We start from the raw sequence: 43,519 nt of genomic DNA, 5'->3' as shown, positions 1-43,519 counted from the left end.
AGGGGATTACATGGATTTTTTAAAAGTTCAAACATTGGGGGATAGGTTGGAATTAATGACCCTCATCAACAGTTCCTTTTACGAAAGGGCGGCTGCCAACGATATGCAAGGCCGCTTTCCTTATGAAAATATTGAAGAGTTAAAAGGAGCGGGCTATACAAAGCTCACAGTTCCGAAAGAATACGGGGGAGGCGGGATTTCGCTTTATGAACTCGTGCGGCTGCAGGAAGAAATCGCGATTGCGGACGGCTCAACCGCACTTTCCATCGGCTGGCATATGGGGCTCATGATGCACTTATCTGAAACAAGGACATGGGATCCACAGCTGTTTGAACGGATGTGCAAAGCGGTTGTAAACGGCGCGCTTATAAATACATGTGTCACAGAAGAACAAACCGGAAGCCCGACGCGCGGCGGCATGCCGACGACAATCGCAGAAAGAAAAAACGGGGGGTGGGTGCTGAACGGCAGAAAAACCTTTGCCACGATGTCCCCGGTACTCGACTACTTTATTGTTACCGCGACGATTCCGGAAAAGGGAGAAGTCGGAAGTTTTGTAGTGCCGAGCAATGCGGCGGGCCTGTCCGTTGTAGAAACTTGGGACAGCATCTCGTTAAGGGCAACCGGCAGCCATGATGTATTGCTGGAGAATGTTAAAGTCCCGCTTGAAGCCCTGGCAGAACTCCATACGAATAAGAAGGAGCCGGCCGGCTATCTGCTCCATATCCCTGCCTGTTATTTGGGTATTGCGGAGCAGGCGAAGAGGGAAGCGGTGCATTTTGCGACGTGGTATACGCCGAACAGCTTGAATCATCCGATTGCGGAACTGCCGGTCATCCGGCAAAAATTCGGAGAAATGGAGCTGAAAATCATGCAGTCGCGGCATTTCCTGTATTCGGTGGCGAAAATGTGGGATGAAGCAGGCAAAGAAAAAAGAAAACAAATGGGCCCTGAACTTGGTGCTGTTAAATTAACAGTTACCAATAATGCAATTGAGGTTGTGGATTTGGCCATGAGGGTTGTCGGCTCCCGCAGCCTTTCCGCCGAAAGCCCGCTGCAGCGCTATTACCGCGATGTCCGCGCCGGCCTCCACAACCCGCCGATGGATGATGCTGTGATCATGCAGCTGGCGGAAAGGGCTTAATGAAAAGCACACGCAGGTTTCATTCCGGCGTGTGCTTTTTCCAGGATGTAATTTTAGTAAAAATTTTAGTAAAAATGATTGAATTTTTTTACCAGCTCGTATAAGATAATCTTGTAGAAACTGCTTGCATAATTCATTTTTTAACATACACCCAACTACAGGAGGAACGAATATGAGCAATCCGAATTTGACTGCAGCTTTTACCGAATACTTTGGGACGGAGGCGGAGCGCGCGTTCTTTTCGCCCGGCAGGATTAATTTGATCGGTGAGCATACTGATTATAACGGCGGGCATGTATTTCCGTGCGCGATTACGATGGGGACATACGCGCTTGTCCGGAAACGCGATGACCGTACAGTAAGGCTTGTCTCCTTAAATTTTAAAGAAAAAGGCATCATTGCATTCTCGCTGGACGATCTGGACTACAACAAAGCGCATGATTGGGCAAATTATCTGAAAGGCGTGCTGAAATATTTGATAGAAGACGGGCAGAAAATTGAACAGGGATTTGACTGCCTCATTTACGGGAATATCCCGAATGGCGCCGGCTTGTCTTCTTCCGCTTCAATTGAACTTTTGACGGGCGTGATGCTTGAAAAATTATTTGATTTGAAAGTGGAGCGCCTTGACCTTGTCAAACTCGGGCAAAAGACAGAAAACCAATTTATCGGTGTCAACAGCGGCATCATGGACCAGTTCGCGGTCGGCATGGGCAAAAAAGACGCCGGCATTCTGTTGGACTGCGCGACGCTTCAATACGAATATGCGCCGATCAAGCTTGACCATCATAAAATTTTAATCATGAATACGAATAAACGGCGCGAATTGGCGGATTCTAAATATAATGAACGGCGCGCGGAATGCGAAACGGCGCTTAAACTGCTGCAAAAAAGGCTGGATATCCGCTCGCTCGGCGATTTGACAGAAGATGCATTTGAAAAAAATAAAGAAATCATAGACAATGAGATTGTGAGAAAACGGGCAAAGCATGCCGTCTATGAAAATGCGCGCACATTAAAAGCGCTCGGAGCTTTAAAACAAGGCGATCTGCCCGCTTTCGGGGAATTGATGAATGCCTCCCACCGTTCTTTGCGGGATGATTATGAAGTGACCGGGAAGGAACTCGATACATTGGTGGAATCAGCCTGGAAACAGGAAGGCGTACTTGGGGCCAGGATGACGGGCGCCGGCTTTGGCGGCTGCGCCATCGCCATTGTGGAAAATGATAAAGTAGACGCGTTCATTCAAAATGTCGGTGCCGTTTATGAAAAAGAAATCGGCTACCGCGCGGACTTCTACACCGCAAGCATCGGTGACGGGGCAAAAGAAATCACACTGGAGGAACTTGTATGGGCATTTTAGTATTGGGCGGCGCCGGTTATATCGGCTCGCACGCAGTATACCAATTGATTGACCAAAAATATGACGTTGTCGTAATCGATAACCTGCAGACCGGCCACCGCGGTGCCATCCATCCGCAGGCGAAGTTTTACGAAGGCGATATCCGCGACCGCGCCTTTATGCGGGACGTTTTTAGGAAAGAAAAAATTGATGCTGTCATCCATTTTGCCGCAAATTCACTTGTTGGCGAATCGATGGAACAGCCGCTCAAATATTTTGACAACAATGTGTACGGCACCCAGATTGTGCTGGAAATGATGAAAGAATTTCATGTGCCGCACATCGTATTCTCTTCAACCGCCGCCACGTACGGCGAACCGGAAACCGTGCCGATCACGGAAGACATGCCGACCAACCCGACCAATACATATGGCGAGACAAAGCTGGCTATGGAAAAAATGATGAAATGGTGCGAAAAAGCGTACGGTATCAAATATGTGGCACTCCGTTACTTCAATGTCGCCGGGGCAAGAACGACCGGTGAAATCGGGGAAGACCACCATCCGGAAACGCACCTCATCCCGGTTGTATTGGAGACGGTGCTCGGCAAACGCGAGGCGATTACGATTTTCGGCGAAGACTATGATACAAAAGACGGGACATGCATCCGCGACTACATCCATGTAGAAGACTTGATTGCCGCCCATATTTTGGCGCTTAAGTATTTGCAAAACGGCGGTGCAAGCGATGTGTTTAACCTGGGCTCAAGCCAGGGATTCTCTGTAAAAGAAATTGTCGATACTGTCCGGAAAGTGACCGACAAAGCGTTTAATGTCAAGATCGGCGAACGCCGCGCCGGTGACCCGAGCGTACTGATTGCTTCTTCCGAAAAAGCAAAACGGGTGCTCGGCTGGAACCCGCAAAAAACGGATATCGAACAAATTATTCAAGATGCATGGAATTGGCATGAGCACCATCCAAACGGCTACGATGACAGAAGGTGAAACAATTGGACATTTATCAGACGATCGGGCAGCTTGTGGATCAGGCGGTGCGCGTCCATTTAATCGGAAATGAAGATCGTATTTATGCAAGAAACCAGGTGTTGTCGCTTCTCCATCTGGATGAATTCCATCAATCGGAAGGAACCAAGACAGATCAGGATATTCCTGATCTGCTTGATATCCTTGTGCAGTATGCCTGTGAAAATGGCATTATCCAAGACGTGTTTGATGAAAAAGAGATTTTTGCAAGCCATATCATGAATGTCTTTACGGCGCGGCCGTCAATCGTAAATAAAGTTTTCTGGAGAAAGTATGCGGCAGATCCGGAGAAGGCAACCGATTATTTTTACGATTTAAGCAAAAACAGCAATTATATTCAAATGAAACAAATCCAAAAAAATATCGTTTATAAGGCGCCGACGGAATACGGCGATTTGGACATCACGATCAATTTATCGAAGCCGGAAAAAGACCCGAAAAGCATTGCGCGGGAGAAATTGGCGAAAAAAGGGCATTATCCGAAATGCCTGCTTTGCATGGAAAATGAAGGCTATGCGGGCAGAACCGGGCACCCGGCGCGTTCCAACCACCGCCTGATCCGGCTTACACTCGGCGAAGAGCCGTGGTATTTTCAGTATTCGCCGTACGTGTACTACAACGAGCATTGCATCGTCCTCTCCGAAACGCACCGTGATATGAAAATTGACATGTCTACGTTTGAAAGATTGCTTGAATTTGTGGAAAAGTTCCCGCACTATTTCCTCGGCTCCAATGCCGATCTGCCGATTGTAGGCGGTTCGATTTTATCGCATGACCATTACCAAGGCGGGCGTTATGAATTTGCAATGGCAAAAGCAGCGGATGATTGGCATTTTGAAATGAAGGCGTTTCCGGGACTGGATGCCGCTGTGGTCAAATGGCCGATGCCGGTAATCCGGCTGAGGAGCGCGGAAACCGATAAACTTGCGGCAGCGGCGGATCATATTTTAAAAGTTTGGAAGGGATACAGCGATCCGTCGGTGGAAATTCTCGCCGAAACTAACGGGACGCCGCATAACACGATTACGCCGATTGCAAGAAAACGCGGGGGAATTTTTGAGCTTGACCTTGTGCTCCGCAACAACCGGACAAGCGAAGTCCATCCGCTCGGCATTTTCCATCCGCACGCCGAAGTCCATCATATTAAAAAAGAAAATATTGGGCTTATCGAAGTAATGGGGCTTGCGGTACTGCCGGCCCGGCTGAAACCGGAACTCGCCGAAGTGGAAAAATACCTGCTCGGGCAGCCGAACGATATTGCCGAATACCACCTTGATTGGGCGCAGGAACTGAAGCGAAAATACGGCGGTGCGATTCAGATGGAAAATGTGCAGGGTATCGTCCGAAACGAGGTCGGCAAAGTCTTTTTGCAAGTGCTGCACCATGCGGGCGTGTTTAAACGTGACGAGAAAGGGAAAGAGGCGTTCCGGAAGTTTTTGCAGCAGCTTTAACATTTCGGGACACCCCATCACCTAATTTTTTTGTTGATGATCGCACATTTCCGGGACTCCTGAGTGATCCGCGGGCAAGAAGAATTTCTTCGAACGGGGAGGTCCGCGGATGCGCCATGAGGAACGGTTTTCGCGGTCATCCATATTGATCACGAACATAACATAATTTTTAAAAGAAAAGGGCTGATCAAAATGGAAGTCAAAAAGGAACTGTTCGGGGAACTGGGCGGCCACCCGATTTATGCCTATGAATTGAAGAATGACCGGTCTATTTCGGTTACCGTCCTGGAATACGGCTGCATTATCAATAAAATCATGGTGCCGGACCGGATCGGGAAAGCGGAAAATATCGTGCTCGGGTTTGACAGCCTCGATGGATATGTAAAAGATGCCCCTTATTTTGGCGCTATCATTGGCCGTGTTGCCGGCAGAATTGCAGGATCGTCTTTTGAACTGGACGGAAAAACATACAAGCTTGCCAATAATGAAAACCGAAACCATCTTCACGGCGGGTTAAAAGGTTTCAACGCCGTCATTTGGAACAGCACCCCGATTGAGGAGGACGGCGCGGTTGGGGTGGAATTCACTTACACGAGCCCGGACGGCGAAGAAGGCTATCCCGGAAAACTCGATGTGACGGTCATGTACCTTTTGACGAATGAACAGGAGCTGAAACTGTCTTACAGGGCCGTTACCGACAAAAAGACCATTCTCAACATGACCAACCATGCGTATTTTAATTTGAGCGGCGACTTGAAACGGGACGTGCGCGGGCATGAACTGTCCATGCCAAGCGACTATGTGCTGGAACTTGACCAGGAAACGCTGCCGACAGGGAAAAAACTGGATGTTACAGGTACAGCCTTTGATTTTCGGAACGGCAGGAAAATCGAAGGCGGCACGGTTTCCAACCATCCGCAAAACGTGCTGGTCGGAAACGGCTTTGACCATCCGTTTTTATTATCGAACCACAAGAAGCCGATTGTGTTGAAAGATGACGAAAGCGGGCGGGTGCTGAAAGTGGAAACGGACCAGCCTTGCGTTGTCGTATACACATGTAATACGATGGGAAATGATGAATATGAAATCCGCGGGCGCAAACCTTGTGATTATTTGGGCATTTGCCTTGAGGCGCAGGGCGTTCCGGATGCGGTGCACCATCCTGAATTCCCGTCTATTGTCCTGAAGCCGGGGGAGGAGTACCGCGCAAACACAAAGCTAATTTTCAGCTGATTGATTTTGGGGTGTAAACATGGCAACGATTAAAGATATTGCGGCGAAAGCGGGGGTTTCTATTTCAACGGTCTCGCGCGTTTTAAACAATGATCCGACCATTTCCGTGAGCGATGACACGAAAAAAAGGATTTTTGAAGCGGCCGAGGAGCTTTCCTATACGAAAAGGGCGCCCCGCAAACTGGAAAAAATCAAAATTGCTCTTGTATACTGGTACACGGAAAAAGAGGAACTGAACGACCTATATTATTTGTCGATCAGGATGGGGATTGAAAAACGCTGCAGCCGGAAAAACATACAAGTATTGAGATACGATTTAAACCATCTGGAAGACATGGGAAAAGAAAACATCCAAGGCGTGATTGCAGTCGGGAAATTCAGCATGCCGCAGGTTGAACAGCTTCTCTCGGTTACCCGCAATATTGTGTTTGTGGACTGCTGCCCGGATGAAAACCGATTTGATGCGGTCGTTTCCGATTTTGAAAAAGCGACGGAAAAAGTGCTCAAATATTTCGAAGTAAAAGGGCATACGCAAATCGGTTTTATCGGCGGAAGGGAGACCTATAAAGACCAGTCCGCCCCCATTGAAGACCCGAGGGAAACGGCGTTCAGGCGTTGGATGCAGGAAAAGGGGCTGTGGAATGAAAAATTTGTGTACATCGGGGCGTTTTCTACCGAAGATGGTCACCGGCTGATGAACAAGGCGATCCGGGAACTCGGCGACGCGCTGCCCAGTGCTTTTTTTGCCGCAAATGATGCGATCGCCATCGGCTGCCTGCAGGCTCTTTCGGAAAACAATATTCCCGTGCCCGGCCGCGTCAGCATTGTTGGCGTGAATGACATCAGCCTTTCCAAATATGTTTTTCCACCGCTCAGCACGGTAAAAGTGTATACGGAAACGATGGGCGAAACTGCAGTCGACACATTGCTGGAACGCGTGGAAGGCAGGACGGTTGCGAAAAAAATTTTGATCGCCACAAAACTCGTCTGCCGCAAAAGTGGATAAAGGAACATGGCTCTTTTTGGCATAAAACCGGCCGCCTCGCATATACTAAATACATGCACAAACGCGGCGGGGTCCGGTCCCCTTTTTTGTGTTAAAGTGTGTTATACTAAACATGGGAAGGGAGTCTTTTATGATGGCATATTTTCATAACCAAAAGGAGCCGGTGCCGGAAGCGGAAACAACCGTATGGGCCTGCACGAATGACGACTGCAACGGATTTATGCGTGAAAATTTTACGCTTGAAGACCAACCGCTCTGCCCGCTTTGCCGCTCCAAAATGAAAAAAGAAGTCCGGATACTGCCGGTCATAGGGAATTAATCATTTTTTATTGCCGTTTATTAAAAGAGAATGTCTTTTAACAGGAAAACCCGTTGAGAAAATCATTTTCTCAACGGGTTTCTTAGATAAAGGGCAACGGTTTTTTTGTGTCTATCGCTGATTTTTCGTATCTTGCCGCCGATTTATTTTGTAATACCGCTGATTTTTCCGGAGGTTTCGCCGATTTTGTTTCTTAACTGCTGTTCATGATGACAAAATTCACTTGGCGGAGGGCTCCCGGCCTAGCAAGCTTTTCCTGCAGAAGTCTTGTAAAATTCGCCAAATTGCGTTGGATCTAAAAAAGTGTGCCCCTCAGCCGCAGTGATACTGACTTTTGGAACAACCCCTTTTTCTATACCTATGCTTATCTTTTCGACTCCCATTCGGCAAAAATTTCATCCGCGATTTCTTCCAGAGATTTTACTTTGCCGTGCGGTTTCTGTGATTCTTTCCGAACTTTCCATTCGCGTTCTTCTTCGCGTTTCGATTTGCTCATGGCCACCACTCCTATTTTCCGTCTGTATATTTTTCGAATTTTTTCATGTCCTCATCCGTTTCCAGCGATGTAACGGCAAACGGCTTTTTCGGCTTATGTTCATTGAACAAGCCGACAAGGCCGCTCCCAAGTGTGTCGTTGACCACAGTTTCCGCTTCATGATCCATATGCGGATCGCGCGGGTGGGCGTAACGTTTCTCATCAGGCATAGTATTTACACTCCTTGTTCAAAATAAAATCATGTTTTCCGCCTATCAATGTTATAATTACCTATTATGAAGCAAACGATTTGCGAAATGAAAGAAGGAATGGCTGCATGAATTTTACTCCAGGCACGGTTGCGGAACTCCGCGTTGTGCGGGAAGCGCCGTTTGGCTATTTTTTATCAAATGGGACGGAAGAAGTGCTTCTGCATCACCGGGATATCGCGGAACCATTTGATCCTGAAGAAGTGCAAACGGTTTTTCTTTACCAGGACCATCAGGGAAGACTGGCGGCGACGATGACGATCCCTGAAATCCAACTCGGTACATACGGCTGGGCGGAGGTCGCCGGCTTAAAAGAAAAACTCGGCGTCTTCGCATCGATCGGGATCAGGAAAGATATGTTGATCTCCATTGATGATTTGCCCACACACCGTTCATTATGGCCAGAAAAAGGCGATCGATTATACATTACCCTCCAATTGGACAAACACGGGCGTTTATTCGGAAAATTAGCCGGGGAAAATATTGTAAGGTCCATGGCAAAAAAGGCCACAAAGGAAATGTGGAACAAAAATGTCACGGGGCATGTGTACCGTTTAATGAAAACGGGGTCTTTTATGATCACAGATGGCGGTTATATCGGTTTTATCCACGAATCGCAGCGGAAACAGGAACCGCGCCTCGGCCAGAAAGTGGAAGGCCGCGTCATTGATATAAAAGAAGACGGTACGATTAATGTATCGCTGTTGGGCCGCGCCCATGAAGAAATCGATAGAGATGCGGAGCGGATCCTTGCTTATATGGATTCGCGCGGCGGAAAAATGCCGTATTGGGACAAAAGCATGCCGGAAGAAATCAGCGCCCGGTTTGGCATCAGTAAAGCGGCTTTTAAACGGGCGCTCGGCCGGCTGATGAAAAACGGCACCGTATATCAGGAAGAAGGCTGGACATACCGGAAGGAGGGACAATGATGGTGGGAATCGGGCTGAAACGCGTCCACCATATCGCAATCATCTGCTCGGACTACGAAAAATCAAAACATTTTTATGTGGACTGCCTCGGACTGTCACCGGTGCGGGAAGTGTACAGAAAAGAGCGCAATTCGTATAAATTGGATTTGGCGGTCGGGGACCATTACCAGATCGAGCTGTTTTCTTTTCCCGATCCGCCTGCCCGCCCGTCTTTTCCGGAAGCTGCAGGTCTCAGGCACCTGGCATTTGAAGTTGATGATGTGGAAGCAAGCAAAAAGCGGCTTGAAGAAATGGGCATTCAGGTGGAAGATGTCCGCATTGATCCGTATACGGAAAAGAAATTTACGTTTTTCCAGGATCCGGACGGCCTGCCGGTTGAGCTGTATGAAAGTTGAAAATGCTTCATAAGAAGGGTTGCCCCTTTTTATGATAAAAATGCCCTTTTTCCAGTACCGGGCGATTTGCCGGTTAGTTGTGTGAAAACTGATCAACAGAGGGGCGGCAACCCCTTCCACGGTGTGCTATAATGGAAGGGATTCGATGGCCATTTTTGGAAAAAGTTTTGTTCAGATGTGAGCAAAGGATTTGCCTTTGAAGGAGGAAAGATTTGAATGAGCGAGCCTTTATTTCTTGAACCGGTTTTTAAAGAAAGAATATGGGGTGGGACTGCGCTGAGGGACCAGTTCGGTTATGAGATCCCATCTAATCGTACAGGGGAATGCTGGGCGATTTCCGGACATCCGAACGGCCCGTCAACTGTAAAAAACGGCGAATTTGCCGGAAAAACGCTGATTGAATTGTGGGAGAACCACCGGGACTTGTTCGGCCATTATCCGGGCAAAGTCTTCCCGCTTTTAACGAAAATTTTGGATGCGAACTCGGATTTGTCCGTGCAGGTCCATCCGGATGATGCCTACGCGAATCAATACGAAAACGGCGAACTCGGAAAAACGGAGTGCTGGTATATCATCGATTGTAAAGAAGGCGCGGAACTCGTCTACGGGCACCATGCGAAGTCGAAGGAAGAATTTATCCGCATGGTTGATGAAGGAAAATGGGACAGTTTGCTTCGGAAAGTGCCGATCCATCCGGGCGACTTTTTCTATGTGCCGAGCGGGACAATCCACGCATTATGCGAAGGGACGCTCGTGCTCGAAACACAGCAAAGTTCCGATACGACTTACCGCGTGTATGATTACGACCGGACAGATGCCAATGGAAACAAACGCGAACTGCATTTGCAAAAAGCGATTGACGTGGCCACGATCCCGCATACGGATGCCGCGGTCCGAAAAGAAACGGAAGAAAAACCTGGTGTTACGATCACCACTTTTGCAAAAGAAAAATATTTCTCCGTTTACAAATGGGAGGTGGATGGCGCAGCACGGTTTTCGCAAACAGAACCGTTCCAATTGGCAAGCGTCCTCGATGGTGAAGGGGCGTTGAAAGTGGGTGGGAAAACGTATCCGCTTAAAAAAGGGATGCATTTCCTGCTGCCGTCCGGACTTGGTGATTTTGAACTAGAAGGCCGCCTTTCTATGATTGTGTCACATCCGTAATGGGAACCCGCCCTGGCTCAGGCCAAGGCGGGTTTTTCAATGCGAGAACAGTTGAAAAAATATCAGTATATCAAGAACATTGCAACAACCCGCCATAAACTTTTATAATAGTAATTATCTGATCAACTTTGTATGGGGGAGACTTCGATGCCAATCAATATACCGAAAGATTTGCCTGCAGGGGAGTTGTTAAGAAAAGAGAAAATTTTTGTCATGGACGAGGACAGGGCGAGGACGCAGGATATCCGCCCATTGAATATTTTAATCTTAAATTTGATGCCGGAAAAAGAAAAAACGGAACTGCAGCTTTTGCGGCTCTTAGGCAATACGCCGCTGCAAGTGAATATCACGTTCTTAAGGACGTCGACCTATCAATCGAAAAATGTCAGCAGCTACCATCTCGAACATTTTTATACCATTTTTGACCATGTGAAAAAACGCCGATTCGACGGCATGATCATCACCGGTGCGCCTGTGGAGAAAATGGCGTTTGAGGATGTAGATTATTGGCAGGAATTGACGGACATTATGGATTGGACGAAAACGAATGTCACATCGACCTTACATATTTGCTGGGGCGCCCAGGCCGCGCTATACTACCATTACGGTATTGAAAAATTTGAACTTCCGGAAAAATGCTTCGGCGTGTTCAAACACCAATGTTTTGCACCGATGGTCAAGCTTGTCCGCGGGTTTGATGAAATTTTTCAGGCACCGCACTCCCGCTATACCGATGTTTCCCGGGAAGCCATCGAAAACCATCCGGAATTGCAGCTGATTTCCGTATCGGAGGAAGGCGCGCCGTTTATCGTTATGTCCGAAAATGGGAAAAATATTATGATTACCGGCCATTTGGAATATGACGCGACGACCCTGGCCGACGAATATAGGCGGGATCAAAAGAAGGGGCTCGGCACCGCGATCCCAAAAAATTATTTTCCAAACGATGACGTCAATGAACGGCCGCTGCATACATGGCGGTCACACAGCTACCTGTTATTTTCCAACTGGCTGAACTATTATGTGTACCAGGAAACACCGTATCAATGGTAGGGCATACGGGGCTGTCCCGAATGGTTGGGGCAGCCCTTTTTAATAGATTCCGATCCATTGTCTGAGTCTTTGTCTTAAGTGCTTGAAGGTCTTTGCTTTGAACTTGCCTTTTCTAAAGCCCATTTGCCGATATGAAAGGTCTAAACTGTTCCTGAGGAAGCCCCTTGGGACCGTTAGGAAAAAGCATTCCAGGTTTGAAACGGTCCTAAAAGGAAGCTCTCAAGACCGAAATGAAAGTATTCTTGCTTTGAAATGATCTTAAGGAGCGTTTGAATGATCATCTTTCTGTGATAGAAGGGAGTGCCTTAATTTATAAACGACCACTCATTCCTTAATTTAAGAAATAGCTTTTTCCTCCTCCTCCGCCTTCGGAACTGCAAACGACAGCACCAAAGAGACAAGCGAAACGGCGGCGAGTACGATAAAAACATAGTGGATGCTGGAAAAGAGCACATGCCGGAGCCATTCACGCGCCGAATCGGAAAACAAATGGGCACTCTTCGGATTAATCAGTTGATTCAGCGATTCCTTCGTCAAGTGGTCCGGATTGCTTTTTTCCGATAGCAGGCGGGTCACCGTTGCATTAAAATACGTGCCGAACACCGCGGAACCGACCGACTGGCCCAAATTGCGGAAAAACGTATTGGAAGCTGTGGCCGCGCCGCGCAATGACCAGTCCACTGCCGACTGCACACAAACGAGCGCGATCGTCATCACGATCCCGAAGCCGAACCCGGAAAGCGCGGCGAATGCATAAAAACTCCATTCTTTTGTGCCAAGCGTAAACAGACTGAGCCATACCGTGCTTGCCAAAATACATGCCATCCCCGACAAAAATGCAAAGCGATCCCCGTACTTCAACTGCAGCCTGCCGCCCACAAAAGACCCGATCATCCAAAGGACCGGGCTTGGCGCCAGTATGAGCCCCGAAATGGTTGCGCCGTGCCCCTGCAGCCCCTGGATCCACATCGGAATATAGACGTTGATCCCCATCAAAACGGCGCTCGCCAAAAAGCCGACAAGATTGGAAATGGAAATGGCACGTATTCGGAAAAGCGTAAGCGGGATTAAAGGGTCTGGATGCCGGATTTCAATCCATATAAACATAGCAAGTAAGACTGTGCTGGCCGCGAGAAGCGTTAACAGGAAGGGGTTTCCCCAGTCATTTGTATCCCCGCCTTTTTGCAGGGCATATAAAAAGGCGAGCATCCCGGCGGAAAACGTAGTCGCCCCCCAAACATCAATGGCATTCTCCGTTTTTTCCACATGTTCGTGCAAAAATATCATGACCATGAAAACGGAAATCATTCCGAACGGCAAATTGATGAAGAAAATCCAATGCCATGTGAGCCGGTCGACAAAGAATCCGCCGAACAAAGGCCCGATAACGCCGGCAATGCCCCATGCCGCTCCCATAAATCCGAGCATTTTTGCGCGCTTTTCATGCGGATAAATGTCGGCGATAATCGTGTTCGTGACCGGCATGATGGCTCCGGCTCCTATCCCCTGGATGGCGCGAAAAAAAATCATCTGCCCCATTGTGCCAGCAAGCCCGCACAACGTTGAACCAACAAGAAACACGATGGTGCCGATCACAAAAATTTTTTTACGGCCGTATAAATCGGCCAGTTTCCCGAAAATCGGGACGGTTACCGCGGAAGTCAGCAAGTAAATGGCAAACACCCAGTTCATCACTTCGATCCCCTTCAAATCACTGACAATCCGCGGCATGGCGGTGCTGACAATCGTCCCCTCAATGGCTGTTAAAAAAGTTGCAACGAAAAGGGCGAGCGTAACAGCCTTTATATTGGTTTCTTTCATAAAAGTTCCTCCAAGATATGAGTACAGTCTGCACTTTTTCTAGTATATACCATTGCGCAGCGGAAAAATAGATTTACGGTGCGGCGGGAAAGTAGGCACTGAATAATAAGAACATTTTTCCGCATGATAAAGATTGACATCCATTTGAACATGCCTGATAATTGGTATAGACAACTATATAAATTAAAAAGGAGTGTTTTCCCATGGCGGAAAAAGTGTTGATCCACGGCAATCTTTACACGGGGAATGAACATATAGAGGACGGGTTTATCCGTTTTACAGATAAAATCATCGGGACCGGCAGAATGGAAGATTATCAACCTGAGCCGAGAGAGGAAGTGATTGAAGGAAACGGAATGACGGTGATCCCGGGCATGATCGATGTGCACATTCACGGCGGCTACGGCATCGATGCGATGGATGCAGATCCGGAGGCGCTTCAAACCCTGAGCGGAAAATTGCTCCAGGAAGGGGTCACTTCTTTTTTTCCGACGACCATGACGCAGGACTACAGCAAGATCGAAGCCGCATTGCGCGCCATTAAAGAAGCGAAAGAAAAAGGCGGCACCATCATTGAAGGCATCCATCTGGAAGGGCCGTTTATTTCGAAAAAAAGGGCGGGGGCCCAGCCGCTTGAATATATCCAGGCGCCGGATGGGGATTTGTTTTTAAAATGGCTTGAAGCTTCCGGCAATTTGATCAAGCTTGTGACATACGCCCCTGAGAATGAAGGCGCAAGGGCGTTTGAAGATTTATTGATAGGACGCGGCATCGTGCCTTCGATGGGCCACACGGATGCGGTCCGGGCCGAACTTTTAAAAAGTAAAGCTTCGCATGCGACGCATCTTTATAACGGCATGCGCGGGCTGCACCACCGTGAACCTGGGGCTGCCGGACATGCATTGCTTTCGCCTGGCGTGCAGGTGGAACTGATTGTTGACGGCATCCATGTACATCCGGATATGGTCAAACTCACATATGAAATGAAAGGTCCGGAAAAAATTACGGTCATCACCGATGCGATGCGGGCAAAAGGGTTGCCGGACGGGGAGTCGGAACTCGGCGGCCAGAAAGTGTGGGTGAAAAACGGCGAGGCAAGGCTTGAAAACGGGGCGCTCGCCGGCAGCATTTTAAAAATGGACGACGCCTTCCGCAATATCATGAAATTTACCGGCTGCTCGATCGTGGAAGCCGTGCAGATGACATCCGTGAACCAGGCAAGGGAATTCGGCCTCTCCCATAAAGGAAGCTTAACAGCCGGGAAAGATGCAGATTTTGTTGTGCTGGATCAAAATTTACAAGTCAAAGCTACTTACCATCTTGGAAAGCGGGGATGAAACATGAAAGTGCATATTTTTAAAACGCGGGATGAAGCCGCAAAATATGCGTTTCAAATGATTGCAAAAGGTATTCAGGAAGGGGAGATCCGCACGCTCGGGCTTGCGACGGGCGGAACCCCGCTGAAGTTGTATGAATATATGCGGAATAGCAATCTCGATGTGTCGGAAGTTGTGACCGTCAATCTCGACGAATATGTCGGTCTTAAAGATACGGATGAACACAGCTACCACTTTTATATGGAAAAAGAACTGTTTTCACATCTGAATTTTAAAAAATCGTACCTGCCAAACGGCATGGCGGAAGATCCCGATGCGGAGTGCGAGCGCTACGACCGGATTCTTAAAGTACATCCTGTTGATTTGCAAATCCTCGGCATCGGAAAAAACGGGCATATCGGCTTTAATGAACCGGGCACCTCTTTCCATTCCAAAACGCATATCGTCGAGTTAACGGAATCGACACGCGAGGCGAACCGGCGCTTTTTTGAAAAGGAAGAGGACGTGCCGGAAAAGGCCATTTCAATGGGCATTGCATCGATTATGGCCGCGAAAAAAATCGTGCTGCTTGCGTTCGGCAAAAGTAAAGCCGAAGCTGTCTGCCGTATGATCAATGGGCCGGTGGATGAAGCGTGCCCGGCATCGGTTTTGCAAACCCATCCGGATGTGGTAGTCATTGCTGATGCAGAGGCGTCATCTTTACTGGGCGATGCGGGGGGTGCGCCATGATTGATAAAGCGTCTCCCATTCCGATTTATTTCCAAATCCAGGAGCTGATCCGGAAAAAAATTGGGCAGGGCGAATGGAAAACTGGGGAAGCGATCCCTTCTGAACGGGTGCTGAGCGAGACGTTTGAAGTAAGCAGGATGACGGTCCGCCAGGCGGTGCAAGGACTGGTCGATGAAGGGATTTTAACGAGAAAACGGGGGAGCGGTACATTTGTAAGCGAACAGAAAGTGGAACAGCCGCTTGATGGCCGGATGAGTTTTACAAGGCTGATGGAAGAACGCGGGATGAAAGCTTCAAGTAAAATCGTGACGTTTATGGAACGGGAGGCCGCCCCGCATGAGATGGAAGCCCTAAAGCTTCGCACCCCTGCAAATATCCTCCACATTGAGCGGATACGGTACGGCGATGACATTCCGATCGTTTTTGAAACGATTGCCACCCCTGCGGCAATGGCGGAAGGACTCACGGAAGAAGAATTGAACCATTCTTTTTATCAATTTCTTGAGCGGAAAAAAGGATTGCGGCTCGGGAAAGGGAGCCAGACGATTGAAGCAGTGGCGGCAAGCGCGCGGCTGGCAAAGCTGTTAAAAGTCGATCCTGGTTCTCCGGTGCTGTCGATCGAGCGTGTGACCGCTTTGGCGGATGGCACGCCGTTTGAATATGTTAAAGCGCAATATGCCGGCAGCCGTTTTAAATTTTATATGTAGATGATCATCCAGGGCTTGCGGCATTGTCCGCAAAGCTTAGAAAAACCCACGGTGTCCCCGCGGGCTTTTCTATTAAAATATGTTCTATTCATAAAACAGGCAGGCCAAATTATAGCCCATAGAAACGTTTGTAGCCGTCAAAATGGGCTTTCCAGTAGGAGTTGCTGAGCGATGAAACTGTTACAACATCCGATCCTGCCTGGATAAATCGGCCGTTCCCTATGTAAATGCCCACATGCGAAATACCGGCTTTATACGTATTTTCGAAGAATACGAGATCCCCCGGCTTCGGGCTGGATACATAATAAGCGCGGTTATAATAGCCGGCTGCTGATAACCGGGAAATGCTGTAGCCTGCTTTATTGAACACATAGTAAATAAAACCGCTGCAGTCAAAACCGGACGGGCTCGAGCCTCCCCAAACATAAGGAGTGCCGATTAAGCTTTCCGCGATGCTGACCACTTTGGAAGCAGAATAGGAACTGTTTGAAGACGAGGTGCTCGTTGCTGTGACGGTGGATGAACCAGAGCTGCTTCCAGGCACTTTTAATTTTTGCCCGACATAAATAGTATCGGATGACAGGCCGTTTAAAGATTTTAATTTGGCAACGGTTGTTCCGTACTTTTTACTGATGCCTGACAGCGTATCCCCGCTTTTTACCGTGTAAGTTGTGGTGGAACTTGAGCTGCTGCCCGAGCTTGAGCTTGCGGAAGAAGAGGAAGCACTGCTTGTCCCTTTTGAAACGATTAAAACATCACCGGGGTGAATGAGCGATGAAGATAATTTGTTCCAGCTCATTAAGTTGGCGACCGTTATGTTGTATTTTACGGCGATTTCACTTAACGTATCCCCCGCTTTTACCGTATAGGTTTTGGCGGAAGAGGATGAGGATGATACGGAACTCACCGAAGCAGATGACGATGAAACGGTCAACACTTGGTTCGGGTAGATGATGTTGGATGTCAAATGGTTCGCCGATTTCAATGCGCTGACGGAAGTATGGTATTTCTGCGCGATTTTCCAGAGAGAATCGCCTTTTTGGACTTTATATGTCTGGGCAAATGCCTCGGTCGTAAACGAAGTGGCCAAAAGCGTTGTAGCGGCAACGGAAAAGATTGTTTTCTTTTTCACACTCGTGTAACCTCCATTAGTCTTTTTTTTCAACTAATATCATTCTATCAAAATTTTTTTATAATGGTAGACCTTTTTCGCCAGAAAAAAGGAAATTGTTCCTTTTTCTGCTAATGTAAGCGACACAAAATAGCAAAATCATGGGATTTCTGGCAAATAAAGATGGTTCAAATTACCAGTTTTTCTTCCTATATTTTTTTCAGTCAAATGTAGCAAAAGGAAGCCGCTTTTATGGATATCAGCGGCTTCTGGTAAGGTCTTGTTTTTCAATCGTTTTTGCGCGTGAAGTTTTTCCGCAGATGTTTCGTTTTTTCACGGAACTGCTCGGCCTGGCCCGTGACTTCGTTGAGCGCCTCCGCAATGGATTGGTGGTCGTTTGTCAAATTTTCAATTGTGGCTGCCATTTCTTCCAGGCTGGCGGAAGTTTCCTCAATAATGGCAGCGAGTTCGCTTGATGCTCCTTCTACTTCATGGGCCTGTCCGGTAACTTTTTTCGACAGCGAATCAAATTCTTTAAACTTCTCAACCTGCCCGTTTAAAGTTTTTAACAGTTTCCTGAAATAAGTGGTGACATTTTGGCTTGATTCCGCTGTTGCTAAAATTTTTGTGCTGCTCAACTGCAATTTGTCGTGCGCCGCCGCATTGCTCCCGTTTAAATCCGCCAAATTGCGGTTAATTTTCTCGGTCGTTTCGTGCGTCGTTTCCGCGAGCCTCCGGATTTCATCGGCAACAATTGAAAATCCGCGCCCGGCTTCCCCCGCACGCGCCGCTTCAATCGATGCATTCAGCGCAAGCAGATTTGTTTGTTCCGTAATTTGTTTGATGCTGTCGGTAAACGTGTTTGTTTCTTCCACTTTTTGCGTTAAAACGGTAAACGTGTTGTTCAGCTCCATAATGGTGTCAATGACATCGCTGATTTCAAGCGTTAACTCATCAACCGCCTTTTCACCCAATTGTGCGGTATTTGCGGCTTCGCGGGCCTCTTTTGTCAATTCATCGGACACTTGCGTAAGGAATTCCATGGAATGCAATGTATCCGCGGCATGGCCGGCAATTTGTGTAATCTGCTCGCTTTGGGTTACGCTGCCTTTTGAAATTTCATTGACCGTCGATTTCATTTCGCTTTGCGCGTGTAAATTTGTCTGAATATGGCCGTTGACATTGGACACCTGGTCAATGAGCGCCGACATTTCTTCCTGGTAAGCCGCGCTTTGTTCTTCCATTGTTTGGATTGTATTTTTTATAGATAAAAGAAAAGAATCCATCAGGTTTTGATGCTGGTAAATCATGGCGTATAATAAAATGGCTGTTAAAATATAGGCAAGTATCGCAGTCGGGAATATGTCACGGATGATGCCCAGTTCGGCGGAAGGCATGAAAAAGCTTATCACGAATTCGAAAATGCCGAAGAAGGCGCCGATCAAGAAGAGCAATTGTTCAAACTGCAGTGCGCTGTAAGTAAGTAGAAAAAATAGTACAATGGACATGGTAAAATTGTTCTCGAGAAAAAGAATCGCGTAAATGCCGAATAAATAAGCGATGATGACGCTCGCATAAGAAAATATACGGAATTTTTGGAGACACAGGTCGATCACGAAGAAAAGCACAACGAAAAGAGCCGCTTCCGACCCGTACAAAACTGCCATGCCGGTTTTTTTCTCGAAAATCGATTCAACAAAAGCGGCCAGCAGGGAGATCAGAAATGTGACAAACATAAAGCGGCTTTTTTTGCGCGTGTTGTCAGCTTTTAACTGTGTGATGATATCCACATTTTTTCCCCCTTTAATCTTGTCCTTTTTATATAATATAAATGTAACATAAAACAGAGTAAACTTCCGTTTTTTTTTATGGGGTTGTCGAAATTTTTTGCTGATGATCACGGGATTTGCGGAACCTTTTGTGGCAGGATTCCGCAATCGTCAACAATGTTTATTGGGAGGGAAATTTTTTGAAAAAAAAGCTATGGATTGCTGTATTGTTGCTGGCGGTATTTGCGGCTCTCGCCGGCTGTGAAAAAACGCCGACACCGAATGAACGTTTGTCTGATTATATTAAGCTTTGGAAGCAGGAAAAATTCACGGATATGTATCAAAACTATTTGTCCGAATCCGCGAAAAAACAGTATGCCTCAAAAGATGTTGCCGGACGCTACAAAAAAGTGTACGGGGACTTAAATATTTCGCAGCTGAAAGTTTCGTACAAAACATTGGAAAAAGATGCCTATCAAAACAAAGACAAAGTAACAGTGCCGCTCAACATTTCTTTCCAAACATCAGGCGGGAAAGTTACTTATAAAGACAAGGTTGTACTCGTCAAAGAAAAGAAAGATAAAAAAGAAAACTGGTATGTCAATTGGAAACCAAGTTTGCTTCTGCCACATTTGACGAAAGGGGATACAATTAAAGTATCCGAACAAAACCCTGTTCGCGGGGAAATCCTTGACCGAAACGGGAAAGGATTGGCAATCAATGGGAAAGTTTATCAAATCGGCATCATTCCGGAACAAATGAAGGGTGACAAGACGGCAGCCATGCAAAAGGCGGCCGGACTGCTCGACATTTCAACGGACGAAATCAAGCAAAAATTGGATGAGAACTGGGTCCAGCCGAATTTATTTGTGCCGATTAAGAAAGTTTCCATGCATGATAAGGCGCTTGTGAAAAAAGTGACATCGATCCCCGGTTTTTCTTCGCAGACGGTAGATGCGCGCATTTATCCTTACGGGAAAGCGGCCGCCCATTTAACCGGTTATATCGGCGCAATTGCCGGAGAAGAGCTGAAAAAGCTGAAAGATAAAGGCTACACTGCAAACAGCATCATCGGCAAGCGCGGGCTCGAACAGCTTTACGATGAACAGCTGCGCGGACAAGCGGGAGAAAAAATTTACATCCAAAAACAGGACGGCAGCACGTATACAGTCGCCGAGAAAAAGGTGAAAAACGGGAAGGACATCAAAGTCACGATTGATGCGGAACTGCAAAAGAAAATATACAACCAAATGAAGGATGACGCCGGCACGGCTTCGGCAATCAACCCGAAAACGGGCGATGTCCTGGCGCTCGTCAGCACGCCAGCGTTTGACCCGAACGATTTTATTCTAGGGATGTCCGTCTCCGCCTATGCGAAGCTTGAAAAAGATCCGGCACAGCCGCTTATCAACCGGTTTGCGCTTGCCTATGCGCCGGGTTCCACGATCAAGCCGGTCACGGGGGCAATTGCACTGAACACCGGCACAACAACGGCCGGCGCAACGAAGACAATTACCGGCACTTCCTGGCAGAAAAATGCAGACTGGGGAAGCTATAAGATTACCCGCGTCCATGTGAATAACAGCCCGGAAAATATGGAAAAAGCGCTTGTGTTGTCCGACAATATCTTTTTTGCGCAAACAGCGCTTGATATTGGCGCAGATAAGTTTGTAAAAGGTCTAAAAGGTTTTGGCATCGGCGAAGATATTCCATTTAATTATCCGTTAAAAGCTTCGCAAATTTCATCAAACGGCAAATTTGCCAGTGACATCCAGTTGGCCGACACCGGTTACGGCCAGGGTCAGATGGAAATGAATATTCTCCATCTGGCGCTTTGCTATACGCCGTTTATCAACGGCGGCGATGAATTGCATCCGAATTTGCAGGCGGGCGAAAAAACGAGAGTATGGAAGCATCCTATAAGTAGCAAAACGGCAGATACGATTGCCGGCATGCTCCGGCAGGTCGTGGCGGACCCGTCCGGCACCGCCCATGCGGCCGATATCCCTGGCGCTTCACTTGCGGGGAAAACAGGAACCGCTGAATTAAAAGCCAGCCAAAGCGACAAAAACGGCAAAGAAAACGGCTTATTCGTCGTGTATGACACGAAAAAGAAAGATGTGCTCGTCGCCATGCTGGTAGAAGACGTCAAAGACCGCGGCGGCAGCGGGCTTGTGGTGAAAAAAGCGGCCAATCTGTTCCGATAAAGCAGCCGTTTTGGTGTAGAAGGAGTGTTCCCAAAGCCGGTTTGTCGGCTTTGGGAACACCCTGCTTTAAGTAAAAATGAAGGCATGGCTGGCCTTTATAGATTGCTAAGGAACGTTTCGAGAGAAAAATACAGGACAAACGGTTCTAACAAAGCGTGTAAGTGCCATTCGAAGGAGAAAAAACAGGTTGAACGGTCCTTACAAAGCGTCTAAGTGCCATTCGAAGGAGAAAAAACAGGTTGAACGGTTCTAACAGAGCGTCTAAGGACTGTTACAAGAAGCATTTTATAAACGTGGCTGCCCTAAAGTCAGTGAACTGACCCGGGGACACTATTTTAATGTACGGAAAGTAATCCGGGAATGCTGATGATTCCGAAAGGCACTCGCATTCCGTGGAGGATCTGCAAGCTTTCTACGCAGGAACCCCGCAAAATTCTCGAACAAAATCTATCGACTTCATTTTCCTGTTACCCCCCTTTTTCTCTAAATCTTGTAAATAAACGGCGAAATAGGAAGAAAAATCCCCTTTTCTGGAATGAAAGTGATTTTTTCCGGAAACAGAATGTGTTAGAATTGTAGAAAAGTTAACGATTTGGCAGGCGAGTAAGATTTTAGCAGCAAATTTTTGCATAAACATTCCACAAAAACAGCCGATATTTGAGGTAAGGGTATTCCGAGGTGAAAAGAGGGAATTGAATTGAGGAAGAGACTATTTTTTGCGTTTTTAGCAGCCTTTTTGTTTTATATAGTGGCCGGCGGTCCTGATGCATCGGCTGCAACCGTACAAACGCTCCGCGGCGTCGTAAAATACAGTTCCATCAATGTATATGCAACCCCGTCTGCGAAAGCGAAAGTACTGAAGCATTACACAAAAGGCGATGTTCTGTCGTTCCAGCCGGCTTCAACCGGTTACTATAAAATCAAAAGCACTTCGTTTACGGGCTATATCCGGACAAGCGATGTGGAAACGGCAACCCTGCATCCGGTTTCCGTGAAAGGCATCCTTTTGAAAAGCCCGACAAAGCTGTATTCAAAAGCAAGCACCTCGTCTGCCGCATTAAAATCGTATCCCCAGGGCACAGTGCTGACCTATAAAACATTTACATCCGGTTTTTACCAATATACGACACAAATCGGCAGCAAAACCGTGACGGGCTATATTGCCAAAAGCGATACGGAAAATGCGTCCTCATCGCAAACCGCGAAAACCGGAATTGTTTTGAAAAATCCGACGATACTTTATTCGCGGGCAAGCACCGGTTCATCTCCGCTAAAAACCTATGCACAGGGGACGAAGCTGACATATAAAACTTTTTCAGCCCATTGGTATACATACACAACAACTGTAAACGGCAAAACACGGACAGGCTATATTTATAAGAACGATGTGGAAGCCATTACCTCATCGCCGGTGACGAAGCGCGGGATTTCACTGCCGTCTTCCATGCCGGTTTACACACGGCCGAGCACGGTTTCGACGGTATTAAAACATTATGCGCAAGGCAGCCTCTTAACCTATAAAACTTTTACGTCCGGCTGGTATACGCTCAACGTGAAAGTGAACGGGAAAACGGTAACCGGTTATGTGAAAAAAAACGATATGGAAGCGGCGGCTGCAAGCCCGAAAACCATTGAAGGGTCTGCGGTGAAAAGCCCGACAAAAGTTTACGAGAGGGCTTCCACGGCTTCTTCCGTGCTGAAAAGCTATTATATTTATACGCCTCTAACCTACCAAACTTTTACATCCAAATGGTATACAACGACCGTAATGGTGAACGGCAAAAAAACGACCGGTTATATTTCGAAAAGCGATGTGGCGGTCGGGCCGTTTTACAAATATACCCATTACGGCCTGACTGTTCCGGAAATGGTGGCCATCCAGGCAAAAACGAATCCGCAGACCGATTTGTATGCATTCCATAATGCGTATGTCCTAAAATCCGCGGTTAAACTAAAAAAAGGGAGTACGACAAAAGGAACGGTCACCGTCGCTTCAGCAAAAGTACTAGAGCAGCCGAAATCGGGCTCCTGGGTGTACGGCACGCTGAAAAAAGATGCAGCAGTTACAATTGTATCTTCAAGCAATAAAACTTATTATCAAATTAAATACCAATCTTTCAGAAATGCAAAACCGGCTGATATTCAAACGTATGTCAATCCGGCGAATTATCCAAAAGTAAGCAGCGGGTATTTCCAATTCCTTGCGCTCGACCAGTATGCAGGTTCCAGTGTCGGCGAGCTCAATGACAAAATTTTAAAAGGAAAGGGCGTTTTAGAAGGCAAAGGCTCGGTATTCATTGATGCCAGCAAAAAGTACCATGTCAATGAACTGTATTTGATTTCCCATGCCCTGCTCGAAACCGGAAACGGGACATCTAAACTGGCGACCGGCATTAAAGTGAACGGCGTAACCATTTATAACATGTTCGGCATCCATGCTTATGACAGCGATCCGGACGGCACAGGTTCCAAATACGCTTACGAGCAGGGGTGGACATCGGTGGACAAGGCGATCGAAGGCGGGGCTGAATGGATCAGCAAAAATTATACCGCTATCGGGCAAAACAGCCTTTATACGATGCGCTGGAACCCTGTTTATGCGGACAAATATAACGGGGCTGCGCACCAATATGCCACGGATATCGGCTGGGCCGTCAAACAGGTGAACAATATTAAAAAATTATATGATCTTTTGGACCGATACACGCTTGTGTTTGACGTCCCGGTTTACCAGCAGTAAAAGCGGTGGCGTGTACTCCAAATTCCATAGCGGCGGGATGCCATCATGGCAGAGCCCGCCGCTTTTTTTGCTCGCCGGATTTCACACGGCGCCGGCCATGCAAACGGTGCTTATAATATATGAAAAAAAGCAAGAAAATTAGTAGTTTAGATCAAATCATAGTGGATAAATTGTCGGATAACAATTATAATGATAACAGTGAATTTCGGGTAAATATTTTGTTAAGATTTAATTAAGAAAGTCAGGGTACATTTAGTTTAGGACAAGTGAAACAGTTATCATGGTAAAAGTAATGATGGCGGCTTCACGATATTTTCAATCCTTATTGGTTATGATAAACCAAAGGAGGCAGCACATTGATATTCCTTACCTTGTTTATATGCTTTATGCTTACGATTTTTATTACGCCGCTGATTAAAAAACTTGCGGTACGCATCGGGGCAATAGACAAGCCGAACCAGCGGAAAGTCCATTTGAAAGTGATGCCCCGTTTAGGCGGGCTTGCCATATATGTCAGTTTTATTGCCGGGGTGCTGCTGCTCCGCCCGGATAATCCGCATTCCCTGCCGATTTTGCTCGGGAGCCTGATTATTATCATTACCGGCATTGCCGATGACATCAAAGAGCTGACACCGCGTGTAAAGCTAATCGGCCAGCTGGCTGCGGCGGTTGTTGTTGTATTGAGCGGAATCCATGTCGAATTCATTAACCTTCCTTTCGGGGGCCAACTGGAATTCGGGATTTTCAGTATTCCGCTTACGATTTTGTGGATCGTCGGCGTGACGAACGCGATTAATTTAATTGACGGGTTGGACGGGTTAGCCGCCGGGGTTTCTTCGATCGCGCTCTTGACCATTTCCGGCATGGCCATTATTATGGGCGATGCGTATGTGACAGTGATCGGTTTGGTTCTGATGGTCAGCACGGTTGGCTTCTTATTTTATAATTTTTACCCGGCTAAGATTTTTATGGGGGATACCGGGGCACTGTTCCTCGGCTATATGATTTCTGTGCTGTCTTTGCTCGGTTTTAAAAACGTTACATTTATCTCGTTGATTATTCCTGTACTGATTCTCGGGGTACCGATTTCCGATACATTCTTTGCGATTATCCGCCGGCTTGTCAACAAGCGGCCGCTGTCGGCACCGGACCGCTCGCATTTGCACCATTGTCTGCTGCGGCTCGGTTTTTCGCACCGGCAAGTGGTCCTGATCATTTACGCGATCGCTGCCATGTTCAGCCTGGCTGCATTGATCTTTTCGATGGCAACGCTCTGGGGTTCGCTCATCTTTATCGGCGTCATCCTGATCACGATCGAACTGTTCGTCGAAAGTATCGGCCTGGTCGGCAAAGATTACAAGCCGTTGTTGAATTTCATTAAAAACCGGTCTTAATCAAAAGCCCGGGGTGCTTTGCATGCGCCCCGGGCTTTCAGATTTATTCGGCATCCGTTTCCAGATACTGCTTTTCCCCTTCCGAAATGGCGGCCTGACCGTTTGTCAAATCGGCCATCCAATTTTGGAAGGCGTCCTGTTCCCCTTCTTTTACGTAAATGGACAGTTCCACCTGCTCCAAGTATTGGATTTCTTTGATTTGATACGGGGAGCTGTGTAGCGCGTTTTCGACTTTCCCGAGCCACGAATAATCCAATTTTACATGGAAAGTTGAAACAAGCGTCCTTTTCACAATACCTGCTGCACGGATGCCTTCTGAAGCCGCTTTGCTGTAAGCGCGGATCAACCCGCCGGCCCCAAGCTTAATGCCGCCGAAATAACGCGTCACGACCACAACGGCATCTTTCAAATCTTTCTTTTTCAACACTTCCAGCATCGGCACGCCTGCTGTTCCGGCCGGCTCGCCGTCATCGCTCGCTTTTTGAATGAGGTTTTGCTCGCCGATCATGTAGGCGGAGCAGTTGTGGGTCGCGTTCCAATGCTCTTTTTTGACAGCCTGGACAAACGCAAGCGCCTCCTCTTCCGATTCCGCCCTTTTTACATGGGCGATAAACCTCGATTTTTGAATATCAATTTCATGGCTCCCTTCGCCTTTTACAGTGAAATATTCTTTTAACATGGCAATCTTCCTTCGTCGAAATTCCAATATTTTACCTCATTATATCACGGTCGGAATATGTTATAATTTTTTATGTGTAAACTTAGAATCAGGGCTGTCTTGTGCACCGTATAATGGTATGTGTTTTCCCTACTAAAGTAGCTGGGAAATTAGTACCATTATACGGTTGTACTTTATTTTCAAATAGTCTAAACGCTGCTTTCGCGGTAAAATAACGTTATCACAGTGTGCCGGTTTGGATTGTCCTGCATCCGTCCGCCTTCTGTTCGGGAACTGATTCATCGACTATTCTTTTGGGGGAAGCAAGATGACATTAAAGACATTCGACTCCAAGGCATTGGACGCCATTTTGGAGAAAATGATTGTGACAGTTGAAGAAAGCAAGCATGAGATTTTTGAAATTGGCGAAAAGTGCCGGCAGGATTATGAAACGCTTGTAAAAGAGCTCGATGAAATCAAAGCCGCAGTGTCCGTTGTGATTCAGCAAACGGATGAACTGGAAACGAAATCGCGGTTTGCAAGGCTGCGGCTGGCTGAAGTAAGCAGGCATTTCCGGGATTTTTCCGAACAACAGGTGCAGGAAGCCTACGAAAAGGCACACATGATCCAAACCCAGCTGTCGATGAACAGGCAGCGCGAAATCCATCTGCGCGAAAGAAGAAACGAATTGGAACGACGGCTTCATTCTTTAAAAGATACGATTGAACGGGCCAATCACCTCATCTCGCAAACGACCGTTGTGTTAAACTATTTAACAAGCGACTTGCGCAATATCAGCGAAGCGATCGAAGACGCAAAGCATAAGCAGGAGTTCGGGCTCCGGGTCATCGAAGCGCAGGAGGAAGAGCGGAAACGCATTTCACGGGAGATCCACGACGGGCCGGCGCAAATGCTGGCCAATATGTTGATCCGTTCCGACTTGGTGGAAAAAATATACCACGAACGCGGCGTGGAGGAAGCACTCGAAGAAATCCGCAATTTAAAAGAATTGGTCCGCGGTTCGTTAAAAGAAGTCCGGCGCATCATTTACGATTTACGGCCGATGGCATTGGATGATCTCGGCTTAATTCCGACCCTCAGAAAATATTTGTCTACCGTCGAAAATTATAATCAGAATACGATCATTACCTATACGCATTTAGGAGAAGAAAGAAGGCTCCTGACCAATTACGAAATTGCGGTTTTCCGGCTCGTCCAGGAATCCGTACAAAATGCTTTAAAACATTCGAAGGCGACGGAAATCCAAGTGAAAACGGAGCTGAGGAAAAACAGTTTTATTGCCATTGTCAAAGATAATGGCGTCGGCTTTGATGTCAACAGCATACGTGAAGGTGCATTCGGGATTGTCGGCATGAGAGAGCGTGTCGGCCTTTTAAATGGTGAAATTTCCATCCATTCGAAAATCGGAGCGGGGACATTGATCATTATCCAAATCCCGCTGCAATAAATATGGAAAAGGAGGAAAGAGAGAATGACGGTGAAAATTGCGATCATCGACGACCATCAGTTGTTCCGTGAAGGCGTGAAACGGATCCTTGAATTTGAAAAAACGTTCGAAGTCGTGGCAGAGGGAGAAGACGGGGAAGACGCGCTCGGCATCATTGAAAAATACCATCCCGATGTCGTGTTGATGGATATCAACATGCCGCACGAAAACGGGGTGGAGGCAACAAGAAAGCTGATCGAGACTTATCCGGATACGAAAATTATCATTCTTTCCATCCACGATGATGAATCATACGTTACACACACGTTAAAATCGGGCGCAACCGGTTACTTGTTGAAAGAAATGGATTCGGATGCGCTGATCGAAGCCGTAAAAGTTGTTGCGGACGGCGGCAGCTACCTGCATCCGAAAATTACCCGCAATTTGGTGGAAGAATTCCGGAAATTGTCAAACCGCTATGCATCCGACGGGGCATACCGGCAGCCGGAAGTCGTCCAGCCGTTGCATTTATTGACCCCGCGTGAATGTGAGGTATTGCAATTATTGGCTGACGGCAAAAGCAACCGCGCGATCGGCGACTGTTTATACATAAGCGAAAAAACTGTGAAAAACCACGTCAGCAATATTTTGCAGAAATTGAAAGTCAATGACCGCACACAGGCAGTCGTGATGGCGATTAAGAACGGATGGGTCAAAGTACGGTAAGGGAAAACCTTGGTTGTACATTTTTTAATGTATTGCCGAGGTTTTTTATTTTTGGAGAGGCGGAAAGCAGCGGTGAATCAGCATGTGGATCCGATTTATCGCCGGAAACGGGAGAAGTTTGAAAAATCAGCGGAAATCTTTATTTTATCGGCGAAAACAGTAAAGAAATCGGCGGATAGGTTATAAATCGGACGGATGGCATACCCGGTCGGCTTTTCAAACGGCTGCTTATTTTATACAATGGAGGAGATCAGACAAGCGGAAGGGAGAGGGAAAAATGAGAACGGTCATTGTCACCGACAGTACCGCTTACATCCCGCAAGAAATACGCGAACGATATTCTATTTATATGATTCCGTTAAATGTTATTTTCGGCCGGGAAGAATACCGGGAAGAAATTGATATTACGGCAGATGAATTTTTTGAAAAAATGCGCATGTCGGACAAGCTGCCGACTTCCTCCCAGCCGTCGACCGGTCAGTTTGTGGAACTCTTTGAACAGCTGTCGAAAGATTATGATGCCATTATCAGCATCCATTTATCCAAAAAAATCAGCGGAACATACCAGGGCGCGATCACAGCGGCCGGCATGGTCGAAGGTGTAAAAGTGTATCCTTATAATTCCGGCTGGAGCTGCATGGCGCAGGGCTTTTTTGCGATTGATGCGGCAAAAATGGCGCTTGAAGGAAAAGAACCGGAAGAAATCCTTGCCCGCCTTGATGAATTAAAAGCATCCACCAAGGCATATTTTATGGTGAATGACTTAACGCATCTCCAGCGCGGCGGAAGGCTGTCCGGCTCGCAGGCGCTCATCGGCAGCCTGTTAAAAATCAAACCGCTTTTGACGTTTGTCGATGATGAAATTGTACCGTTTGAAAAAATCCGCACCCAGAAAAAAGCGTTAAACCGCATTTATGACCTGCTTGCCGAAGATGTGAACAAGGGCTTTCCGCTCAAATGTTCGATCATCCACGCCAACCGCAAGGAACAGGCGCTTGAAATTAAAGATGAACTAGAAATACGGTTTCCGACCGTTGATTTTTCGATCAGCTATTTCGGCCCGGTCATTGCCACCCATCTTGGGGAAGGCGCGATCGGGATTGCATGGATGCTGAAATAACAGTTTAAAAAAGAAGGGGATGTTCCAAAGTCGTTTTTGGAACAACCATCGTTTTTAAGAGCTTCGAAAGACCATTAGAATAAAATATTTTCATGGAACGGTTCTAAGAATCATGATAAAGTCGATTCGAGTTCCTTTTACTCCCGCGACCGGCACTTAGAAGCGGTATCAAGAGCGTTTGAACAAAGTTTTACGCAAAAAACCGTATTTTGAAAATCTATCAGGGCGTTATGAGCTAAAACTTCTTGATGAAAAGGGGCTTTTTGGACAGCCCCTTCTCCCCCACAAACGAACAAAGGAGTGAACGGATTTGTCCTTGAATCTCCCTGCTTTTTCGGAAGAACTCCAGCACCACCTCTTCGGACGCAAACTCCTCAAATCTGAAATCCCTTTTTCACCCGAACTGCTGGAAATGCATAAAAAACATGGCTGGATCCACTATGAACAAGGAATCCGGGGGGAATTCCCGAACTGCATCTGCCTGCGCTGCGGCAATCAAGAGGCGCATCTTTTCGCAGTATTCCCGTGTGCCCATTGCGGAAAATCCAGCGTATACTGCCGCAACTGCCTGATGATGGGGCGGGTCACTTCCTGCCGGCCGCTTGTCAGCTGGACGGGCCCCGAACCCGCATTCCACCCGCCTGCGCAGCCGCTTCAATGGGAAGGAATGCTTTCCGAAGGGCAGCAGGCTGCATCAAAAGCGGTCATGGATGCCGTCCTGAAGAAAAAAGAGATGCTCGTTTGGGCTGTTTGCGGTGCAGGGAAAACCGAAATCTTATTTAATGGAATCGAAGCGGCGATCAAAAACGGCGGGCGCGTTTGCATCGCAACACCACGGACGGACGTCGTACTCGAACTCGCCCCCCGTTTTCGGCGCGTTTTTCCGGACATCAGCATTGCCGCATTGTACGGCGGCAGCCCTGACCGCTACAAATGGGCGCAGCTCGTCCTTTCCACAACCCATCAGCTTTACCGCTTTAAAGCCGCTTTTGACACGATGATTGTCGATGAAGTGGACGCTTTCCCGTACACATATGATGAAACATTGCAGCGGGCAGTAAAAAAAGCCGCCAAGGAATCATGCGCGCACATTTATTTGACCGCAACCCCGAATGAAACATGGCAGCGCGAATGCCGGAAAGGATTGCGCCCGTTTGTCACGATCCCGGCACGGTACCACCGCCGTCCGCTTCCCGTCCCCGAAATGAAATGGGCGGGCAACTGGCGCAAAGCTTTTGAAAAAGGAAGGCTGCCCCGCCCGGTTGAAGCTTGGGTTAAACATCGGCTTGATGTCGGAAAACAGACGCTCCTTTTTCTCCCCAATATCAGGCTGATGAAAATAGCGGAGCCGCTCTTCAAGAAACTTCACCCGGATATTGAGTCGGTGCATGCCGAAGATCCGGAAAGGAAAGAGAAAGTCGGGAGGATGCGCGCCGGAAAAACCCCGGTTTTGTTAACGACCACCATTCTCGAGCGCGGCGTGACTTTCCCGAATATTGACGTCGCTGTTGTCGGGGCGGAAGATGCCATTTTCACGGAAGCCGCCCTCGTGCAAATTGCGGGCAGGGCCGGAAGAAGTGCCGATTTTCCGACAGGCGTCGTGACGTTTTTCCATTATGGGAGATCACAAGCAATGGTAAAAGCGCAGCGCCATATTTCAGCGATGAATGAAGAAGCAAGAAAGCGGGGGCTGATTGATGAGTGAGTATTGTTTATTTTGCCATCAGCCGCTCCACTCCAGGCTTTCATGGCGGGCGCTCATTTTTCCGCAGCGGGAATCCCCGCTTTGCGAAGATTGCCGCGCCAGATTGGAGAAAATCGCGCCGCCAGTTTGCAAAAAATGCTGCCGGCCGCTTGCGAAGCTCGATCCCGCCTATGTGCAAGGGAATATATGCCTTGACTGCGCGAAATGGGAAAAAGATCCGGAATGGGCGGGCGTACTTGAAGAAAACATATCCATTTATGCATATAATAATTTTTGCAAAGAAGTTTTTACCCGCTTTAAGTTCCGCGGCGACTATATTTTGGCCGCCATTTTTGCAGACGGCATCCGGCAGGCGTCAGCATCGTGCGATTTTGACTTGATTGTGCCGGTCCCGCTGAGCGCAGAACGGTTATCAGACCGGCTGTTTAACCAGGCGGAGGCGCTTGCCCGGGCTGCAGGCCTCACACCAACGCCCCTGCTTCGGCGCACCCATACCGAAAAGCAGTCGAAAAAAACGCGCCAGGAACGTATCCGCCAATCGCAATTTTTTCATGTGGAAAAAACGGCTCCCATCGAAGGCCGCACCATCTTATTGATTGACGATATTTACACAACCGGCTCGACCGTCCACCATGCGGCAAGAGCTTTGCGGGAAGCGGGCGCCGAAAAAGTATATTCTTTAACAGCGGCCCGGGGTTAAAAAAACGAAATTTATGCCGATAAAAAGGATAGAAAACGAACGGCGACGGATAAAAAGGGAGGCGGATCGGATGGCGAAGTTGGAAAACTGTCCGAATTGCGGTAAATTATTTATCAAAAATTCCGTTCGCGATGTATGCGAAGACTGCTACAGAGAGGAAGAAGCTGCATTTGACCGCGTTTCCAATTTTTTAAAGAAACGCGAAAACCGCGCGGCGACGGTGCAAACGATTGTTGAAAAAAATAATGTGCCGGAAAAGCTCGTTTACAAATGGGTGCGGAAAGGCCGCCTGCTTACGGCCCATTTCCCAAACCTGGCGTATCCGTGCGACCGTTGCGGCAAATTAATCCAATCGGGAAAAATATGCGAAGACTGTGCAAAAGCGATTTCCGAAGATCTCGAACGCTTTGAAAAAGAAAAGAAATGGGAAGAAAAAGTGAGGAAAAAGACTTATCACTTTAAGTAAAGTAAACATTCCGCTTGTTTATCCGATATATTGGATGGTGAATTTGCGCGGAAACCTTAAAAAAGGGGTGAACACTTTGAAGATCAATCACATTAACAGTTCGGGGATCAATCCGTATCAGCGCCAGATCAGCCAGCAGACGCAGCGGGCTAATAAAAGCAGCCAAAAGACGGACAAAGTCGAAATTTCTTCCGAAGCAAAAGAATTGCAAAAGGCCTCCCAACTCGAACAGGAACGGAGTCGAAAAATCGCCGCTTTAAAACAGCAGGTGCAAAACGGAACGTATCAAACAGATGCCGAAAAAACAGCTGAAGGCATTTTGAAATATTTTACGGGCAAGTAAGGAGGGCTGCCCATGTCCGCAGAAAAATTAATTGCATGCCTGGAAAAATTGGAAAAACTTCATAACAGCCTGTTCAAACTGGCCTGTGAAAAAACGGAGGTCATAAAAAATCAGGATATGGAGCGTCTCCAGAAAATGGTGAATGAAGAGCAGGCTCATATCCGGGCAATTTCAGCTCTGGAAAAAGAACGGGAAAAATGTGCGCGTGCTTTTACAGGATCCGATCATCCTGTTACGGTTACGGAATGCATTGCGGCCGCTTCAGGGGAAGAACGCACACAGCTTGAGGCGTTACGGAAGCGCCTCATAAACGCAGTGGACAAGCTGAAAAGACAAAACGACTTGAATCAAATGCTCATCTATCAGGCCCTTCAATTTGTGAACCTCACCCTCGATTTGATTTATCCGAAGACACAGCCCGCAACATATGCGCCGCCGTCCAGGCAGCCGGTACAGGCGGGCGGAAAGCCGAGATTTGATTCAAAAGTATAGCAGGTTATTGAATAAAAAACACGGAGGAGAGAAGATACGGTGTCCACTTTCTTTGGATTAGAAACGGCAAAGCGAGCTTTAGCCGCCCAGCAAAACGCCCTGTACACGGTCGGGCAGAACGTGGCGAATGCGAATACGGAAGGATACACAAGGCAGCGCGTCAATTTAACGGCCACCGACCCCTACCCGGCTGCTTCCATGAACCGCCCGGCGATTGCCGGACAAATCGGGACAGGCGTGGAAGCGGGCGAAATACAGCGGATTCGGGACAAATACCTGGATGTCCAGTACCGGGAAAACAACAGCAAGCTGGGCTACTGGACGGCAAAATCCGATGCCTTGAGCAAAATGGAAAGTGTCATGGATGAAACCGATTCGGACAGCAGTTTATCAAATACAATGGAAGCTTTCTGGGAATCGCTCCAGGATTTAAGTACCAACCCGGAAGATGTATCTGCCCGGTCTGTCGTACTGGAGCGGGGGAAAACATTGACCGATACTCTCCATTATTTAAGCGAGACGCTTTCCCAGGATAAAAAGGATGTCGGAAGCGAAATCAGCGTATCCGTAAATGACATCAACTCGATTTTGGAACAAATCAGCGATTTAAATAAACAAATCGCAGCCCTTGAGCCAAACGGCTATTTGCCGAACGACCTGTACGACAAACGGGACATCTTAGTGGACAAATTGTCGTCTTATTTAAATATTACTGTGGAAACGGAAAAAAGCGGAGGGAATGCGAAGGCGAATGCGGACGGCATTTATAATATCAAAATGATGGCAGCAGACGGCACAAGCGTTTACCTCGTCCAGGGCAGCAGCTACAATTCTGTTGAAGTGCAGAACGGCGTTGACAGCGACGGCGACAATATCATTGACAGCCCGCCGGCAAGCGGGGAAATGGTTGGCATTACTGTCGGCGGTATACAATTTGCTGTTTCGGACGCAAACGGCAATGTAACTTTCCCGCAAGGCAAACTGCTCGGATTAATTGAAAGCTACGGCTATCAATATACGGACGCAAACGGCAATACAGTTGAAGCCGGTACTTATCCGGAAATGCTTGACAGCTTGGATAAACTGGCGTATACATTCGGCACTGTTTTTAACGCCGTCCACGAAAAAGGAACGGATCTGGAAGGAAACGCCGGCACAGCTTTCTTTACCTTTGGCAGTCTGACGGATTACAAGGGCGCAGCGGATGCGATCAGCGTCAACAGCAGCCTCACTTACAGCAAGATTGCCGCTTCGGCAAACGGAGATCCGGGAGATGGTTCGAACGCGATTAATCTCGCAAGTGTGGAAGATTTTGATTTAAGCAGCAATGCTGTTTCATTGGAAGGTTTCAGCAGCATGCTCAACATCGCTTCACTCGGATTGCCGTTTACAACCGGTACGATCAACAGCAATTACGAAGGCATCATTGGGAAACTGGGCGTCGATGCGGAACGGGCGAACAACCTCGAAGCAAACAGCAGTTCACTTCTTGAATCTGTTGAAACGAACCGGCAGTCTGTCAGCTCGGTTTCGCTCGATGAGGAACTGACGAATATGATCAAATACCAACAAGCCTATAACGCGGCAGCCAGGATGATTACGATGAACGACGAATTGCTTGATAAAATCATCAGCGGCATGGGCGTTGTAGGCAGATAGGCAGGTGAAAAACGATGCGCATAACCCAATCCATGCTCGCCAGGAATTTTCTTAACAATTTAAATACGAGCTACAGCAAACTCGCAAAATATCAGGAACAGCTTGCATCCGGGAAAAAAATCAATAAGCTTTCCGATGATCCGTTATCTGCGATGAAAGGCATCTCGTATAGGAGAACCGTTGCGCAAGTAAAACAATATGAAGACAATTTCTTGGAAGCCAGTACTTGGATTGAAACGACAAACGATGCTTTGGACGAGGCCAACCAGGTGCTGCAGCGGATCCGCGAACTGGTAGTGGAAGGGTCAACCGATACTGAAACCCCTTCGGACCGGCAGTCAATCGCCGACGAAGTGGAACAGCTCCGCGACCAGCTTGTCGATATTGCCAATACGAAAGTCAATGACAAATATATTTTTAACGGCACGAACACAACAGAAAAGCCGATCAGCACCGATATCAGCACATTTGACGGGAGCACGACACTCGGCATCAACAACAACCCGGTCAAAATCGAACTTTCGAAAGGCATTTACCTGCAAGTCAACGCCGATGGTTCGAAAGTATTTTCCGACGATCTCTTTAAAGACTTGAATGACTTAATCAGCGATTTAAATGCCGGCACGTCAGCAAATGGCTTCGACAGGTACCTGGATACAATCGATGCCCATATCGACAATGTGCTGAGCGAACTTTCGCAAACCGGCGCCCGCAGCAACCGTCTGGATCTCATGAAAGAACGCGTATCCCAGCAGGAACTTACAGCGACAGAAATCATGTCCAATAACGAAGACGTGGATATCGACCAGGTTTACACGGATTTTTCCGTTGCTTCAGGCGCTTATACCGCTGCATTGAAAGTCGGCGCGCAAGTCATTCAGCCGACGCTGCTGGACTTTTTAAAATAATCTATGGACACCATCTTGATATACTGGATGGCCTTCCTTTATATCAGGATGGTGCCGTTTTTTATATGTTAGGAGGCTGAAGAATGAAGCGCAATACAAAATACCACGGCGAAATCGAAATCAGCGAATCGGACATTTGGCATTTTGAAAACGGCATTCCGGGCTTTCCGGATGAAAAGGCATTTGTTTTACTCCCGATCTTGGACAACGGCGTTTATATGGTCCTGCAGTCGGTGATGACGCCTTATGTCGCTTTTGTGATCACAAGCCCGTTTTTGTTTTTCAGGGATTATGAATTCAATATTGATGATGCCACGCTCGAGCAGCTTTCAATCGAAAAAGAAGAAGACGTTCTCGTGTATGCCATCTTAACGGTCAGGAACCCGTTTGCCAATACAACAGCCAACCTGCAGGCGCCGCTGATTTTAAATCAAAAGAACCATCAGGCGAAACAGCTGATTTTAAACGATCCGAAATACAAAACAAGGCACCCGCTCTTTGCAAATAAGTCCGGGAAGGTAAAGGGGTGAGACGATGCTGATCCTGTCTAGAAGAAAAGGCGAATCGATCCAAATCGGCGACGACATCGAAATCACCATCGCCGCCATCCAGGGTGACCAGGTCAAAATCGGCATCAACGCCCCGAAACATATCGAAATCCACCGCAAAGAAGTCTATCTTGAAATCCAGCGAGAAAACACAGTTGCGGCACAAGGCATACAAGGGCTGCTTGGGTTGTTAAAAGAACATAATGGGAAGTAAGGAAACCGGTCGTTTGCGATGTTCGTTTTTTTCATCTATTTTTTCTTCAAAACTATTAAACATTTGCACATATGGCCGATATAAAAAATGAGCGGGGGAACAGGGCGGCCGACCTGGGAACCCGGAAAAAACCAGGTCCACAAGGAAGTGGGTCGACAATATTCAAGGAGGAAAGATAGATGATTATCAACCACAACCTTGCAGCGTTGAACACGTTGAACAGATTAAATGCAGCAACAAATGCACAAAGCAAAGCAATGCAAAAACTTTCTTCAGGCCTTCGCATCAACAGTGCGGCTGATGACGCAGCCGGTCTCGCAATCTCTGAAAAAATGCGTTCCCAAATCCGTGGTTTGGACCAGGCAACAAACAATGCACAGGATGGCATTTCTTTGCTTCAAACTGCTGAAGGTGCATTGAATGAAACGCATGACATTTTACAACGTATGCGTGAATTGGCTGTTCAAGGTGCGAACGATACGAATACTACAGAGGACCGCAACCAAATCCAAACAGAATTGAACCAGTTGATGTCGGAAATTGACCGTATTGCGAAAACTACTCAATTTAACACGCAAAACCTTTTGGGCGGCACCTTTTCTGCTACTTTACAAGTAGGGGCAAATGCGGGACAAATTATTACTTTCTCTATTTCTGCAATGGATACTACCGGTCTCAGCCTTGGTACAAATATTGCTGTAAGTTCAAATGCTGCAGCAAGTACTGCAATTTCTGCTTTAGACAAAGCTATTAAACTTGTTTCATCACAAAGATCTAATCTTGGTGCACTTGAAAACCGCTTAGATCATACTATTAACAACTTGACGACTTCTTCAGAAAACTTGACTTCCGCTGAATCACGTATCCGGGATGTTGATATGGCGAAAGAAATGTCTGAAGAAACAAAGGACTCAATCCTTGCACAAGCTGCTCAAGCAATGTTGGCTCAAGCAAACCAACAACCACAGCAAGTATTGCAACTTCTTCGTTAATTATTTGTATTTATTGGCACCAATCAAAAGATTTATTCTTTTGGTTGGTGTTCATTTTAAAATGGAAATTGCATGTATAGCATAAATTAACAGAATTTCCTTTTTAAAAGGATGTTCAACAAAATATCGTGACACTATAGTCGCGATATTTTGTTGAATCAAGAATAACAACAATGAGGGATATATTCATGGCACCATTCATTTCTTTATGTATGATTGTAAAAAATGAGGAAAAAGTATTAAAGCGATGCTTAGATTCAGTCAAGGGTGTTGTAGATGAGATTGTGATTGTCGATACTGGCTCCACAGACAAAACGAAAGAAATCGCATTGCAATACGTTGATCATGTTTATGATTTTGAGTGGACCGATAGTTTTGCAGATGCCCGGAATTTTGCCCAGTCTAAGGCGTCTGGACAATGGATATTGGTCATGGATGCAGATGAATATGTTGATCCAAACAATTTACAAGCTGCAATTGATGAATTAAAGAATCAATATGATGCTTTTGAAGTAAAAATATACAACTTTTCAGGTATGCATGGAGAAAGGATTATTCAGCACCACGGCTTAAGAATTTACAAAAATAATCCTGCAATTACCTTTTCAAGGACCATACATGAACAATTGAGGAAAAGTGAAGGTGAGCTTAAAGTAGGTTCTTCAAGCTTAATTCTTTACCATTCAGGATACTTAGCAAGTGTAGTAAAAGAAAAAAATAAAAATAAGAGAAATCAATTTTTACTTGAAAAAGAAATGAGTTTTTCAGAGAGTAATGCTTTTGATTATTTTAATTTAGGAAATGAATATCAATCGCAGGGAGATACTGAAAAAGCTTTAGAGGCGTATCTGAAAGCCTATCAAAACAAACCGGACCTTCGTTACAGCTGGGTATCGTTTTGTGTGGTTCAAATCATAAATTGTCTCATTACTCTGCAGCGTTACAAGGATGCGTTGAATGTAATTAGCGATGCAGAACAAATATACAGCGAATCTCCTGATTTTAAATGTTTAAAAGGAATTATTTATTTAGATCAACATCGTTACCAAGATGCAATTACAGAATTTGAAGAATTGATTGATAAACAGGAAGATTACCAAAACATTATTTCAAGCGTGGATTATCTTGAATATTTTCCGCACAGAGCTCTCGGTATCATTTATCAAAAAGAGAAAAATTATGAAAAATCTGTTTACCATTTTACAAAGGCATTAACACTTAATAAGTACTGCAACCGATCTCTTATTGGTTTAATGCAAATTTTAACGGAGAGAGAGGAAGAACGCGAAATAGTTTCTTTTATTAATCATAATAATCTAATAAATAATAATTATGATTTGTTTAAGTTTATCCGCCTGTTTATCTCGCTTTCACAATTTGATATAGCCCGCCATTATGCAGAACAAGTGGATAATGGCTTAATTAAGGAAGGTTTCAATATCAAGTTAGAACTAAGCAAAGGCAATACAGCTGCACTTAAAAAGTTTATTGAAACACGTACCTTAGAGCAATTAAATGAGATTATAAAAAATGGTTGTATTGATATTTATGATTTGATTTTATTCTGCTTTGAACTTAAAGATATCAGTATTATCAGATTAATATTCAATTTAGTAAAAGAAGAAAACATCAAACAATTAATGGAGTATCTTTTCACTAATAATAATACATCCTACAATTGTTCGAAAGATATTCTTATACTAGTGGAAAGAACATTACAATTTAATCAACTTAGTCTTTTTGGAAAACTGGCTGAGAAGATAGGTACCGAGCAAGAAATACTATTGCCAATAGCACATTTAATGTACCAATATCATTACAAAAAAGAAGCAATACAAATTTATAATAATGTAGATCCTGTTTTTTATGATATCGATACGTTTGTAAATTTAGTAGAATATTATTTTGAAGAAGGCGAAGGGCTTCAAGCGAAAGAAAAAATTATTACTGCTATTAGTTATGAAAAAATTGATTATAGATTGTTTAAGTATGCTTTATTATTACATTTGGAATTTGAAAGTGTCCGTGATTGGGATATAGATCAGATTACAAATATTGCTTTTTCTTATTATACAGGAAGTCAAGAACTAGCTTATTTATACAGCTTAATCAAAAGTGACAGTATAGAATTACAATCGAATGGAAGTCCGGTTAGAACTGTGGGCTTTTTTCTAGAAACTACTTTTCATTACTATGTCTATGAATCTATTATTAATGAATTATTAAATAAAGGTATTAACTGTCATCTTGTGATAAATGATTATTTTCAAGAACATTCCGAAACAAGTTATATGTATGATGACTTAATGGAATTTCTTCAGAATCTAGATCGAAATGATATTGATGCTTATACTGTTTCCATGATAATGAAGAATCACTTTAAATATGATTGCATGGTAAGTTGTTATTATTCTAATTGGTTAAACGAGATAGCATATAAGCAAGTACGAGTGATGTATGGATTAGCTAAAGATACTTGGAACTTTGCTTGGTGGAATGTTTTCTACGATAAAATTCTTTGTTATGGTCGTTATGATTACAATAGATTAAATATCTATAACAACTGTGTAATTGTTGGTAATCCCAAATTTGATAAATGGTTTAAAAATAAATTTGATAATCTTGAGGAAATAAAAGAAAAGTTTCTAATTGACGAAAATAAGAAAACCATTTTATACGCTCCAACGTACGGCCATTTAAGTTCAATTGACGACTGGATTGATGATATTAAGGAATTAGAGAAAGATTATAATATCATTATTAAAATGCATCATGGCACTGCATTTAGAGAGAGTGAACAATACCGCCGAGAGAAGATCCTGCACAATTTTAATAATGTAACTAGTGATCAAAGCGATCTATTTTCGCTTTTTGCTATATCTGATTTTGTAATTTCAGATAATAGTGGGATCATATTTGATGCTATCTTGGCAGAACAAAATATATTGTTATTAAATCCAACCTCGCAAGTATTACGTAAGGATGGGAGCAATGAAGTAAGAATTAGAGAAAAAATTATAAATTTGGAAAAAGGGGATGATCTTAGACTGTATCTAAAAGATAATAATTTATTTATAAAGCAAAAGAGTGAGTTATTTGATGTCTTGTATAATTTAGATCAGTTTAGAGATGGAAATTCTGGTAGTAGGGCTGCAGATGAAATCATTTCCCTTATAAACGGCGAAAAGTCAACAGCTAAAGAAAATCCATTCTTATACAGTCTCCGAAAGCAAATTTTTGGGTTTTAAAATTAGCTTTTTATGGAGTTATACTAATTGGGAGTTCAAAGTGTTTAATTAATATTTAAACATTTTGGCCCCGTTTTTTAGTACTCCAAATTAAAATAACGAGATTAATTGTGAAAAATAATAGCTGTGAACATATTTATACCCAATATACAATGTCGGAACTTAATAGATATGTTAAATTCAAGAAAATTAAGTGAATGATATTTGTATAATCTCAAATTCATTTTAAAGAATTTACCGAGCTTGCTAACTTATAAATCATTCATTTGTCATAGAATATGTAGGAATTGGGAAGAGGGAAAATTAGACGTTTTCCCTTATTAACAAATGTAGAAGAGGGTCAAAAAATGGATATCACCAAAAAAGAGACTACTTCGGTAATCATAACGATTGATAAATTGTGCAATATGTTATCCCGCAATATGATGGAAGACTCTGAATTCATAAAAATTTTGCCTGTTGTCGCTAAAATCTGCATCAAATTACATCCATTGTATCATAGTAATAAGGTTTTTCTTTCTTTATTTGAGCATGTGACCCAATTACTTTCTGCTTTCAAAAGTGTACCTGTAAGCCCCACGAGCAGGCTTAAATTACTATCTCTTCTTGAACAATTCGAGTCTTCCCTGTTTAAGAATACACGATTTCACATCTATTTGTATAACTGCACAGCGCGAGATCTTCCGGTTAATATCAGGTATGTACAATCTGTAACGGAATTGCCCTTGTACTCAAAAATGCCAGAATCCATTCCTCAGTTTCAGGAAAATTCTCCGGACTTTTCTGTATTAGTTTATTCTGGAAGACTGCAAAAAAAGGAATTGGCACATGCGAATTTTTGCTTTCAGGTAGAAGAAATTGTGGATTCAGTAGGTGCTATGATTGCTGATTTGAAAAATCTTGATTATTACACACACGATCGACTTTACCTTGAAGCAAAGTTGGAAAGTTTGAAAAGACGATCGGATATTAGAATTTTGCTCGCGGGTTCCTCCTATACGATGTGTGGGTTGTTCGAGGAGCAAATGCCATTACCTGCGCGTAATGTAGCAATAGATGCACAAGATCTATATTATACCCTAAAAACAATCCGTACTGCGCTTGCCTACAATCCGAACATTACTCACTGTATTATTTCTTTCGCCTATTACTTCTGGGGCTACGATTTATCTCTTTCAACTTCTATTTATCAATACAAACGTATAACTGAAGTGAATTACCCTGTATTTAAGGATAAGCACAATTTTCCAGGAAATCCGGACGATGATACACAAATTTTCTTAAAGTCAGTTACTCCACTAAAAAAACATCTTTTTTCATTTGAAGTATTGGCGAATCAATATGTCGAAAACGCAAAAAAAAGATTTGAAGATTCACATTACTTTTCTTATCCACGTATGGACAGTGAAATTCTTAAACATGATGATATAACAAACCGTGAGCGAGCCCAAAAGCGTGCAGCAAGCCATAATAAGTTTTTTAAATATGCTTCTACAGTTCAGGAAAATCAAAAATTGTTTGCGGATTTCTTAGAGGAGATGAATAACCGTGGGGTGGAAATTATTCTATACGTTCCTCCTGTAACAGAATATTATCGAAATAGCATTAATCCGGGCTTGATTTCCGATTTTTACGCTTGTATGGAGCCACTCCAAGAAAAGTATCGTTTCAAATTGATAGATTTATTTAATTCTACTTATTTTAAAAATGATGAATTTTATGATTATGATCACCTCAACGATTTAGGCGCAATCAAGCTTGGGAAAATTTTAGTACAAGCGTTAAGCCTTTGAAAAATCGACCTGTGTTAGTCTATGGGAGTATAATTTTTTCTCGATGTTGTAAATCATTTAGCCTGTAATGTCAATTTGACCGATGTCTGTCACTCTATTAAAACATTTAGTGTATAGGATTTCTATCAAATAAGTACTAGCTATTAACTCGTTGGAAATCTTTAATGGCAAGAGGTAACTCTTGACTTTAATCTTATGATTTGGTGCTTGTGTATTGTGGACCCGTTATTAGACAATATAAAATTCTGATTAGCTAAAAGAGTTCAGTGTTAAGGAGCGTTGGATACTTTTCCTTCTTAATTATCTCGAAGGTTTGGAGTACTGGAAACTTATCAAGAAACTACTATGAAGCCATTATTTATTGATGTAAAAAGATAGAAGTACAGCTTGAAGTCAAATTTGAAAATTTCGTCTGGCTCATTCATTAGCATGTTTGTCTAATTTCCTTTTAATGAAATTACGAATTTTAAATGTTGATTCATGCTAAATCCCTGCGGAGCTGCCAATCAGCGGCTCCGCATGTTAAAAAATTTCATCTTTCAAACGTATCAAATATCAGATAAAATAGGGGTGACATTGGAGGTATAAAGATGAAGTTAACGATAAACCAAGAGACGATCATTGGAAAATCCGGGCGCGACGGAGATCATCAGCAAAATCCATGCTGCAGACGGCCATCATGCTTTTTTCAGTCACTTCATTGAGGATGGGGAAAAAATCAGCCATGAATTTTCGCGTTACTTGGAAAAACATATACAGTACATACAAGAGCTTGAAATGGTATTAAAGACGTACAATGAATTCACCCATGAAATAGTTTTATCATTATTCAACTATTTTAAGAGAGCTGTCCCGGCGTTGA

Annotated in this window: 39 protein-coding genes (1 of these 39 running past the window's edge); 33 read left to right on the top strand and 6 right to left on the bottom strand. The window is 45.3% G+C overall.

Annotated elements, in window-relative coordinates; genetic code table 11:
• The first annotated feature begins 10 nt into the window (after positions 1-10).
• The 7 genes from GBH70_RS05190 to GBH70_RS05160 all read left to right on the top strand — a co-directional run bounded on the left by GBH70_RS05190 (position 11) and on the right by GBH70_RS05160 (position 7,538).
• The gene (locus GBH70_RS05190) at positions 11-1,144 is read left to right on the top strand and encodes an acyl-CoA dehydrogenase family protein (RefSeq protein WP_151680040.1); all 1,134 of its coding nucleotides are present in this window, start codon (positions 11-13) and stop codon (positions 1,142-1,144) included.
• A gap of 172 nt (positions 1,145-1,316) precedes the next feature.
• The gene (locus tag GBH70_RS05185; protein WP_151680039.1) at positions 1,317-2,507 is read left to right on the top strand and encodes a galactokinase; all 1,191 of its coding nucleotides are present in this window, start codon (positions 1,317-1,319) and stop codon (positions 2,505-2,507) included.
• Positions 2,495-3,490 carry a UDP-glucose 4-epimerase GalE gene (gene galE / locus GBH70_RS05180; RefSeq protein WP_151680038.1) on the top strand — a complete coding sequence of 332 codons (996 nt, stop codon included), beginning with the start codon at positions 2,495-2,497 and terminating at the stop codon, positions 3,488-3,490. Before GBH70_RS05185 ends, galE begins: the two co-directional genes overlap by 13 nt.
• A 5-nt stretch (positions 3,491-3,495) precedes the next feature.
• Positions 3,496-4,980 carry a UDP-glucose--hexose-1-phosphate uridylyltransferase gene (gene galT, locus GBH70_RS05175; RefSeq protein WP_151680037.1) on the top strand — a complete coding sequence of 495 codons (1,485 nt, stop codon included), beginning with the start codon at positions 3,496-3,498 and terminating at the stop codon, positions 4,978-4,980.
• 192 nt (positions 4,981-5,172) lie between these two features.
• Positions 5,173-6,213, top strand: coding sequence for an aldose epimerase family protein (locus GBH70_RS05170; RefSeq protein ID WP_151680036.1), 1,041 nt, complete (start codon positions 5,173-5,175; stop codon positions 6,211-6,213).
• Positions 6,214-6,232: 19 nt separating this feature from the next.
• Positions 6,233-7,219: a LacI family DNA-binding transcriptional regulator gene (locus GBH70_RS05165; RefSeq protein ID WP_151680035.1), complete on the top strand. Its 987-nt coding sequence runs from the start codon at positions 6,233-6,235 to the stop codon at positions 7,217-7,219.
• 133 nt (positions 7,220-7,352) lie between these two features.
• A complete protein-coding gene (locus GBH70_RS05160) occupies positions 7,353-7,538 on the top strand; it encodes a cold-shock protein (RefSeq protein WP_371862153.1) in 186 nt (61 codons plus the stop codon).
• A 364-nt stretch (positions 7,539-7,902) separates the two neighbouring features.
• Here the strand turns inward: GBH70_RS05160 and GBH70_RS17105 are convergent, their stop codons facing one another.
• The gene (locus GBH70_RS17105; protein ID WP_253693516.1) at positions 7,903-8,034 is read right to left on the bottom strand and encodes a DUF6254 family protein; all 132 of its coding nucleotides are present in this window, start codon (positions 8,032-8,034) and stop codon (positions 7,903-7,905) included.
• An 11-nt stretch (positions 8,035-8,045) separates the two neighbouring features.
• Positions 8,046-8,243, bottom strand: a complete 198-nt coding sequence (locus tag GBH70_RS05155) for a hypothetical protein (RefSeq protein WP_151680033.1) — start codon at positions 8,241-8,243, stop codon at positions 8,046-8,048.
• A gap of 107 nt (positions 8,244-8,350) precedes the next feature.
• Between GBH70_RS05155 and GBH70_RS05150 the strand changes: the two genes are divergently transcribed.
• From GBH70_RS05150 to metA, 4 genes are all read left to right on the top strand, one after another.
• Complete coding sequence (locus tag GBH70_RS05150; protein WP_151680032.1) at positions 8,351-9,211, top strand: CvfB family protein; 861 nt, start codon at positions 8,351-8,353, stop codon at positions 9,209-9,211.
• Positions 9,211-9,606 (top strand): SMU1112c/YaeR family gloxylase I-like metalloprotein, encoded by a 396-nt coding sequence (gene gloA2 / locus GBH70_RS05145; protein ID WP_151680031.1) that lies wholly within the window; start codon positions 9,211-9,213, stop codon positions 9,604-9,606. Before GBH70_RS05150 ends, gloA2 begins: the two co-directional genes overlap by 1 nt.
• 216 nt (positions 9,607-9,822) lie before the next feature.
• Complete coding sequence (gene manA, locus GBH70_RS05140) at positions 9,823-10,770, top strand: mannose-6-phosphate isomerase, class I (RefSeq protein WP_151680030.1); 948 nt, start codon at positions 9,823-9,825, stop codon at positions 10,768-10,770.
• Between the two features lie 147 nt (positions 10,771-10,917).
• Positions 10,918-11,823, top strand: a complete 906-nt coding sequence (gene metA, locus GBH70_RS05135; protein ID WP_151680029.1) for a homoserine O-acetyltransferase MetA — start codon at positions 10,918-10,920, stop codon at positions 11,821-11,823.
• A 336-nt stretch (positions 11,824-12,159) separates the two neighbouring features.
• Here the strand turns inward: metA and GBH70_RS05130 are convergent, their stop codons facing one another.
• Positions 12,160-13,644, bottom strand: coding sequence for an MDR family MFS transporter (locus GBH70_RS05130; protein ID WP_151680028.1), 1,485 nt, complete (start codon positions 13,642-13,644; stop codon positions 12,160-12,162).
• Between the two features lie 203 nt (positions 13,645-13,847).
• Here GBH70_RS05130 and nagA point away from each other — a divergent pair, with 203 nt between their 5' ends.
• From nagA to GBH70_RS05115, 3 genes are read left to right on the top strand one after another with little or no spacing between them, the layout of a single operon-like run.
• Positions 13,848-14,981 carry an N-acetylglucosamine-6-phosphate deacetylase gene (gene nagA / locus GBH70_RS05125; protein WP_151680027.1) on the top strand — a complete coding sequence of 378 codons (1,134 nt, stop codon included), beginning with the start codon at positions 13,848-13,850 and terminating at the stop codon, positions 14,979-14,981.
• 3 nt (positions 14,982-14,984) lie between these two features.
• Entirely contained in the window at positions 14,985-15,710 is a 726-nt protein-coding gene (nagB, locus tag GBH70_RS05120) for a glucosamine-6-phosphate deaminase (protein ID WP_151680026.1), read from the top strand.
• On the top strand, positions 15,707-16,417 hold the full coding sequence (locus GBH70_RS05115) for a GntR family transcriptional regulator (protein WP_151680025.1): 711 nt from the start codon (positions 15,707-15,709) through the stop codon (positions 16,415-16,417). The genes nagB and GBH70_RS05115 overlap by 4 nt, the downstream gene beginning before the upstream one ends.
• Before the next feature lie 109 nt (positions 16,418-16,526).
• On the opposite strand, the gene GBH70_RS05110 is transcribed toward GBH70_RS05115, so the two are convergent.
• Entirely contained in the window at positions 16,527-17,549 is a 1,023-nt protein-coding gene (locus GBH70_RS05110; protein ID WP_151680024.1) for a C40 family peptidase, read from the bottom strand.
• 266 nt (positions 17,550-17,815) lie between these two features.
• Positions 17,816-19,318 carry a methyl-accepting chemotaxis protein gene (locus GBH70_RS05105; protein WP_151680023.1) on the bottom strand — a complete coding sequence of 501 codons (1,503 nt, stop codon included), beginning with the start codon at positions 19,316-19,318 and terminating at the stop codon, positions 17,816-17,818.
• A 179-nt stretch (positions 19,319-19,497) separates the two neighbouring features.
• Between GBH70_RS05105 and GBH70_RS05100 the strand changes: the two genes are divergently transcribed.
• The 3 genes from GBH70_RS05100 (at position 19,498) to GBH70_RS05090 (ending at position 25,638) form a co-directional block, all read left to right on the top strand.
• Positions 19,498-21,504: a penicillin-binding transpeptidase domain-containing protein gene (locus GBH70_RS05100; RefSeq protein WP_151680022.1), complete on the top strand. Its 2,007-nt coding sequence runs from the start codon at positions 19,498-19,500 to the stop codon at positions 21,502-21,504.
• A gap of 697 nt (positions 21,505-22,201) precedes the next feature.
• Positions 22,202-24,244 carry a glucosaminidase domain-containing protein gene (locus GBH70_RS05095; RefSeq protein WP_151680021.1) on the top strand — a complete coding sequence of 681 codons (2,043 nt, stop codon included), beginning with the start codon at positions 22,202-22,204 and terminating at the stop codon, positions 24,242-24,244.
• 356 nt (positions 24,245-24,600) lie between these two features.
• Positions 24,601-25,638: a glycosyltransferase family 4 protein gene (locus tag GBH70_RS05090; RefSeq protein WP_151680020.1), complete on the top strand. Its 1,038-nt coding sequence runs from the start codon at positions 24,601-24,603 to the stop codon at positions 25,636-25,638.
• A gap of 43 nt (positions 25,639-25,681) precedes the next feature.
• Here the strand turns inward: GBH70_RS05090 and GBH70_RS05085 are convergent, their stop codons facing one another.
• Positions 25,682-26,317 (bottom strand): YigZ family protein, encoded by a 636-nt coding sequence (locus tag GBH70_RS05085; protein ID WP_151680047.1) that lies wholly within the window; start codon positions 26,315-26,317, stop codon positions 25,682-25,684.
• 307 nt (positions 26,318-26,624) lie between these two features.
• Here GBH70_RS05085 and GBH70_RS05080 point away from each other — a divergent pair, with 307 nt between their 5' ends.
• The 16 genes from GBH70_RS05080 to GBH70_RS05005 form a co-directional block, all read left to right on the top strand.
• A complete protein-coding gene (locus GBH70_RS05080; RefSeq protein ID WP_151680019.1) occupies positions 26,625-27,764 on the top strand; it encodes a sensor histidine kinase in 1,140 nt (379 codons plus the stop codon).
• 24 nt (positions 27,765-27,788) lie between these two features.
• On the top strand, positions 27,789-28,469 hold the full coding sequence (locus GBH70_RS05075; protein WP_151680018.1) for a response regulator: 681 nt from the start codon (positions 27,789-27,791) through the stop codon (positions 28,467-28,469).
• Positions 28,470-28,746: 277 nt separating this feature from the next.
• Positions 28,747-29,589: a DegV family protein gene (locus GBH70_RS05070; protein WP_151680017.1), complete on the top strand. Its 843-nt coding sequence runs from the start codon at positions 28,747-28,749 to the stop codon at positions 29,587-29,589.
• Between the two features lie 310 nt (positions 29,590-29,899).
• On the top strand, positions 29,900-31,294 hold the full coding sequence (locus tag GBH70_RS05065; protein ID WP_272482984.1) for an ATP-dependent helicase ComFA: 1,395 nt from the start codon (positions 29,900-29,902) through the stop codon (positions 31,292-31,294).
• Positions 31,287-31,994: a ComF family protein gene (locus GBH70_RS05060; protein WP_151680016.1), complete on the top strand. Its 708-nt coding sequence runs from the start codon at positions 31,287-31,289 to the stop codon at positions 31,992-31,994. The genes GBH70_RS05065 and GBH70_RS05060 overlap by 8 nt, the downstream gene beginning before the upstream one ends.
• 70 nt (positions 31,995-32,064) lie before the next feature.
• Complete coding sequence (locus GBH70_RS05055) at positions 32,065-32,460, top strand: TIGR03826 family flagellar region protein (RefSeq protein WP_151680015.1); 396 nt, start codon at positions 32,065-32,067, stop codon at positions 32,458-32,460.
• 76 nt (positions 32,461-32,536) lie between these two features.
• On the top strand, positions 32,537-32,803 hold the full coding sequence (gene flgM, locus GBH70_RS05050; protein ID WP_151680014.1) for a flagellar biosynthesis anti-sigma factor FlgM: 267 nt from the start codon (positions 32,537-32,539) through the stop codon (positions 32,801-32,803).
• Positions 32,804-32,815: 12 nt separating this feature from the next.
• Positions 32,816-33,295, top strand: coding sequence for a flagellar protein FlgN (locus GBH70_RS05045; protein ID WP_151680013.1), 480 nt, complete (start codon positions 32,816-32,818; stop codon positions 33,293-33,295).
• Between the two features lie 39 nt (positions 33,296-33,334).
• Positions 33,335-34,954: a flagellar hook-associated protein FlgK gene (flgK, locus tag GBH70_RS05040; protein WP_151680012.1), complete on the top strand. Its 1,620-nt coding sequence runs from the start codon at positions 33,335-33,337 to the stop codon at positions 34,952-34,954.
• Between the two features lie 14 nt (positions 34,955-34,968).
• Positions 34,969-35,862 carry a flagellar hook-associated protein FlgL gene (gene flgL, locus GBH70_RS05035; protein ID WP_151680011.1) on the top strand — a complete coding sequence of 298 codons (894 nt, stop codon included), beginning with the start codon at positions 34,969-34,971 and terminating at the stop codon, positions 35,860-35,862.
• An 83-nt stretch (positions 35,863-35,945) separates the two neighbouring features.
• Entirely contained in the window at positions 35,946-36,392 is a 447-nt protein-coding gene (gene fliW / locus GBH70_RS05030) for a flagellar assembly protein FliW (protein WP_151680010.1), read from the top strand.
• Between the two features lie 4 nt (positions 36,393-36,396).
• Entirely contained in the window at positions 36,397-36,624 is a 228-nt protein-coding gene (csrA, locus tag GBH70_RS05025; protein ID WP_151680009.1) for a carbon storage regulator CsrA, read from the top strand.
• Positions 36,625-36,803: 179 nt separating this feature from the next.
• A complete protein-coding gene (locus GBH70_RS05020) occupies positions 36,804-37,616 on the top strand; it encodes a flagellin N-terminal helical domain-containing protein (protein WP_151680008.1) in 813 nt (270 codons plus the stop codon).
• Between the two features lie 188 nt (positions 37,617-37,804).
• Positions 37,805-40,864, top strand: coding sequence for a glycosyltransferase (locus GBH70_RS05015; RefSeq protein ID WP_172968280.1), 3,060 nt, complete (start codon positions 37,805-37,807; stop codon positions 40,862-40,864).
• Between the two features lie 347 nt (positions 40,865-41,211).
• The gene (locus tag GBH70_RS05010; protein ID WP_151680006.1) at positions 41,212-42,657 is read left to right on the top strand and encodes an SGNH/GDSL hydrolase family protein; all 1,446 of its coding nucleotides are present in this window, start codon (positions 41,212-41,214) and stop codon (positions 42,655-42,657) included.
• A 621-nt stretch (positions 42,658-43,278) separates the two neighbouring features.
• Positions 43,279-43,519, top strand: partial view of a DUF8042 domain-containing protein gene (locus GBH70_RS05005; protein ID WP_151680005.1) — the start only. It continues 275 nt past the right edge of the window; 241 of the gene's 516 nt are visible here — the first part of the coding sequence; the start codon lies at positions 43,279-43,281; the stop codon falls past the right edge of the window.

The sequence above is a fragment of the Weizmannia acidilactici genome, from assembly GCF_008974225.1.
Classification (GTDB): Bacteria; Bacillota; Bacilli; order Bacillales; family Bacillaceae_C; genus Weizmannia; species Weizmannia acidilactici.
The sequence above is the reverse complement of the archived record's forward strand: the minus strand, read 5'-3'. Positions and strand labels throughout refer to the sequence as shown.

Bases quoted from the DNA above. Each gene is read 5' to 3' on its own strand.
- GBH70_RS05190 (WP_151680040.1), top strand. From the start codon at position 11: ATGGATTTTTTAAAAGTTCAAACATTGGGGGATAGGTTGGAATTAATG.
- GBH70_RS05185 (WP_151680039.1), top strand. From the start codon at position 1,317: ATGAGCAATCCGAATTTGACTGCAGCTTTTACCGAATACTTTGGGACG.
- galE (WP_151680038.1), top strand. From the start codon at position 2,495: ATGGGCATTTTAGTATTGGGCGGCGCCGGTTATATCGGCTCGCACGCA.
- GBH70_RS05170 (WP_151680036.1), top strand. From the start codon at position 5,173: ATGGAAGTCAAAAAGGAACTGTTCGGGGAACTGGGCGGCCACCCGATT.
- GBH70_RS05165 (WP_151680035.1), top strand. From the start codon at position 6,233: ATGGCAACGATTAAAGATATTGCGGCGAAAGCGGGGGTTTCTATTTCA.
- GBH70_RS05160 (WP_371862153.1), top strand. From the start codon at position 7,353: ATGGCATATTTTCATAACCAAAAGGAGCCGGTGCCGGAAGCGGAAACA.
- GBH70_RS17105 (WP_253693516.1), bottom strand. From the start codon at position 8,034: ATGAGCAAATCGAAACGCGAAGAAGAACGCGAATGGAAAGTTCGGAAA.
- GBH70_RS05155 (WP_151680033.1), bottom strand. From the start codon at position 8,243: ATGCCTGATGAGAAACGTTACGCCCACCCGCGCGATCCGCATATGGAT.
- GBH70_RS05150 (WP_151680032.1), top strand. From the start codon at position 8,351: ATGAATTTTACTCCAGGCACGGTTGCGGAACTCCGCGTTGTGCGGGAA.
- gloA2 (WP_151680031.1), top strand. From the start codon at position 9,211: ATGGTGGGAATCGGGCTGAAACGCGTCCACCATATCGCAATCATCTGC.
- manA (WP_151680030.1), top strand. From the start codon at position 9,823: ATGAGCGAGCCTTTATTTCTTGAACCGGTTTTTAAAGAAAGAATATGG.
- metA (WP_151680029.1), top strand. From the start codon at position 10,918: ATGCCAATCAATATACCGAAAGATTTGCCTGCAGGGGAGTTGTTAAGA.
- GBH70_RS05130 (WP_151680028.1), bottom strand. From the start codon at position 13,644: ATGAAAGAAACCAATATAAAGGCTGTTACGCTCGCCCTTTTCGTTGCA.
- nagA (WP_151680027.1), top strand. From the start codon at position 13,848: ATGGCGGAAAAAGTGTTGATCCACGGCAATCTTTACACGGGGAATGAA.
- nagB (WP_151680026.1), top strand. From the start codon at position 14,985: ATGAAAGTGCATATTTTTAAAACGCGGGATGAAGCCGCAAAATATGCG.
- GBH70_RS05115 (WP_151680025.1), top strand. From the start codon at position 15,707: ATGATTGATAAAGCGTCTCCCATTCCGATTTATTTCCAAATCCAGGAG.
- GBH70_RS05085 (WP_151680047.1), bottom strand. From the start codon at position 26,317: ATGTTAAAAGAATATTTCACTGTAAAAGGCGAAGGGAGCCATGAAATT.
- GBH70_RS05080 (WP_151680019.1), top strand. From the start codon at position 26,625: ATGACATTAAAGACATTCGACTCCAAGGCATTGGACGCCATTTTGGAG.
- GBH70_RS05075 (WP_151680018.1), top strand. From the start codon at position 27,789: ATGACGGTGAAAATTGCGATCATCGACGACCATCAGTTGTTCCGTGAA.
- GBH70_RS05070 (WP_151680017.1), top strand. From the start codon at position 28,747: ATGAGAACGGTCATTGTCACCGACAGTACCGCTTACATCCCGCAAGAA.
- GBH70_RS05060 (WP_151680016.1), top strand. From the start codon at position 31,287: ATGAGTGAGTATTGTTTATTTTGCCATCAGCCGCTCCACTCCAGGCTT.
- GBH70_RS05055 (WP_151680015.1), top strand. From the start codon at position 32,065: ATGGCGAAGTTGGAAAACTGTCCGAATTGCGGTAAATTATTTATCAAA.
- GBH70_RS05045 (WP_151680013.1), top strand. From the start codon at position 32,816: ATGTCCGCAGAAAAATTAATTGCATGCCTGGAAAAATTGGAAAAACTT.
- flgL (WP_151680011.1), top strand. From the start codon at position 34,969: ATGCGCATAACCCAATCCATGCTCGCCAGGAATTTTCTTAACAATTTA.
- fliW (WP_151680010.1), top strand. From the start codon at position 35,946: ATGAAGCGCAATACAAAATACCACGGCGAAATCGAAATCAGCGAATCG.
- csrA (WP_151680009.1), top strand. From the start codon at position 36,397: ATGCTGATCCTGTCTAGAAGAAAAGGCGAATCGATCCAAATCGGCGAC.
- GBH70_RS05020 (WP_151680008.1), top strand. From the start codon at position 36,804: ATGATTATCAACCACAACCTTGCAGCGTTGAACACGTTGAACAGATTA.
- GBH70_RS05015 (WP_172968280.1), top strand. From the start codon at position 37,805: ATGGCACCATTCATTTCTTTATGTATGATTGTAAAAAATGAGGAAAAA.
- GBH70_RS05010 (WP_151680006.1), top strand. From the start codon at position 41,212: ATGGATATCACCAAAAAAGAGACTACTTCGGTAATCATAACGATTGAT.